Below are 55,614 nucleotides of genomic sequence, written 5' to 3'. Positions count from 1 at the left end.
ACTAATTGTCTTGCTTTTCTTTTTAAAAGAAAACTACAACTTAAACCTATTTACTAATGCTAATTTTTGTGTTTTTCAAATTAATTGTATTTACTTTAATTATACAATAATTTCTTGTCAATTTAAATACTACTTTTAATTTACTTTAGGGTGTACATATTAAACGTAAAGAACAATATTTCAGAAACTTAAACATATCTTCAATACAATATAATATGGGGCTTTTCATTTATTGGATTTTTTATTATATCAACCTTTATCCCATACACTTTTTCAATATTCTCTCTTTTTATTACCTCTTTTGGAAAGCCCTTTTTAACTATTTTTCCTTCATCCATAAGTATAAGCTTATCACAGTACTGTGAAGCTAGATTAAGGTCATGAAGACTCATAATAACTGTAACTTTCTTTTCTAACTTTAAACTCTTTAATATGTTTAAAATTTCAACCTGATGGTGTATGTCTAGCTGGGAAACTGGTTCATCTAAAAGCATAATTTCACTCTGTTGTGATAAAGCCCTTGCAATAATTACTCTCTGTCTCTCTCCTCCACTTATATTCCCTATGTTTTTATTTCTTAATTTCCATGTATTTGTCATCTTCATTGAATTTTCTGCTATTTCAATATCATTAAAACTCTCTGACTGAAGTCTTTTTAAATAAGGTGTTCTTCCCATCAAAACAATATCCATTACTGAAAACTCAAACTCTAAACTGGTATTTTGAGGTACATATGAAATGATTTTTGCCAGTTCTCTGTTTGAAAAAGCGATTATATCTTTTTCAAATAAATATATGCTTTTGTTTTTCGGCATTAGACTTCGTGTTATATTCTTTAAAAGCGTTGTTTTCCCTGAACCATTTGGACCTATTATTCCATAAATGTTGTTTTTAGAAAAATCAATATCTATATCATCTAATACTTTTTCATTTCCATAAGACCAATGCAAACCTTTTATATTAATCATGCTTTTTTCTTCCATCTATCCATACACCTTCTTCTTATTTTTGCTTAAAAGATAAATAAAATATGGTGCTCCAACAACTGAAGTTATTGCTCCTACAGGAATTTCTGTTGGTGGTACCACACTTCTTGCGAGTGTATCGCAAATTACCATAAAAGCTGCACCTCCAATTGCTGAAAATGGAATAATTATTCTATGGTCAGAGCCTGTCAACAATCTTATGGTATGAGGAATTATAAGCCCTACAAATCCTATTACTCCACTTACAGCAACACAGGATGCCACAAGAATTGAACACACCACAATCATTATCTTTTTTAGCCTTTCTACTTCTATACCTAGACTTTTAGCTGTCTCTTCACCTGTCGATATTACATTTAAATCTCTTGAGAAAGCTATTATGATAACAATACATATAATAATTATGGGCAGCAGTACCAACACCTGATTCCAGCTAGCAGAGGATATGCTGCCCATCACCCAAAAAACAATATGCTCAACTTTACTTCTATTAAATACCATAATCAGAGATACTACAGATGATAACATAAAACTAACTGAAATCCCTGCAAGTATCAGCGTTATTGGCGACACCTTATTGCCCTCTCTAGCAATATTATACACAAGCATAATAGTAATTACTGCTCCTAAAAATGCAAATATAGTTATAGCCCCAAGTCCCTTAAAGGTATAGTCAAGTCCTACTGCAATTGCTATTGCTGCACCAAAAGAAGCTCCCGAGGATATTCCTAAAACATATGGATCTGCCATTGGGTTTTTAAACATCCCTTGAAGTACCACTCCTGTAACTGCAAGACTTGCACCTATCAATGCTGAAAGAATAATCCTAGGTAGCCTTAAATTCAATACAATAAAGCTCTGTGTTTCATCTACTCCATCTAAAGCCAACATTCTTTCCAAAAAAGACATTTCTAAAAAGGGAATTTTTTCTAACGCAGTCTTTAATGCATTTAACAAAATCTTTAATGAATTCATAAAAGATATATTTGCAGCACCAAATGTAGCTGAACTAACTATAAGAAAAAGTAAAGCAATTATAAGCAACAATAAAACTATTATTATTATTTTTTTACTTCTTGTATATATCATTTTCAACCTCTATTTAAAATGCCTCTGGATGTATTATCTTCGCAAGCTCAACTAACCCCTCTGCCAGCCTTGCTCCCTGACGGTCAAGAAGATTATTGTCTATTTCAAAAATCATTTCATTTTTTACAGCATCTAAATCCTTATATCCATGACTGTTTTTTATCCCTTCTTTTGAGTCATAATATTTTGAACAAATAAGTATGTCAGGATTGCTTTCAATCAGTTTTTCAAGACTGTATCCCCAGCCTTTAGCATCCTTTGCAGCATTTATTCCTCCAGCCATTTCGATCATCTTTCCTATAAATGTGTCTCCACCTGCAGTATAATCACCCATTTCACCATAAGACACAACATAATATACAGTAGGTCGCTGTCTGCCCTCTACTCTTTTTAAAACATCCTCCACCTTTTCTTGCATTTCTTCTACCACCATTTGTGCCTCTTCCTTTGCATTTAAAACTCTACCAACATTCTCTATAGTAGAATAAACTCCTTCAAAACTCTCATCTCCATAAAAGGCAACTATCTTTATACCTGTATTTTCTATTTTATCTATCACTTCTTTGTTAAAATGAGTAGATACTATTACAATGTCAGGCTTTAATTCAACTATCTTTTCAATGCTAGGCTCCTGTATTGACCCTACTGTATCAATATTTTCTGTTTCTTCTGGAAAATCACAAAAATCTGACCTGCCAACTAGCTTGTCCTCTTTACCTAGTCCAAATATTGTTTCTGTCATATTTGGCCCTATGGATATTACTCTTTGAGGCTCACTGTCTATTAAAACAGTTCTATTATATGAATCTACAATCTCCATTGGAAAGTCTTCTGCACTCCTTGGAACTTCTGTTTGCTCATTTTCAATGACAGAAGTTGTACACCCTATAAATGATATTAACAAAATAGCCAGTAAAAAAATGTGTAACTTTTTTATCTTAAACATAAATAACACTCCATTTCTATTTTTCTAATTCTAAAATCACATATTCTAGCAAAAGTAATCCTCTTAACCATATTAGATTAAGAGGATTACAAATATTTTGACACATAAAAAGCAGTCATCATACGACACCCCCTATCGCCCGTAGAGTTTTTGGTGTTATTCAAAGGCAGGTCTTCTGACTCAAGTTCCTAAGATTCACGCCTTCCCAGCTTTAGGCCAGTGGCATTTGTGAACCCTCCCTTTTACAGCGGCGGGACCGTACAGGAATTTCACCTGTTTCCCTTTTAATTTATGTTAAAACCTTTGAATAAATATTCACTTGTTAGCTTAACTAACTATATACTACTCCAAATTTTAATCTTTTGCAATATTTTTTCACTCTAATTCCTCTGTTGTAAAAGGTGATGCTGGCAACCCTTCCCTGTTAAAAAGATTAGCCTCCTCAGGGCTGTTAGACCAAGCATATCTAACATGTACGGGATTATCAATTTCTTTACTGCTAACAACAACTGTATCTCCTTCTATTACAGCATCAGCTTTAAAAAATCTTCCATCCTTATCACTTATAGTGAATTCCTTCAACTTACAACCTTTAGAAATAAGTCCACTGCCTACATAATCGAAAAATATTTGTATTTTATCATTATTCTTCTTACTGTATTTGTAGATAGGACCGCTGCAAATCAAATTTTCCCTGTATGCTTTATTCATTGCCCAAAGTGCTAGTCTTTCACCTACAGCCTTTTTATTCTGTGGATGCAGTTCATTATATTCTCCTATGTCAATTGACACTGCCATTCCTGTATTAGGTATTTCCAAAGACCTTCTTTGCTGTTCTCTCAAATATGCCCACATACTACTGTCATTTGGGTCTTCATAATTTGCCAGTTGAACAAACAAAAATGGAAATTCTCCTGAACTCCAAGTATTTCTCCAATCTTCTATAACTGACCTGAAAATTTCTTTATAGTCGTAGGGATAACCTGTATTAGATTCTCCCTGATACCACAATGCCCCTTTAATATTGTATTTGCGTAGTGGATAAATTATACTGTTATATACTCCAGTAGGTTTATATTGAAAAAACGTGAATTCTTTAAGCTCCTCCATTCTTGCACCAACACAATATTTCCATGTACCGGTTAAATCTATTTCATGCTCTCCTAAAACTAATTTGTATGGCATATCCTTAATAAATGAACCAATGTTATTTGTAGTAATAAGCCTTACAGTAATTACATTCTTTCCCTCTTTTAAAATTTCAGCTGGAAAAGAATATCTCCTAGGAGGATAGCGATAGCCTGTACTCCCTACCCTTACACCGTTAACATATGTTTCATCTCCATCAACTAAAGTTCCAAGAATCAATTTTACATCCTCTTTAGCAAAATGTTTATTTAAATTTATTTCTTTTCGAAACCAAATTGAACCTCGTATTTCCTCAAGGTCAGTACCCCTAAAACTTCTTGGTAAATTAATGGTATCCCAGCTACTATCATCATAATTTTCACTAAACCAAGAATTAAATCCAGCATCTTTTTTATCCATTTTACTGTACCATTTATCACATCGGCACTCTTCCGTCTCTATTGTACTCTTTACATACTCATCATTTTTGCACCTATTTAGTGAAGCCTTAAATCTTTTAAATCTATGAGTTAGAGTTCTCTCACTAAGCCATGCTTCTGCAGGTGTCCCACCTACTGCAGTTCTAATTAAACCAATGGGAACTTTATATTTTTCATAAATAACTTTAGCAAAAAAATAGCCTACAGCACTAAATTCATAGATATCTTCAGAATTTACCGAAGTCCAATTACCTCCACTTATGTCTTCTTTAGGTTTATGAAAGTTATATGAGAGCGGAACAACAAAATGACGAATATTTGAATTTTTTGCATTTTTAACTTCACCTTCATATAAATCCAGAGTCCTTAAAATGGGAAGTTCCATGTTTGACTGTCCACCCAGAATCCACACATCGCCTATTAAAATATCACTTATCACTTTTCTGTGATTTTCACAGGTTATCATCATGGTATAAGGTCCACCTGCTGATAAATTATTAAGTACTACTTCCCAATATCCATTCTCGTCAGATTTAACCTTGTAATTTTTATTTATAAAATCTAAGACTAAATTTTTATTGGCTGCTGCACTACCCCAGATTTTAACCGGTGTATTTCGCTGCAACACCATTCCATCACTGATTAACGGCGATAACTTTATGCTGTTTCCTGTCACAAAACTCCTCCTTTAAGAATCTGGATAATCTTTTTTTATAACAACATCAATATTATAGGAATTGTAAATATAGACAGTAGTGTCGATACTGTCACTGCTTTAGAAGCAAAAAGAGGCTCAGTTTCAAATTTTTCCGAAAAAACTGCTGCATTTACTGCCACAGGCATTGCCAGCACAACAATACATATATCAGATGCTGCCTTTGGTATATCCACTATCATAACTAAAAAATATGCAATCATCGGCATAATAATTAATCTTATAATACTTAAAGTATAAACTTGAATACCTGATAAAGCATTTTTTAAATTTGCATCTGCAATGATAGAACCTATTATTATCATCGCTAGAGGAGTAGTCATACTTCCTACCATCTGTGCTGCATTTTCAATTGGAAAAGGCATTTTAATTTGAAGCAAAAATATTGGAATCCCTAAATATACTGCTATCATCGCTGGACTAATTAATGCTTTTTTTATTTTAAAATCTGCTCTACCACTAAAAATCACAACTCCGTATGTCCAAAGCACTATATTAAAAACAACCACATACATGGAAGCGTAAAAAACTCCCTCTTGGCCAAATATGCTATCAACAAGTGGAAATCCCATAAATCCACAATTTGAAAACACTATAGCAGATTTTATAACCGCCCTTTTGTCTTTTGGCTGCTTTGTATAAAATATTTTTTCTGCAATAATAATTGATATCACAAACATAACAATGGCCAGTCCTACAACATAAAGAGCATTTAATAATTTTTCTTTTTCATACTCCATAAAAAATGATGTAAAAATCAGCATCGGAGCTGTAACCATCAATAAAAATTCTGACAATTTCTTATTTACAGCTTTATTAATAATACCAACCTTTTTCGCTATAAATCCAATAAATAATATAATAAAAAGTGTTGCAACCTGATTAAAAACAACAATAACATCCACAATTATTACTCCTACATATTTTAATGTCCACTAGCCTATTTTACCTTAGTTAATCGAATGTGACAAGAGGTTACAAAAATAACTCCACCTTATAAAGGATGGAGCCTTTGAATTATAAATACACTAAAAAATATTAATGGAAGTGCCAGCACAAAATTATGTAAAGCTTAAAGTGTGGCACTTCCTAAATCTCTTTGAGATTTATTTTACTTCTAATCCAGCAGCTTTTGCTAACTCGATTACAGTTTCTTTGGAAACTTTTTTCCCCTTATAATCAATTAAGTCATCCATACTTCCAGTGAAAATGTCTGCTGGTTGATATTTTTTTAATACAACCTTATCGTCATCCACAAAAATTTCTAATGCATCTTTTTCATTAATGTCTAAATTTCTCCTTAATTCAATCGGTAAAACAACTCTTCCTAATTCGTCAACTTTTCTTACAATTCCAGTAGATTTCATTGCAATCCTCTCCTTATCTTTTTTTTCGACATTATGTTACAAAAACAAACTTACCATAAATATCAATTATAGTCAACATTATTTTTGATAATAATAATATAGATTAATAATATTATAGGAGTAATGTTATGAATAACTTTCAAAAAGAGGACAATAACAATGAGTTTAAATTTAAAAATGAAATTGAAAATAAACAATGCCAAATGCCGCTATGGTATTTAAAAAGTCGTCATGGAATATATTACACTCTTGGAGTTTTAGAAATATTAATTGCATTTCGCTTCATATTCAAACTGCTAGGGGCAAATCCCAAAAGTGGTTTTGTTGTATTTTTATATTCTATAACCAACATTTTTATCGCACCTTTTTCAGGTATATTTGAGTCCTTTACAACCAACGGTCTTTCCGTACAATCAATTTTTGAACCAGCATCTATAATCGCAATGCTGGTTTATGGAATAATTGCTTGGGGCATAGTAAAACTGCTTAGAATAAATGTACTAAAAGATAACTATGCCAAATAAAAAATAATTTTTTAATCTATTCACCTACAATTTGAACAAAAATTTTTCTTTGCCGGGGATTATTATCATGGTCAATAACCACTATTTGCTGCCATGTCCCCAGCAACATTTTTGAACTTACTAAAGGCACATTAATTCCCGGTCCCATAAGTGTAGCACGTATGTGAGAAAAACCATTATCATCTCCCCAAGTTTCTGAATGACGACTTTTCATATCCGATGGAATAAGTTTGTTTAAATGTTCCCTCACATCTTCTACAAGTGCAGGTTCGTACTCAATTGTTGTAACAGACGCAGTAGATCCTATTGCAAAAACATTCACAATTCCATTTTTTATTTTTGATTTTGAAATAATTTTTTCAACATCCCCAGTTATATCTTTTATGTCTGAATAACCTTTAGTATTTAATTGGATAGTTTCTCCAAATACCATATTAATCCCTCCTGCCTCATATTTTTTATACTCTTTTCATATAACACATTATCTCATAACTTGTATTTTGTTTAAAGATTAAAAACTCATCGTATTATGTTATTTATGTGAATGAAAATACGGAAAAAACATTGTAGAGCAATTTTAGAGGCTGTTAGCAAAACTTTCTATACATAGTAACAAATTTTTTTTAAATTACGAATTACTATTAAGAAGAGTATAGAATTAAAAGTATAGAATAGAAATTTTCAAAATAATATTATGGGGGTATTTGTATGAAAAAGGGTTTTTGTCTATTATTAATTGTTTTTCTTATTCAAACATTTAGTTTTGCTGTCAATGGAGATGAACAGGGTTTAATTGGAGATATTAATGGAGATGGTGAAGTTGACAGTACAGATGCAACAATTCTTAAAAGATATTTACTAGAGATAACCGACAGCTTACCTGCTGAAAATAAACTGTGGGTTGCAGACACAAATGGAGATGGAATAATAGACAGCAGTGACTATGTGGTTTTAGTCAGGTATATTCTCAATGTAATTGACCAATTTCCCAAAGAGGTAATTTCTCAAACACCTTCACCAGAACCTATTAATACTGGAGCGTATCCTGATTGGGATAAAGTTCATTCAAGCTATGCAACCTTTACTGGTTCAGGTTACACAGGAGGAGCCTCTTTACTAGATCCAATCCCCTCAGATATGGAAATAACAGCCTTAAATCCCTATGACTATAATAGTTTTGACGTTGATGCGTCATTAGCTGGAGCATACCTTGAAGTAACAGGTGAAAAGGGAAGCACCGTCGTATATGTAAACGATTTATACCCTGAAGGAGGACCTGGAGCATTAGATCTTAATCCAACATCTTTTGCTAAAATTGGAGATATGGAAGATGGCATAATTGATATTGAATGGAAAATTGTTGCTGCCCCTATTACTGAAAATGTTTTATACAGAATAAAAGAAGGCAGTTCTCCATGCTGGCTTGCAGTTCAGGTTAGAAATCACAAATACCCTGTTTTAAAAATGGAAATATATCAAGATAACCAATGGCATAATATGCAAAAGATGCCCTACAATCACTTTTTATATGAAAACATAGACTCCACTACTCCGAAAATAAGAATTACAGACATAAGAGGATATGTTATAACAGACGTAATTGATAGTATACCTGAATTTGATAACGCTACTGAAGAAGCTTATATTGTTCCTGGAAATGTTCAGTTTCCGGATTAATACAACTAGGGTTTATCAAGGGGATTCCCCTTGATAATTTCCAGCACAGGATTTTATAAATCCCCTAATATATACCTTGATTCTTTAATGCACATTGTTATAATAGTAATTGTACATTTTATTTAATAAAATTTAACTTGTAAAGGAGAATAACTTTATGGCAAATTCCAGTAAACCAAATCAACCTCTAGTTACTCATATTTATACAGCAGATCCTTCTGCTCACGTATTTGAAGATAAGATATACATTTATCCATCTCATGACCTTGATCAGGTAAGAGAATCAAACGATACTGGAGATCAGTATAATATGGAAGATTATCATGTTCTATCAATGGACAGTATGGATTCTCCTTGTGTAGATTGCGGAGAAGTACTTCATCTTAAAAACGTTCCTTGGGTAAAACAGCAAATGTGGGCACCTGATGCTGCCTTTAAAAATAATACTTATTATTTTTATTTTCCCGCAAAGGACAAGGATGGAATTTTTAGATTAGGAGTAGCAACAGGTTCATCTCCAGCAGGTCCATTCAAGGCACAAGAGAATTATATTCCAGGAAGTTTTAGCATAGATCCTGCCGTTTTGGTAGATGACGATGATAAAGCATATATATACTTCGGTGGACTTTGGGGTGGACAATTGGAAAAATGGCAAACTGGCAAATATGATTCTGATGCAGAAGGTCCAGCTGAAGATGAACCTGCCCTAGGTCCTATCGTGGCTGAACTAAGCGATGATATGCTTACCTTTAAAGATAAACCTCAGGAAATATCCATTGTTGATGAAGATGGCAAGCCGATACTTGCAGGCGATGAAGAAAGAAGATTTTTTGAAGGTCCATGGGTTCACAAATATAAGGGATATTATTATCTTTCATATTCTACAGGTACCACTCATTATATTGTATACGCTGTAAGCAAAAGTCCTACAGGCCCATTTGTATATAAGGGCAGAATACTTAACCCTGTTAAAGGATGGACTACCCACCATTCTATTGTTAAATTTAAAGATAAGTGGTATTTATTTTATCACGACTGCTCTTTGTCTGACGGTGCTGACAATAGACGTTGCGTAAAGTATACAGAAATAAAATACAATGACGATGGAACCATTCAAACAATAGATCCATACAAGTAAAAAAAGTGGCTAACGCCACTTTTTTTAGAGGTTAGAAATTGGAAGTTAGATTTAAATTTCTAGAAAAACAATTATTTTTCTGGCATTTTAGTAGCTCCATAGTATACTATTCCCCTTTCAGGATCGACCGTTACTACAGATCCATCTTTCAGTATTTTTGTAGCATTATCAGTTCCTATAATTACAGGTATTTCCAGAGCCATGCCCACTGTGACGGCATGAGAAGATAATCCTCCTTCTTCAACAACTAATGCAGAAGCATTTCTAATTATATCCATAATTTCATTGTTTGTATATGGAACAACCAAAATATCTCCATCTACAAAACACTCTTTTGCCTCTTCAATTGTTCTTGCAACACATATTTCGCTGGTAACTGACTTTGTTCCTATACCGGTACCCTGAACTAACACTTTTCCAACAATATGTACTCTTAATATATTAGTTGTACCACTTACCCCAATTGGCACTCCAGCAGTTATAACAACTAAATCACCATTTTCAACAAGTTTTGATTCTAAAGCTTTTTCTACTCCTTTATCAAACACCTCATCAGTACAAGTAGCTTCTGGCACTAAATATGGTACAACTCCCCATGACAGGGAAAGCTGTCTTCTTACTCTTGGAGATACCGTAGTTGCTATTATAGGACATTGTGGTCTAAACCTTGAAATCATCCTTGCTGTCCGCCCTGAATGTGTAACTGTTATAATAGCAGAGGCCTTTAAATCCTGAGCCGTTGTGCAAGTTGCGTGACTGATAGCATTTGTAACACTTGAACTCATATCATACTTCATTTTTGAAAACTTTACCCAATAATTAATAGACATTTCTGCCTTTTCTGCTATTTTAGACATCATTTCAAGTGTCTCAACAGGGTATTTGCCTGCAGCTGTTTCTCCTGATAACATAATTGCACTTGTACCATCGTAAATGGCATTTGCAATATCACTTGTCTCAGCCCTTGTAGGACGTGGATTTCGAATCATTGAGTCTAACATTTGAGTAGCAGTAATAACCGGTTTCCCGTTCCTATAACATTTTTCAATAAGCATTTTTTGAACTATAGGTACTTCTTCAACAGGAATCTCCACACCTAAATCTCCACGTGCAACCATAATCCCGTCTGAAACTTTTATTATTTCATCTGAATTTTCAATAGCTTCTCTATTTTCAATCTTTGAAATTACATTTATATCCTGACCATTATATTTTTCAAGAATCTTTCTTATTTCTATAACATCAGATGCCTTTCTAATAAAAGACGCTGCTATAAAGTCAAATTCATTATCAACTGCAAATTTTATATCCTCAATATCCTTTTTGGTAAGAGAAGGAAGATGAACCTCTATTCCTGGTACATTTACTCCTTTGTGATTTCCAACTTTGCCTCCATTGATTATTTTGCAGTAGATATCTTTATCCTCTACTTTTTCAACTGCCAATTCAACAAGCCCATCATCTATCAATATGCTACTTCCATGTCTTACATCTTTGTATAACTCCTTATAAGATACAGATGCACTTTTTTCATTTCCCATTACATTTTTGTTAACCAGTATAAACTGATTTCCATCCTTTAGGTATACTTCTTCTGATTCAAAATTACCAAGCCTGATTTCAGGACCTTTAGTGTCAAGAAGAAGAGAGATCGGAAGATCTAATTCTTTTCTTAATTTTTTAAAACATTCCACTCTTTCTCTGTGTTCTTCATGATTTCCATGTGAAAAATTCAGACGGGCAACATCCATTCCTTTTAACATTAATTTTTTTAATGTATCTTCACTTTCTACTGCCGGTCCTAATGTACAAATTATTTTTGTTTTTCTCATACTAACTTCAACCTCCATATATACGTACCTTTTAACCTTTAGGTAATAAAACTCTGACCATAAAAGTATGCAAAAAACACTCGCTTTTTTGCATGCTTTTCGCGAATACTAGTATAATAACACCTTTTTTGTTTTCAAGCAATAGAGTTAGCCTTTTAGAGCACATGTTATTTAAGTGAATGAAAAACATTGTTTTTCACCTTTAATATATACACCTAGTCTTTTGTTATATCTTGAAATTTTATATGTATTTTGATAAACTTCAATGGGCAAGATTATTTATAGATATAAATAATCTCAAACTTTTTTAGAAAAATTATATAATTGAAGAGGAGATACAAAATGAAAAGACTATACATAAACAAGCATTATTTGAATATTTTATTAATAGTGGCTTTTTCTTTTATTTTATCGATTGTGGGAGTACAAATTTCATCTGTTTTTTCTTTAGAAATTGTCTGGAGATTTGTAAAGTCACCCATTTTATTAATTATGAACACATTACCCATAACTCTATTTATGCTGTTTGTTTTTTTTATATCTTCAAGACTTTGGGCTTCTTTCTTTTTTGGAGGAACTCCCTTTTTAATATTTCACTTTATAAATCGATTTAAAATACGTCTTCGACACGAACCTTTTGTACCAGCTGATATATATCTTGGCAACGAATCAACAAAAGTTATTAATTTATCCCAACTACCATTTGATCGTAATCTGTATGTTTTACTAGCAGTATTTGTTCTTTTTTCATTGTTTTTGTTTTTATATGTGAAATCAAAAAAAATGAATTTATTGTTTAGAGGCTCTGGAATTTTATTGACAGTTCTTTTCTCTGTTCTTTTGTACTTTACAAGTTACAGCAGCACCTCATTTTACAATAAATTCGAGATATATGGCTCCCAATACTCACAGGTAGATGTGGTGAATTCTAGGGGATTTATTTACTCCTTTTTAATTAAAACTCATACTTTTAATTTACCAGTGCCTGAAGGTTACTCTGCTGTAGACTGTGAAAATATACTTTCACAATATGATATAACTGATGACGATGACATTGAGCTTCCTCATATTATTGGTATAATGAGTGAAGCCTTTTGGGATATAGATAAAGTATCTGCAATTGAATTTAACAGTGGTTACGATCCACTGGAAAACTTTAATAGAATTATTGACCAATCCTATAGTGGTACAATTGTTACCAATGTTTTTGGGGGTGGTACTGCAGATACTGAATTCTCACTACTTACAGGACATACACGAAGTACATTAAATGATTTTGCAAATCCATATATTAATTTTATTCGCAGAAATACCTATGCACTCCCATGGATACTAGAAGAAAAAGGCTATAAAACGACAGGGTTCCATCCTGGATTCCCTTGGTTTTATAACAGATTTAATGTGTACGACTATTTAGGTTTTCAAAACACATTTTTTATTGATGATATGGAAAACATTGATCGTGCCACTACTTATTACGTTTCTGATATGGATGCATTCGATTTTTTGATGGATGATTTTTATAGTCATCTAGACAATTATCCAGACAGTCCATATTTTAATTTTACCGTAACAATTGAAAATCATGGGCCATATCCAAATTATGATATGGGCAATCCTGAAATTATTAAAAGAGGTAGTGTAGACAACGAATACTATCACCTAATAAATAACTTTACCAATGGACTTATGAGTTGCGACAAAGCACTAGATTACCTGGTTCAACAATTAGAACAAATAGACGAACCTGTTGTTTTGCTGTATTTTTCAGATCACCTTCCTCTTCTAGGTGAAAATTTCTCTGGTTTTAAAGCTATGGACTATAGTATTGGAACTTCAGGTGATTTAGAGTCATATTTAAACACTTATGAAACACCTTATTTTATTTGGAGCAATACTTCAGCAAAAGATTTATTAACTGAACAAGGCAAAACCCCTGTTATTGGAGAAGCTCCTTATATAAGCACTCACTATCTTCCTGTAGAACTTTTTGATTATATAGGTTTAAATACCCCAAATTATTTTAACTATTTAAGAGAACTTAGAGATGATTTCCCAGTGATGACCAGCAGGTTTTACCAACTTGGTGATGGCACTTTCACTGAAGATTTGGATGAGAATGAATTGGATATAATAAGCGAATACAGGAACTTACAGTACTACATGCTTTTTGATAAGGATATTAAATCTTCTCGCTAAAAAAAATTTTTATTATTATATTTGTGTGTTTTAACTTGATTTAAACTATATTTTTCTATAAAATTATAGTATAGGACTATGTAATGATTCAAGCATAAAATATGCGTGAATTATATATATTTTTAAGGGGGAAGTATAAATATGAAAAAATTAGTTAGAGGACTTGCCTTGTCCGTAATATTGGCCGTTCTTTTTACCTTTTCATCGGTAAGCTTTATTAATGCAGACGCAAATAATGCTGACCACTGGAATGAAGATTGGTTACATGTTGAAGGCAACAAGATTTATGACATGCATGGAAATGAGGTTTGGCTAACTGGTGCTAACTGGTTTGGTTTTAACTGTAGTGAAAATGTTTTTCATGGAGCTTGGTATGACGTTTATGATATCCTAAGCGATATAGCAGACAGGGGTATAAACTTTTTAAGAATACCAGTTTCCACAGAACTTCTTTACAGTTGGATGATTGGAGAACCAAATCCAGTTTCAAGTGTAACTGCAAGTAATAACCCTCCATATCATGTGTGTAATCCTGATTTTTATTGTCCAGAAACAGATGATGTAAAAAACAGCATGGAAATTTTTGACATTATAATGGGTTACTGTAAAGAGCTAGGAATAAAAGTTATGCCTGCTGTTCACAGTCCACATGCAGATAATTCTGGTCACGTTTATAACCTATGGTATGGAACAGAAACTGATACCGCAGGTATGATTACAACAGAAATGTGGATTGACACATTGGTTTGGTTAGCTGAAAAATATAAAAATGATGATACAATGCTTGCATTAGATATCCAAAATGAGCCACATGGTAAACGTGGTTATGACGATCCTATACCTGATGATATGGCAATATGGGATGACTCTACGCTTGAAAACAACTGGAAACACGCTGCTGAACTTTGTTCAAAAGCTATCTTAGATGTAAATCCAAATATATTGGTAATGATTGCAGGTATTGAGCAATATCCTAAAACTGAGCTAGGCTATACATTTGAAGATCCTGATGTTTTTGGTGCTACAGGAGATGATTCTCCATATCATCCTGCATGGTGGGGTGGAAACCTTAGAGGTGTCAGGGATTATCCTATTGATTTGGGAGATTTAAATAGCCAAATGGTATACACACCACATGAGTATGGTCCTTCAGTTTGGGATCAGCCTTGGTTTTATGAGGGTTTCACTATGGAAACCATAAAAGAAGATTACATGTATGATACATGGGCATTTGTTTATCGTGAAGGAATAGCACCAGTTTTAATTGGTGAATGGGGAGGCCATATGGATGGTGGTGACAATGAAAGATGGATGACTATGTTTGCAGATTATATTAAAGAGCATCGACTTCACCATACTTTTTGGTGTATAAATCCTAACTCTGGTGATACCGGTGGTCTTTTAATGAATGACTGGTCAACATGGGAAGAAGATAAATATGAAGTGCTAAAAGATGTACTATGGCAGGATGATCAAGGTAGATTTGTTGGACTTGACCAAAGAGTACCTCTTGGTAGTAATGGAGTTTCTCGTGGAGAGCATTTTGGTTTAGACTCTGATCCTATCCCTTCAGATCCTGATCCTGATCCTACTCCAGAACCTGATCCTGACTCTACTCCAGAGCCTGACCCTGATCCTACGCCTGAGCCTGAAATACTTTATGGTGATATTAATGGTGATGGAATAGTTGATTCTACTGATTACATATTATTAAGCAGAATAATTCTTGAAGTACCTGTAGATAATGTTGACTATGAAGCTGCCGATGTAAACCGTGATGGCGTAGTGGACACAACAGATGCCATTATTTTAGGAAGATACCTTTTAGAGATGATTGATTCTCTTCCTTAGAGTAGTAAATATTTGTTAATTAAAATTTTCTATTTAATAGAATAAAGAAACCACATCTTACTTTAGATGTGGTTTCTTTATCTTGTTTTAAGACTCCACCTAAAACTCAGGTTTAGGAGTTCACTCTCATTTATTATATATACCTTTGTATTTAGAATAACTTGTGCAGCTTTTAATAAATTTAAAAGCAAAATCTAAATTACTCAAAAAGTGAATGTGTTGATATGCTGCAAGTAGATTTTTCACTCTATAGCCACATTCCCAAAATACAGGCTCCATATTATATCTGTTTTTTATAACTTTATAACATGCATCTGTACTGCTAGATAAATTTAAAGCAGAATAATGAAATTCGTGAGCTCTTATTTTATCACCTGAAGATGACAAAACATTGTCTTTTAGAACCTCTATATTCACATATCCAAATCTTTTTAGCTTGCCTATCATCTCACAGTTTTTAGGTATAACACCAGCCATTTCAAACTCTTTGTCATTGCTTGCGACAAGAGACTTTGCCATGTACATAAGTCCCCCACACTCTGCATAAGCAGGCAAGCCTTTTAGTATGTAATCTTTTATAGAATATCTCATACATTTGTTTTCTTCAAGTTCACCAGCAAAAATCTCAGGATAACCTCCTCCTATATAAAGTCCATCCACATCTTCTGGTAAATTGCCATCCTCAATAGGACTAAAATATATAATTTCAGCTCCCATCTTCTTTAAAATCTCTATATTTTCTCTATAATAAAAATTAAAAGCTCTATCATTTGCCACAGCTATTTTTATTTTTTGAAATTTTTTATCTAATAGAAAATCTGTTTCATAACTGCAAGAAATATTAGATTCACCTGCTATTTTTAACAATAATTCAATATCTATAGTTTTCTTTACCTGACTGGCAAGTTTTTCAACACGTGTTTTTATGTCCTTTATTTCCATCTGTGGTACAAGACCTAAATGCCTTTGTTCCAGTGAATAAGAAGCATCTTTAGGGATATAACCTAAAACATGAATGCCTGTGTACTTTTCAATATCACTTTTTAAAAGATTGTAATGTGTATCACTGTTTACATTGTTTATTATTACTCCCTTAATATCTACATCCCTGTCAAAGTCAATAAAACCTTTAATTATTGGTACGATACTCAAAGAAGCACCTCTTCCGTTTACAACAAGTATTACCGGTGCTTTGATTATTCTTGATACATGTGCAGTACTTCCCTCTTTTGTATTGCCTCCAAACCCATCATATAAGCCCATCACTCCTTCTATCACGGACATTTGAGCTTTCTTTGCATTTTTTTTATAAATATACAAAAGAGCCTCTTCCTCCAATAACCAGCTATCAAGATTTTCAGAGTGTTTTCCTGTAATAAATTTATGAAATTTAGGATCTATATAGTCAGGACCTACCTTAAATGGCTGTACGTCAATACCCATATTACAAAGTGCTGCCATAATTCCTATCGATATTGTAGTTTTACCACAACCACTATTTGTGCCTGCAATCATAATACTTTTTATACTCATATATTCACAGCTCTCTTATTTTTATATGGTAAAAGCCTTAGTATAAGGCTTTAATTTAAAGATTCCACTTTGTCTACTACAATGTCTGCTATCCTGTCATCATCTCCAATATGTCCTGCCATTTTTATATCAATATCTTTAAAATTATCTTTTATTCTTTCAAGCTCTTCAGGTATATCCTTTGTAACATGTACACCATCAAAAAGAAATAGCGGAATAACTCTTATTTCTTTTGCTCCATTATTTACAAGGTACTGTATCCCCTCTTCAAAATCTGGGTTTGAAAATTGAAGATACGTGGGATAAACAAGTTTCTCACCTGTTTTTTTCTTGACCTTTTCTACTAATGAATCAAGAATTCTATTTGTTTCCTGTCTTTTACTTCCATGTGCTAAAATTAGTATCCCTCTCATTTATTTTCTCCTTTCAATACTTTTAAAGCTTTGTCTATACATTTTACAGTATTTTCTATATCTTCAGTGCTATGAGCTTCTGAAATAAACATAGACTCAAACTGTGAAGGTGCAAGATAAATACCCTTATTAAGCATCTCTTTAAAGTAACTACAAAACATGTCCGAATCTGACCTTGCCACTGTACTATAATCTTTAACCCTCTCATTTGTGAAAAACACACTCATTATAGAACCAATTCGGTTTACAGCTAATGGTATATCATATTTCCCCTTTAAATCTGTTATTGAACTTTCAAGCTTTGATGCCATTTTATCAATTTTATCATATATATCAGGGTTATCTCTTAAAATTTTTAAAGTAGCTATTCCTGCCGCCATTGCAACAGGATTTCCCGAAAGAGTTCCAGCCTGATATACAGTTCCTTCAGGTGAAATCATTTTCATTATATCCAATCTTCCACCATATGCACCTACAGGAAAACCTCCACCTATTATTTTGCCAAACACTGTAATGTCAGGATTGATACCATAATAGCCCTGTGCACCACTAAATGAAATTCTAAAGCCTGTAATAACCTCGTCAAATATAAGAAGTGCCCCATATTTTATTGTTATCTCTCTTAAAAATTTCAAAAACCCTTCTTCTGGTGGAATGACTCCCATATTTGCAGCTACAGGTTCTACAATTATAGCTGCAATATCACTTCCCACAGACTTAAATATATCTTCTACTTCATAAAAGCTGTTATATGATGCTGTGATTGTGTTTTTTGCATAGTCTTTTGGAACACCATCACTATCGGGAACACCTGTGGTCATAGCTCCCGAACCCGCCTTTACCAGCATTCCATCAGAATGTCCATGATAGCATCCTTCAAATTTAAGTATTTTATCTCTTTTTGTATATCCTCTTGCAAGTCTTACAGCACTCATAACAGCTTCTGTACCGGAACTAACCATTCTTACCATATCTACAGAAGGAACTTCTTTGCAAATTATTTCTGCAAGTTCAATTTCTCGCTCTGTAGGTGCACCAAAGCTTGTACCATCTTCTAGGGCATCTTTTACTTCATTAATAACATTTTTATTTGCATAACCTAAAATCATTGGCCCCCATGAGCCCACATAGTCTATATATGTATTCCCATCACAATCAATAATCTTTGAGCCCTCTGCTCTTTTTATAAAAGGTGGAACTAATCCTACTGATTTATATGCTCTAACAGGACTATTAACCCCTCCAGGCATAACTTTTTGGGAAGCTTCGAAAAGTTCTGCTGATCTTTTATTTTTCATATTGTCACCTCAATTGATAATCTTTTCTACCTAATTATAATTGAATTAAGTTTCTTTATCAACCAAGCATTATATGTGCTTGTATTTTATAATTTCTATAGCCTTTGTTTGATTATTTTCTTATATATTGTAACAAAAATATTTTACATACGTTCTCTGTAATTTTATTCTTGCCATATTGACAATCCATGGTATAATAAAGTTATGTTAACACTTTAAAAAATAAAATTTACATCTTTTAAAATTTTTTTGTGAGGGAGGTTTGTTTTATGCAAATTCCAAAGTCAAATAATGTTAAAAATTCCTTTGATTTAATTACGGCAAAATGGTGGTTTATAGTTTTGGTACCTTTAATAATCCTTTTCTTTCCCCCTTATATGCAACGAAATTACTCACTTACAGATTTTTCAAAGTGGTATGAAACTATCGGAGTTATAGCTGAGAATAATTTTACATATTTTTTTGACAGATATTCTGTTCTTATGAATTCTATAGCTATATTATTTATAGTTCTTGTCTTTATTTTAAAAAACAAATTCAGTCGTATCTTTTCTATTTATTTAGCAATATTAGCAATTTTCCATGGAATAACTCAAAACACTTCTTTTACAGAACAAAATGGTCTCGGAATTATATTATCATCATACATAGTATTTCCTATCCTAGCAGGCATATGGATTTGGGAAGCTTTTGTCAATAAAAACAATTTTGAGACACCTCCAAAAATAAACTTTTGGACTATATCTGCTTTATCTATTTCACTGTTTGCATTTTGGAACCCAATAAACCAGACAACATTAATGCCTGATTTTAAACCTGTTTATTTTTTTGCAAATGGTGGCAACAGCATGTTTTGTACCATGACCCCATTGATTTTAGCAATTTTGTTTTTCTTTTATCCTAATGTTAATTTTGCAGTTTTAAGAGTTACAGGAGTAGTTGGATCCACAATAGGCTTTATACAGGTTGCCCAGCATCTTTTTATGTTTACCTCAACAAATTGGTGGATAGGTGTACTTCATATACCTGTTTTCGTACTATCCCTTGCTGCTCTCATTCTATCATATAAAACTAATAACAAATTAGGAGCATCCAGCTCCTGACCTATTTAATCTTTAAGCTTTGTTCCAAAATCAAAATGAGACAACCTTTATCCCATTTTGATTTTTTTAGATACATTAGAGGGCTTTGTTCATTTGATAATATATCTTCTGTTGTGAACAAGATATTTTGAAAAAGGGAGCGGTATCTTTTCCGCCCCCTTTTTATTTTAAATTTTTTCTGCTAAAAAATTCTGTCCCCCTTGTTTTAATATCAAACCCCTCATCGTTCCATCATCATCTATTATGAATTCTATTTCAGCTTGAATATCTTTGTAGAAAAATTCTGTTTGGGACATAGGAGATATTTCTAATCTAACCTGCCCTGTAAGTCGAGCATATAAACTTTCATCCTCTATTGATATGGTAAATGTACCTATGTCATCTGTCTTATATTCGCCTACATATTTTTCGTATATTTTTTTGTCTATATCTGCAATTTCTCGCTGTGGTACATCTCCTGTGCGGGTTCCCTCAAGAACTATACCCTCCTGTTCGAAAATAAGTTTCTCTGCTTCACCATCATCATTCTTTTTAAAAGTAATAAATGCATTTACTTCTTTGTAGAAAAATTCTATTTCCGAAATAGGATATATTTCTATTTTTTCTTGTCCTGGAAGCTGAGCATATAATTGACCATCACTTTTCTTAATAACAATATTGTAACCTTCTGCATTTTCATAGATACCTGTATATTGTTCTAAAATTTCAGCATCTAGTTCTATTTCAACTAATTCCTCTGGCAATTCATACTCATTTCCCATTATAATATCTATAAGAGTCGCTTCAATAGAATCTAAAACATAATAGCCTATATTTGTTGTTATTATAATAGTAATATCTTGCTCTAAATATTTTGATATCTGGGCTGAATAGGACAATGTATTTCCACCATGAGATACAATTTTCCCTAACTCTGAATCATCTGAAATAATCCAACCATAGCCATATCCAAACCCTCCAAAATTAAGCATTTCTTCTTCTGGTATATTTTCATGAACATCAAAGACCATATCTAAAGTTTCTTCTTTTACAAGCTTTTCTGTGTGAAGAGCCCTATCCCATTTATACATATCATTAACTGTTGAAAACAGGTTTCCTGCTCCATATGCAATCTTTAATAAAATTTCATCTTGCTCTACAGGTGTTAGCTCTGTAGAACCTGTATATCCAATTGCAAACTCTTCTTCTTTTTTATCATAATAAGTTCCTGTATCATTCATTTCTAAGAGATCGAATATATTTTCTTTTAAATATTCACCTAGACTTAATCCACTTATTTCTTCAACAATAAGTCCAAGTAATAAATAGCCTGTATTGTTGTATTCCCACTGTGTACCAGTCTCAAATATTAAAGGTTCATCCTTAAATAAATCCATAAGAAAGTCTTCTGTATTTTCTTCTGGTACATCTTCTATTTCCATAAGAAAATTAGTATAATTAAATAGCCCTGAAGTATGTGTTAAAAGATGCTTAACGGTAATATTATCACCTTCAACAACATCCGGTATGTACTGTGAAAGAGCATCATCTAACTCCAATAATTCCTGTTCGTATAGCTGCATTATTGCCATTGCTGTAAACTGCTTTGTTACTGAGCCTATTGCAAACATAGTATTAGGCGTATTCTTTACCCCTTCTTCATAATTTGCATATCCATAACCTTTGCTAAAAAGTGTTTCTCCTTCATGTGCAACTAAAACAGATCCTCTAAAACCTCTATTTTCCTTCATAGCAGTTAAATATCTGTCAAAATGCTCTTCCATAGTTAATTCATTTAACTCATCTGGAGTTGATATTATAACGGTTTTTGTCTCATCATCCCAGTCAACATCCATGTTTAATGTTTCACTTATAAACCTTAACGGAACATAGGTCCTATCTTCATAAATTTGTGGAAATGTATCAAAAGTTTTTTCAACACCATTAACCATCGCTGTGTCATCACCAATTTTTAATAAAATATCGGTATTATCTTTTTGTATTGATACTGTTCTGTCTTCGTCGTTCCATAAAACTTCAGCACCTAAATCCTCTGCAATGAATCTAACAGGGCATAATGTCCTAGAATGCTCGTCTATAAAAGGTTCTGCATCGGGAAACTTCACCACTTGCCCATCAATTTCAACCACTATATCGTGATTTTCTGCAACTACTTGAAATGTTGCAAATGACATAATTAGTGCAATTGTAACTAAAATAGATGTTAATTTTTTTGACATATTTTCTCTCCTATTCAATAAGTTTTTCTTTAATATTAAACTATTGAAGTGTAAAAGACAAGCTTTTTTTGGGAAAAGCATAAATATGGATTGCTTGATTAGATTACATTTAACCAATCTATAATATATTTTTAATATCCTAAAATTAGTATTGTTTTTTCTACAAAAAACCAATGAAAATAAACACTATTTTACACATATTAAGTTAAACCCCAAAAGGTAAATACTGTATTGACCTTTTGGGGTTTTTTCTTCATAATGTTATTAAAGGAATGAAAGGATTGATATTAAATGAAAAAATTAGTTATTTCAATTTCTATAATTATTACAGTAGTTGTTTTAGCATATATATTCATTTTTATGTCCTTAAATATACGGTTACCAAAAGAAGAGGAAGTATATGGTGGAAGAATTGAAAATATGCGTACAGAAAAAGCTGTTACTATTAATGATAATGAGGCAAAAAATATTTTATCAATAATAAAGGAGAATAATAGACTCGAGCTGGTTCCAACGTTTACATCTTTTAGTGTTAAAATAACATTAATAGGAGCTAATGAAAATGATTTGTTTGATATATATGTAACACCAGATATTTTCTTAAATCCTATTAAGAGTTCTGAAGGACGTATTTACTATGTAAGAGTAAATGGCACTCAATATGTCGTAGATAAAGAAATATATTTGTATCTATATGAACTGGTGAAAAAATATAATCTCCCTTTAAGAAGAGAAAAATCAGAATAGTTCAGGGAAATAATTTCAATTTGTAATATACAGCATTTAACCCCTCCACTGTTCAATACACAACTTGAGGGTTTATTACCTTTTTTCCTTAGAGCCACTTAGATAGTTCTTTTGCATAGTATGTAATTATTATTTCTGCTCCTGCCCTCTTTATTGAAGTAATTGATTCTAACACAACAGACTTTTCATCTATCCAGCCCTTTTGCGAGGCTGCTTTTATCATTGCATACTCACCACTTACACTGTAAGCAGCAACAGGCACGTTAAAGCTGTTTTTTACTTTGCTGATTATATCAAGATATGAAAGTGCAGGCTTTACCATCACTATATCTGCACCTTCTTCTATGTCAAGTTGGACTTCTCTTGTGGAATTATAATCTTGTTTATTTTTAAGAAACTCCGGCACTAATTTCAAAAACTATCTCCAAATTGGATAAATTATCGTCAAATTTCGCTGACCATTCAATTCTAGAACCATATCTGAGTTGATTTTTTTTGCAGTAAATAAAAACTTTTAATTACATATTTTATATAAAAAATTTTTTTGACTATATGTATTGACAATTATTATATATATATATAATAATTGTCAAAGGCAAAGGGATTCCTATAAAGTCTTAAAATATCAGCTGATATCTAAAACTAAAATATTGAACTAAAGAAGTTAAATATTTTAGTCTCAATGTAACACTGCTTAAGCTATATGTTAGTTCTTAAAAAATAAAAATAAAGGATTGGTGAAACAATGAAAAAACTTAGAAAGTATAGTTTAACTTGTATTTTAATAGTTGCTATTTTAGTTACATGGTCATCAATGGTATTCTCGCAGACAAAATATGCATCTTGTTATGGTTTTTACTATGATTGGGTTCACGATACCACAGGAAATGCCACTTACGCTGGCGCTTGTTATGAAATACAGGGTTATGCTTCATTTGTATATCATGATTATGATGCTAATTTCGCATTAAATCATTTGTCCACAGATGATATATTCTTTTATAGTGGTCATGGACATTATACCGAATTGATATTCTATGATGGAAAAAACAAAGATGATACAGATAATGATTGTTCTAATTCATACTTACAAATGGAAGATGTTGAAGAGAAAGATTTATCTGGGATGACTTTAGCTGTTTTGGCAGGTTGTAATACTGCTGATTTTGGCTCTAATATTACCACTACATTTCATGAACAAGGTGCTACCTGTGCAGTAGGATGGGAGAATACTCTTAGAGTTCCACAAAAAGCTACTTGGCTTGAACACTTTAATGGCTCACTTTCAAATAACTCAACTGTAAACCAAGCAATACAAACTGCAGATACCCGAACATTTATTGCTTATTTGGGCTTTACTGGAGGAACTGACAGCCACTATATTGCTGGTTCAGGTAATATTACAATTAATTAATTTGTAATAATAAAAAATCACAAATCTTAAATACGAGGTGTTGAAATTATGAAAAAATTAAACAAACTGCTATTAGTGGTTTTAATCTTAAGTATAATAATGAGTTCTGCTATTTATGTATTAGGAAATACTAATATCAATACTAATAATAGAGAGAAAATTGATCAGACAGTTGATAGCGAAATACATGTTAAGTGCAAAAATGATAAGTTAGACATAAAGTTAAAGTATGATTATTCTCTTAATTTACCTAACTCAAAATCAAAAATTCATACATATACTAATGAAACAAAGGATGAATACTTCGTTGATGAAAATCAAAAAATAGTTGGAGTACATTACAACCAAAAAGAGTTAAACAGAAAGCCAAACCTCAATGTTAATCAGCTAAAAAAAATAGCACAGAAAGAAGTAGAACGTTATATAGACATTAAGGATTATGATTTCGAAACATATAGATATAGTGAACACCTACAAAACTATACCTTTGTTTGGACTAAATACATAAACAAAATTAAAACTGTAGATTCTATTCAAGTTACTGTAAACAACAAAGGTGAATTAATCTCTACAGTTATGCCACATGTTGGGCTTTTTGATGCTAACGATAGAGAAAAAATAGAATTATCTAAAAATCATATAAATAAAAAAGAAGCAGATGAACTTCTAGATAAGGCTATTAATAATAACTTTAGTAAATTAAATGATTTGAACCTAAATAATTATTCTATTTTAGAAAAAGAACTCTGTTTCATAAAAAGCAGAGAACTTGTATGGAAATATTATATCAGTTTGGAATATTATAACACAGACAGCAGAAATGATTTATCATTAGGCGAATACATTTTAATTGATGCTATATCAGGAAAAATTATAGAAATGCAATAAATTAAAACTCAAAAACCAAAAAAGGAAAATACTGCATTGACCTTTTTTGGTTTTTTCTTCATAATGTTATTAAAGGAATGAAAGGATTGATAATGTATGAAAAAATTAGTTATTTCAATTTCTATAATTATTACAGTAGTTGTTTTAGCATATATATTCATTTTTATGTCCTTAAATATACGGTTACCAAAAGAAGACGAAGTATATGGTGCAAGAATTTACAATGGGTTGACAGAAAAAACTGTTTCTATTGATGCTGATGAGGCGAAAAATATTTTATCAATATTAAAAGAAAACAATAGACTTGAGCTGGTTCCAACCTCATCAGCTTTTAGTGTTAAAATAACATTAATAGGAACTAATGAAAATGATTTATTTGATATATATGTAAGGTCAAACATTTTCTTGGATCCTATTAAGAATTCTGAAGAACGTATTTACTATGTAAGAATAAATGGAAGTCAATATGTCGTAGATAGAGAAATATATTTGTATCTATATGAACTGGTGAGAAAATATAATTTTCCTTTTAAAAGAGAAAAATCAGAATAATTCAGGGAAATAATTTCAATTTGTAATATACAGCATTTAAAACCTCCACTGCTCAATACACAACTTGAGGGTTTATTACCTTTTTTCCTTAGAGCCACTTAGATAGTTCTTTTGCATAGTATGTAATTATTATTTCTGCTCCTGCCCTCTTTATTGAAGTAATTGATTCTAACACAACAGACTTTTCATCTATCCAGCCCTTTTGCGAGGCTGCTTTTATCATTGCATACTCACCACTTACACTGTAAGCAGCAACAGGCACGTTAAAGCTGTTTTTTACTTTGCTGATTATATCAAGATATGAAAGTGCAGGCTTTACCATCACTATATCTGCACCTTCTTCTATGTCAAGTTGGACTTCTCTTAAAGCTTCCCTTACATTTCTATAATCCATCTGATATGTTTTTCTGTCTCCAAACTGAGGACTGGACTTTGCTGCATCTCTAAATGGTCCGTAAAATGCCGACGAGTACTTTGCACTGTAAGCCATTATAGTCATATCAGTGTAATTGTTTTTATCCAGCACCTCTCTTATATGTCCTACACGCCCATCCATCATATCAGATGGTGCAACAATATCAGCCCCAGCTCTAGCATAACTTAGAGCTGTTTTTGAAATAAGCTCTACAGAAGGGTCATTTATGATTTCCCCATTTTCAACAATACCACAGTGTCCGTGACTGGTATACTCACAAAGGCAAACATCTGCAATAACTAATATGTGTGGAAATTCTTTTTTTACAGCTCTTAATGCCTTTTGAATAATACCTTCTTCATCATAAGCTCCTGTACCCATTTCATCCTTTTTATCAGGTATTCCAAATAGGATTACTCCTTTTATGCCACTTTTACATACATCCTCTATCTCTTTTAAAAGGTTGTCAATGGAAAACTGATATATTCCAGGCATAGATGGCACTTCGTTTCTGATGTTCTCCCCTTCTACTACAAATAGGGGATAAATCAAATCATTAGGCATTACTACAGTTTCTCCTACCATATCTCTCATTTGTTCATTTATTCTAAGCCTTCTTGGCCTTTTTATAATATCCAAAATAACATCTCCTATAGTTAAATTATAATCTAACGTTCAACTCGGGGACGGTTCTTGAATTGAATGAGTTATTCAATTCAAGAACCGTCCCCGAGTTGAACGAGTTGAATGAGTTGAGTGACTAGACCTGCTATTGTGTGTTCATCTGCTTGCCTTGCTACATTGATGCCATTTTCAATTGCTGTCTTTGTTGTAACAGGTCCTATTGATATAACTTTTGTATTTGATAGTTTGTCTAAATTTTCTCTGCCTACAGCTTTTATAAAATTTATAACTGTAGATGAACTGGTAAAAGTTATAAAATCTATTTTACCTTTTTTAAATAAGTCTAAAAGTTCTTTTCTGTCTTCTATAGCAGGGGAAGTTTTGTATACAGTAACATTAGTTACGTTATTTCCATTTTCTAATAATCCATCTAAAAGTTCTTTGCTTCCTATGTCTGACCTTGCTAGAAGTATTCTTTCACTAGGAGTTATAACTTTTTTCATGCCTTTTAAAAGTTCATCTGTAGTGTACTTATCTGGCATATAATCAATGTTTATTCCTATTTTCTCAACTTCATCTGCTGTCACTTTGCCAATAACAGCAACTTTTAAATTATATAAACTTCTTACATCTATTTTTTTATGTCTTAGCCTTTCAAAAAAAGCTTTTACCCCATTTGGGCTAGTAAATACCAGCCAATTGTAGTTTCTAACATTCTCTAAAATTCTATCAAACTGGTCAAAAGAATCTGGAGGCTCTATTTTTATAGTTGGAAACTCTAGAGCTTCCCCACCTAAGTCTTCAATCATATCAACAAGTCTGCTTGCCTGCTCTCTAGCTCTTGTGACAACCACCCTTTTCCCCCTAAGCGTCCCCTTCAAAAACCAATCTAGTTTTTCTCTAAAGTTTACAACCTCACCAACTACTATGGCTGCAGGAGAACTTACCTTCTCTTCTAATACTTTATGTGAAATATCTTCAAGAGTGCCTGTTATTGCTCTTTGATCAAAAGTTGTTCCCCTTTCCACAACTGCCACAGGAGTTAATCTTTTCATTCCATTTTTGATAAGATTTTTAGAAATATTAGGAAGGTTTTTGACCCCCATAAGAAATACTAAAGTTCCTCCAATCTTTGCAAGCTCTTTATAATTTATGCTGCTTTTTTCTTTTTCCTCTCTTTCATGTCCTGTAATTATGTGCAAAGATGAACAGCACTCTCTGTGGGTTACTGGTATTCCAGCATAGGCAGGAACAGAAATTGCAGAAGTTATACCAGGTATTATTTCAAATTCTATCTTATTTTCATATAGAAAAACGCCTTCTTCCCCACCTCTTCCAAATAAAAAGGGATCTCCTCCTTTTACCCTTGCAACTATTTTACCCTTTTTTGCTTGTTCTACAAGAAGTCTGTTTATTTCATACTGTGAAAGAGAATGATTATTAGGGGATTTTCCTACAAATATTTTTTCTGAATTATCTTTTGCAAAATTTAAAATTTTTCTTCCAATAAGTCTGTCATATACTATTACATCTGCTTTTTTTATACACTCAACTGCCTTTAAAGTAATAAGTTTATAATCTCCAGGTCCTACACCTACTATGTAAACTTTTCCATTCACTATTACTCTCCTCCAGACTCTAATAATATATCTGCAAGTTCTATACCCATTTTTTTCGAATCATATTTACTACCTTCTAAAAAAGCTCTTTTAACTTTACCTCTATGTACTAACATTCCATATAACTTCATGTTATCTCCCTCTATAACAGCATGTGCTGCCATAGGAGTGGAACAATCTCCATTAACTCTTTTTAAAAATGCCCTTTCTGCCCTTGCCTCTAAAGCTGCTTTTTCACAGTGTACACTCTTTAAAAGATATTCAATATCATAATCCTTGCGAGTTTGTATTGCAAGAATCCCCTGACCTACAGAAGGAATCATTTTATCTATTTCAAAATACTGTACTATTTTTTCTTCTAACCCTAGTCTATGAAGTCCTGCTGCTGCCAGCACTATTGCATCATACTCTTCTTTATCAAGCTTATTTAATCTAGTGTTTACATTTCCTCGAAGGGTTTTAAAATGTACATCCTCCCTTATGGCCTTTATCTGAACTTCTCTTCTTACACTGCTTGTACCTAAAACAAAACCTTCTTTTTGCTTATCAAGTGTAAGCTTTGACACTGTTATCAATGCATCCCTCGGATCTTCCCTTTTTGATAGGACAGATATTGCAAGTTCATCAGAAAGCTGTGCTGGCATATCCTTAAGGCTGTGAACTGCAAAATCTATTTCTTTATTTATAAGTGCTTTTTCAATCTCTTTTATAAAAAGCCCCTTACCTCCTATTTTGTCAAGCTTAACGTCAAGTATCCTGTCCCCTTTTGTCTTTATACCAATTATCTCAAACTCTAAATGAGTGTACTTTTTTTTAATTTCATCTATAACCCATTTTGTCTGAGCCATAGCAAGTGCACTTTCTCTGCTTCCAACTCTAATTTTCTTCATTTTTATATACCTCAAATAAATTCTCTATTTTTACTACCTCAACACTTCCTTCATTATTATCCAATATATCTAAAAGATCATTTAAAAAACACTTTCTTTTATCTTCATTTTTAATTTCACCAATTGCCTTTTTTCTATATTGTTTTAAAAGATTAAAGTAATTATAGTCCTTACATTTTAACATCTCATCAATTTCAACCCTAGTCTTTTTTGTCAGTGAAGGACAGCTTCCTGAAGTTGATATTCCCACTACCAGCTCATCACGTCTTACTATAGAGGGAAAGAAAAAATTACAACTACTAGGACAGTCAACAACATTAATAAATATATTTTTTTTCATTGCTTCTTTATGAATCTTTTCATTAACACTCCTGTTTGAGGTTGATGCAATGGCTAAAAAAGCTCTTTCTAAATCATTTTCCCTATACTCTCTTTTTATGTAATTAAGCTTCCCTTCCTTACTAAGCTCGATTATATCTTTTTTTGCCCAAGGACTTATAACCTTTATATTAGGCTCAAACTCAATTAATGTCTTAACTTTTCTTGTAGCAGTTTCCCCACCTCCAACAACCACACATTCTTTTCCTTTAATATCAATAAACAAGGGAAAATATGCCATAAACACACCTCTTTATTAATAATGTTTAATCTTATTCTAACACTTCACCTAAAGCCTCGAAGTTTAGCTTTAGCTAAACGAGTTCACTTAAATTTTTTATAAAATCTACTACTTCAAAAACCTCACTTACTTTATTTATGTATTCTATTTCTGGTCTTTTAATCATAATCACTGGTATTTCTAGTTTTTGTGCCGCCTTTACTTTTTCTAACGTGCCTCCAACTTCACCACTATCCTTTGTTACAACAACTTTTGCATTGCAGTGCTTTATCATTTCCATATTCATTTCCAATGAAAAAGGTCCTTTGACGGCAAAGATGTTTTGTGCAGTAAGCTCTAATACTTCACACTTTGAAATCACACTGCTATCAGGTAAAACTCTTGCAAAAAGCCTGTCTTTAAAGTTTTCTGTATTATTTACAAATACCTCTATATTATTACTGCCAACAGTTAATAGGATGTTCCCTTGTATTTTATCCCCTTTAATTGATGCTTCTTTATAATCATCCACATAAATAATTTTATCATACTTAAATTTTAAACTCTCTCTTTCATATCTCACATATGGCACACCTAGCTTTTGACACACCTTTATTGCATTTGTTGAAACTTTTTTTGCATAGGGGTGTGAAGCATCTACAACACTAGTTGCATCGGTATTTTCTATAAGGCATTCCATTTCTTCTAATCCCATTTTACCTTTTACTATCTCAAGTTTTTTATATTCTTTTAAAATGTCAGCACCGTAGTCTGTTGTGACAGTAGCTGTAACAGATGTATTTAACTTTAACAACTCATTTATAATTGTTCGGCTATCTAAAGTACCTGATATTACAATTATATTTTTCATTTCTTCACTCCCTAACTTAAAAAATATAACCTCTAGGTGTAATAATCCGTCCATTTTCAACATAGGTTTTTGAATTTCCTACTATCACCACTGTAAACATATTTATCTCAAAGGAAAGCATACTTTCTAAATCAGTTACAACAATACTCTCTCCCGCTCTTCCTGCATTTGTCACAATACCAACAGGGGTGGCACCACTTTTATACCTTAAAATAATATCCCTTGCTTCATTTATGTAATTACTTCTATTTTTACTCTTTGGATTGTAAAAGCATATAACAAAATCACCTTTTACAGCACATTCTATTCTCTTTTTTATAAGTTCTAATGGAGTTAAAAGATCACTTAAGCTTATTACAGAGAAATCATGCATAAGTGGTGCACCTAAAAGAGAGGCTGCTGCTGATACAGCAGTAATTCCCGGTATCACTTCAACAGAAATTTGAGCCTTAGACCTTTTTAGCACCTCTAACATCAATCCTGCCATGCCATATATACCGCTGTCTCCACTACTCACAAGGGATACAGTGTACCCTTCTAAAGCTTTCTCTAAAACAGCTCTACACCTTTCAACTTCTTTTTTCATATTTGATTCAATAAATTCTTTATCTGGAAAATGCTCTTTAATATATTCTATGTATCTAAAATAACCTGCAATATAGTCTGAATCCCCTAAAGCTTTTTTAGCCCTAGGAGTCATGTCTTCCATTGAACCAGGTCCCATTCCCACTACATAAATTTTTGACATTTTTATTTCTCCCACTCATTATTAATAACGCTGTTTAAACATTTAAAATATGTACTCACCTCATCTACACTTCCACATTCCTTGACACTGTAAACAAATTTATTCATAATTTCATTGGCTATCCCTTTAACCAAAACCTGCATAACCTCTCGATCCTCTTTATTACAAGATTCTAACTTTGAAAAACCTTCTTCTAATCTTTCATCAACAAGATTTTGTACATATTTTCTCACATCTTTCATTACAGGAAAAACATTTCTTACCTCATACCATCTTTCATATTCAACCAAAAACTTTTCAATTATTTTTTCTGCCTTTGATACTTCAAGAAGCCTTTTATCTATATTTTTATCTACGGTAATTTTTAAATTATCCATATTAAAATATTCAATGCCTGAAAGCTTTTCTACAGCCAAATCTATATCTCTTGGTACAGCCAAATCCACTATAATTCTTTTTTTATAATCTATTATATTTTTTTCTAGCATGTCCTTAGTTATTGTATAGTGAGGACTTGATGTAGCACTTATAATAATGTCGCACTCATTTATCACTGAATATCTGTCTTTATAATCAATTGCCAAAACATCGTCATATTGTTTTGACAAACTGTCTGCTTTTCCATGAGTTCTATTTGTCACATAAACCTTACCTACATCTTCACTCATTAAATATTTAAGTGAAACAGCTCCTATTTCTCCTGTACCTACAACCAATGCACACTTGTTTTTAATATTTCCTTTAAAATAATCTTTTACAAGCTTTACTGCTAAAGAGCCTGCTGATACTGAATTTTTAGAAAGTGCTGTAAATGTCTTAACTTTTTTTGCACAGGTTATTGACTCTCTAAAAAGAGTATTTAATACATCATTGCCTGTGCCGCATTCTAAAGCTATAAAATGAGCATCTTTTACCTGTGCTAAAATCTGATCTTCACCTAAAATTTGGGAATCCATTCCACACGCTACTTTAAAAACATGCTCTACAGCTTTTTTACTTGTATAAAAGTAAAAGTGTTTCTTAAAACTATAAAGGTCAAACCCCTTTATTTCACAGAGTATTTTTTCAATTTCTCCTCTGTAAAATGTTGAGTTTTCAGAATGTATGTACACCTCTGTCCTGTTGCAGGTAGAAAGAAGCACGCAAGCCTTTACTTCAGGTATTTTTATTATTTCTCTTAGAACTTCCTGCCCACTCTCCCTAGTAAACTTAAGTTTTTCACGTATATCTATCGATGTAGTTTTGTGATTTATTCCAGATACAAATATATTCATATGTTAAATTCCATCTCCACTTCACCAAGAGCCAGTGTTATGCCCTTATAAACTGTCTTTTTGCAAATAAGTTTTGTTTTTTCTTTAGCTAAAACAGCACATGGTTCAGCTACACTTAAAACCCCTGTCTTTTCTTTTACAAAGGTTGACGGTGTAAACTCCCTTTCAACCGCCTTAATGCTGTCAATTGGAACGATGCAAAGGGGAATTTTTTTATCTTTAGAAAGTTCCAAAAGTCCCTGCTCATCTTTTTTAAGTTCAATAGTGGCAAAGTTTTTTATAGATTTTATACTTCTATTATTTTTTTTCAAAAAATCTTTTAAAGCATTTTCAATATCATTTTTAGAAGTCCCCTTTTTGCAACCTATTCCCACTACTAAATTTACAGGTCTTATATATAAGGCATTTTTTCCTTTAATATCACTTCTATTTGATATTATTACAAAGTGGCTTTCATCATTTAATTTTTCTGTCTTTACAATATTATCAGGAATAACTCCTTTTATCTTATAGTCAGAGTACAAAAAAACTTTATGGTCATTTACAAGCCTTGAACTTATATATTTTAAATATTCCATATTCTCTATTATACAATCATTTTTCTTTGCAAAAACATCAAATGAAACTGTATTATTTACATCAGTAGCCGTTGTTATAACAGGAACTGCCCCTGTTATAGAAGATATCTTACAAGCCATTTCATTAGCCCCTCCAATATGTCCTGCAAGAAGGCTTATAACAAATTCTCCTTTTTCATCCATTACAAGTACTCCAGGGTCAGTCTTTTTGTCCTCTATATAAGGTGCAATAGATCTTACCACTATACCACATGCCATTATAAATATAAAAATGTCATAGCTTTTAAACACTCTTCCCACAAAGCTTGTAAAATTCTCATCTATAGGTAACAGCTTATCATAATTAAAGTCTCGTATAAACTCATTTTTTATATAGATATCCCCATTTGTTCTTTTGCCCAATTTAACTGCTAGCTCTGCCCCCTTCTTTGTCAAAGCCACAACACAAACCCGGACAGGGGGACGGTTCTCTTGTCTTACTTTTTTATAAACCATTTCATCACTGCCTTAAGTAAGTTATAGATATATTCTATTTTACACTTAAGATGAAATCAAGTATTTGTTTATTTAAATACTCTATCTTCTATTAAGATGAATTACACTTCTTATTTAAAGTCTGGTTTTTTATCTTTAGCATAAACTTTCGAAAAAGTTTTAAAAGTAATAAGTTTTTACTTATTTTCCATTTGAAAAACCACTGATAACTTCGTCAAATCTTACTCTTTGACTTGTTTCCATTGCCAGCTGATATGCTCTCTCTTTTATAAATTTTATTTCTATAGGTGCCTTTTTGGAAAAATTAATACCTGATAATATATACCCACAAAATGCCCACACTTCATTTTTAATTAGTGAATTATTGCCCTTTGCAATGGTTATCAAAGAGCTTAAAATTGCATCTAATACAGATAAATCTTCTAGCCCATAATGTTTTATCTGATAAAAATGATAAAATAATAGCTTTTCAAAAGTTAAACCCTGTACAATCACTCTCTCTTTTTTGTTCTCATCATGATATATCTTTGCCTCTAAAGCTTTTGCTGATTTTTGAAGAAGAAACCCCAGTTTTTCAATGCAAAAGACCGCAGTACCAGGATCGTTAATCCCAGGCGATAGTGCTCTCACTGCAATTTCTACAAGTTTTTTTGTTCCAGCTCCAAGGTCTTCATAAAGATTTGTTTCATCCCCTATCATAACCATTTCTTTAATAGCTTTCGTGCATTCTTCTATTGATTTCACTGACTGATATCTATAAACCTTTATTATTACTGTTTCTTCTAAAACATGATCCCCAACCTTTTTTTCACACCATATTAAAACATCATTTTTCTTAGCATATTCATATAGTTTTTCTTCATCATACAACTGGATAAATCCTGATCTTTCTGTTTTTATATCAATTGATGGTTGGTTTGAAAGTTTTTCTAAACTATCAAGGGTCTTTTTAGAAATCCTCCCATCCTTTTTTATAATATTATCCTTTTTTTCTATCAAAAGATTGGTTTCCTTACTTAAATTCTGTATGTATATATTTATTCTAATTGATTTAGAAATATAGTGAATTAAGTATGCAAACAAAACAATTGCTACTATAAAAAACACAACACCAAAAGCAGGAGATATCATAGGTGTTTGGAAATTTGAAGGCTTGGTGAAAAATAGAGAAATTAAAGAAAATGTTATTACACCTATATAATACCCCATTATTTTTTGAGTAGTTTTCTTTTCTAAAAAATCTTGCAAAGTTCTAGGCGACAACTGACTGCTGTAATTAGTAAGAACAATCATCATAATAGAAAACGTAAGTGTAAGCATAGCAAGTAAACTTGTAACTGTTGTGGAGAATATTGTTATAGCTGATTCTCTTTGGGTTAGCAATGTTTCTAAAACCTCAAAATAACCATTGTACAAAATATAATTATCAAAGTATGCAAAGAAAATAGCTAATGCTGCAAAAAGCAAAGTATATAAGCTAATAAAGAAATACATGTTTCCTTTAATTTTAAGAATAATTTTTTGCACTTAAGACTCCTTCCATTATATAGTCCTATACTAGGTTTCTAGCAAAAATTCTATAATATTAACCTGCTTTATACCATCTTCTCCTATTGGAAAATCGTCCATTGAAAGAATTAGTTTGGGATAATTATCATTAATCTTTTTTAGTGGCTCAATTTCTCTTTTGAAAGTAGATGGATCTATTACGCTAGCAGCAACCTGATAGTATATTTTTTCATCTCCCTTTTGAGCTATAAAATCAATTTCTTTTTCTCCTACTTTACCTACGTGTACAATATAACCTCTACGTATAAGCTCTAAATAAACAATATTTTCAAGTATGTGTCCAATATCCGTGTTTCTATCACCAAGTAAAAGATGACGCAACCCAATATCAACAAGATAGTATTTCTCAAGAGTTTTAAGGTATTGCTTACCCTTAACATCGTACCTGTCTGCCTTATACAAAATAAAAGCATCCATCAAACCTTTTATGTAGTTCTCAACTGTAACAGAGGTTGTCTTTCTTCCATTTTATACAGCATTATAGCATATATGTATTTTAACAACAATAGTTTTTATATTTGACTATAAAAACTATTTAAAATAATGCTTTTTTTATATCTCAAAGTAAATTTTAATTGTAGCTTTTACTTATTTTTTCCGCAATACAAAAACTTTATGCCTGTAATTTTTTTGTATTATATTTCTTACTCTTGCTTTATTATTTCCTAAATTCATGGCTAAAGTTTTTGTCATAGAGCTTTGACAGCTCATATTCATCACCTAAAAAATCTCCCACTACCACTAAAGCTGTCTTTTTTATACCCTCTTTTTCTACTAAACCTGCTATATTTTCTAAAGTCCCTCTTACTATTTTCTCCTTTGGCCAAGAAGCTTTATACACAACTGCCACAGGTGTTTTATCTTCATATCCGCATTTTAACCTCTCTACAAGCTCAGACATCATATGTACGCTTAAAAATATAACCATAGTGGCATTATGTTTTGCTAATAATTCAATCCTTTCCTTTTTCGGGACACCAGTTCGCCCTTCCATCCTTGTAAGAATTAATGTCTGTGTCACCCCGGGAAGTGTGTACTCCTTTTTTAGAGCTGCCGCTGCCGCAGAAAAAGCACTTACCCCTGGTATTACTTCATAATCTATTCTAAGCCTTCTAAGCTGATCCATCTGCTCACGAATAGCTCCATATATTGAAGGATCTCCAGTATGAAGTCTTACAACTAGTTTGTTTTTTTTATCCTTCATTACTTTTATTACTTCATCAAGTGTCATCTTAGCACTGTTATATTTTTCACAGCTTTCCTTTGACCACTTTAAAATCTCTTCATTTACTAAAGATCCTGCAAATATTATAACATCTGCCTCTTCAATAAGTTTTTTCCCTTTTACTGTTATAAGTTCAGGATCTCCTGAACCTGCTCCTACAAAAACTACCATAATCTACTTTTCTCCATTTCTCTTTATTATAAGTGTTGTAAAATAACTAAGATTCTGTTTCTCTAATTTTTTAACATTTCTTTCGACCATTTGATCTTCCATTCCACATTTTGAGACAAGAACAGCATTATTAAGAAGCCCCTTTTCTAAAAGCTTTTCATTTATATAAGAAAGATTTTTTGCAACCTTCATCATTACTATATTATCAAAAGAATCAAGTATTGTGTCAAAATTATCACACTGATAAGAAGAAGGTATTATTGCAATAGTTTCACGATTTTCAGCAAGACTTATACCTGCTTGGGCTGCCGATGCGCAAAAGGAAGTAACTCCAGGTATTATTTCTACATCATATCCTCTTTCAACTAACTGCCTGTGTATATACATATAGGTGCTGTATACAGATGGATCCCCAAGAGTTATAAATGTTACATCTTCTCCCTCATCAAGCTTTAAAGCTATATCATCTGCTGCTTTTCCCCAACTTTTTAAAAGTTCTTTGCTGTCATGGGTCATTGGAAAAACAAACTCCATCAAATTGTATTTATCTATCAAAAAATTTTTTGCTATAGAAAAAGCAACACTTTCTTTTTCCTGATAAGATTTTGGAACTGCTATATTTTTAGATTTTTCAAGTATTTTTTTAGCCTTTAGTGTAATAAGTTCTGGATCCCCTGGACCTACGCCCACCCCGTAAAGCCTTCCTGTCATTATTCTCCTCCTAAATCTCCACATATTATATTTACTGGATTTAATGCTTTCATTATATGTTTTTCCCCTGCCTTTATACCTTTAGAAACACTAATTCCTGTTATTTCAATGTTAGAAAACCCATTGTCTTCAAGGCTTTTTAAAGCTTCATATGTAGACTCTGGTGTTATTGCATTAATTACAATCCTTACCTTATCACACTTTTTAGCTATCCAGCATATTATTTCATCCATATTCCCACCTGTTCCTCCAATAAACACATTTTGAGCTGGAGGTAATTCATCAATTTTAAAAGGTGCTTCTTCCTCTATAACATTTACATTTAAAAGTCCAAACTTCTCTATATTTTTGTTTATAATATCTACAGCATCACTATTTTTTTCAATTGCATATACCAAACCCTCTTTTGCTAATAGTGCACATTCAACTGATACTGAGCCTGTTCCGGCTCCAATGTCATAGACAATACTTCCCCCTGTAAGTTTTAGCTTTGATATTGATACTGTTCTCACTTCCTCTTTTGTCATAGGTACATTGCCACGTATAAACATACTATCTGGAATACCTAAAAAGTTGTATTGATAATTATCCTTGTTTTCAATAATCATCACAGATAAAGAATCAAAAATAGCATCTTTAAGTTCTTCTAAAGTGCCTTGTGTCACTTTTTCATTTTCATATGAAAGATTTTCACCTATAGTAATATAAAGATTTTTTAGTCCCCTTTTACAAAACATCTTACAAAGGCTTTGAGGTGAATTTTTAGAATCTGTAAATAGTGCAACCTTTTTATTTTCTTTTACTATTTTCAATAAATTATTATTATCCCGTCCATGAACACTTGTTATATATGCATCATTTAAACTTGTCATTGACTTTGCAGCTAAATATTGAATGGAACTTATAGAGGGAATTACTGAAATTTCACATTCTTTGAGATTGTTTTTTAAAAATTCTGCTATGCCATAGATGTTTGGATCTCCACTGGATAATACAACTATTTTTTTGAAACCTTTTTTTTCATTTATTATTTTTATAATATCTTGAAGGTTCTTTTCTATTTTGTACTTTTCTTTTTTTAGATGCTCAAAGATTTCAAGATTTCGCTTTCCTCCAATTAAGATATCACTTTTATCAATTATCTTTATTCCAGCACTACTTATCATTTCACTGTTTCCAGGTCCAACTCCCACTACATAAACTCTATTTGTCATATTTATCCCCCAAAAGACAAGGGGACGGTTCTCCTGTCTTTATTTTTGAGACAAGAGAACCGTCCCCTTGTCTTTGTCTTCTTTGAATAATACAGCACTAATTTCTATTTTGTTAAAAACATGTTGAGAACACCTTCTCACCGTGTTTTCTGCTATTTTTTCATATACTTTTGTTATACCATATCTATCTATAATATCTGCCGCAGCATCTGTAGTTTTACATTCATATATTCTATGTGTCAAATCTTTTGGTGCACCTTCTAATGCTGCATAGGCAACTAAAATTTCCATTCTTGCATCCGCCACACTGCTATGAGTATTAAATATACCTGCTGAAACTTTAATAAGCTTTCCCATATGTCCTACAACAACCACTTTTTTTATATTGTTTTCTAAAGCTTTATCCAGCATAAAACCAACAAAATTACTCATGGTAATAATATACTCATCACCTATTCCAAATTCATCTTTAACAAAATCTCTACCGTGATTTCCAAATGTAAAGTAAAGCTCCTTTATTCCTTTGGCAGCTGCAACATCAATCTCTAATGAAAGTGCTTCCTTCCAAGCCTCCTGAGACATTGGCTCAACAATGCCTTTTGTTCCTAAAATTGAAATCCCACCCCTAATTCCAAGCTTTGGATTGTATGTCTTCTTTGCTATTTCTTCCCCTCCTGGAATTCTTACAACAATATCTGCTCCCATTCCATCAGGAAGCACCTCTCTTACCTCTTTTTTTATCATTTCCATTGGAACAGGATTTATAGCAGGTTTTCCCACAGGAATTTTAAGTCCGGGCAATGTAACTATACCCACACCTTCGCCAGCATTAATACTTATATTGTTATTACTATTTATACGAACCTTTGCAAAAATCTTAAGTCCTGTAGTAACGTCCGGATCATCACCACCATCTTTTGTTACAGCACATTCTGCACTTTGTTCAAAAAGAGAAATATCTGAAATTGGAAGTGTAAGATTTAGTCCAGAAGGTGTATCGATAGTTACCTTAAAAATTTTATTCCTGTTATAAAGCATCATCACAGAAGCCTTTGCTGCCGCTGCAACACAAGCTCCTGTTGTAAAACCTTTTTTGTGTTTTTTTCTATTAACAGTATGGTAAACACCCACAAAACATCACCTGACCATGTATAAAATAGCATTTATTATTGATGCTGCTACATTACTTCCACCTTTTCTTCCCTCTGAAATTATAAAGGGCACTCCTGCCTTTTTAATGAGCTCCTTTGATTCTACCACATTAACAAATCCAACAGGTACTCCTATCACCAAAGAAGGTCTTACACTTCCTTCTTTTATAAGTTCATATAACTTTATTAAAGCTGTTGGAGCATTTCCAACAACAAATATCCGATTATTTTCATCCTTTGCAGCAGTCTCCATGGAAATTGAAGCCCTTGTGACATTTCGCTCTTTAGCAGTAGCAGCAATTTCCTCATTATCCATATAGCACACTACTTTGCCATCAAAATTTTTTAAAACTCTTTTATTTATACCTGCCTGTGCCATTTTAGTATCGGTGACAATACTACATCCTGATTTAATGGATTCTATACCTTTTTCTAAAGCATTTTCACTAATTTTCAAGGTATCTAGATACTCAAAATCTGCCGTAGTATGTATAACTCTTTTAATTACAGGTTCTTGTAATGAATTAAGTTCTCTATTTCCTATTAATTCGGATATTATCTCAAAACTCCTTTTTTCTATATCCCCAGGTGCTACAATTTTTATATCATCAATCATCTATAATTCTCCTAAAATTTATTACTTAGCCATTCCTTAGGTTTTCCCCTACATTTTTAATCTTTTATTTTACTAAATTTTATCATGTTGCTTTTTATTTGTCTACATTTTATAAAGCTTGTAATTCAGTAAAGTCCTCTATTTTAACTAAGCATAAAAGCTTTAGGAAATTACACACCCGTGAAAGCCTAAACTCAATAATTGAATTAAACTCATTTTTTTGTAGATAATATAAGTATATTAAGAAATTATTAACAAATAATAATGATAAATAAAAATATTTTTTGTTAAAATTTAAATTAACACTTACTTTTATCATTATACAATGGTATAATAATTAGCGATGCATAATAATATCGAAGAAGGCGGTAGTTATGAAAAGGAGAAAAAAAGAAAGACGATATTGGTCCATTATGTTGGTACCACATTCAACAAATGATATTAAAGTATTTAAAATATCAGCAATAAAATATAAACTTATGGCTCTTGGAACAATTATTGCTACAATCATTATATGCACTAGCCTCACTGTTTCATCACTTATTAGTGAAAACGAAAATTTACATAGTGAAATAGCTCAGGCAAACAAACTAGGCGAACAACAGGCACTTTTGATAGAAGAAAATGAAAATGAAATATCTGAACTTGAACGACAAAGAGTCACTCAAAGTAAAATGACTGAGGAGTTTAAATCTTTATATAAGGATTTAACACATACTTACATAGAAGAAAACATGGATAATGTTGTTGCCAGCAGGTCTTCTGGACGCAGTGATCGTGAATTTGTAGAAGATGCAAGCAAGCTTAAGTCAATATTAGAGGATTTAGAAAAAATAAATCATTCTGAACCTGAAATTGCAACTGATTTAGAAAATACACAGGAAAAACTATCAGAGTATATGAACGTCGTCCCTACTTTATGGCCTACAACTGGCAGTGTATCTTCAGGTTTTGGATATAGAACGGATCCTATAAGTTTTACTAGAAGATTTCATCACGGGATTGATATATCAGCTCCCCACGGTCGTGAAATTAAGTCTTCTGCCGATGGAAGAGTGATTTTATCAGACTGGCATGGCAATTATGGAAAAACTGTAATAGTTGATCATGGTCGCGGCATAACAACACTCTATGCCCATTGTTCAGAACTTCTCGTTAACGTAGGGGAAACAGTCAGCAAAGGCGATGTTATAGCTCACGTTGGAAGTACTGGAAGAAGCACTGGAAATCATTTGCATTTTGAGATACGAGTTAACGATACTGCAATAGATCCTATGGAATATTTAGATCCAATGTAAAATCTATTTGTTCAAAAGCTGGATTAAGATAAATCCTTAAAAATAAAGGGACAATGTATTTAAAAATTTATTAATTGCATAAATTAGGAGGTCTAAGTGTGTTTGATAAAAAAGATATTAAGTCACCTGATAAATTTGATACCCTTATAGGTAAAAACACAACTTTTCAAGGTAACATTAAGACAGAGGGTACAATCAGGATTGATGGAAAAGTACAAGGAGAATTAAAAGTTAATGGAGATGTATATATAGGAAAAGACTCAGAGATTATCGGAAATGTTTTTGCAAATGATGTTTTTCTTTCTGGCAAAGTAGAAGGAAACATAGAAGCAAATGGTCTGTTAAATGCTCTGCCTACTGCAAAACTCTATGGTGATATTTTAGTTCAAAACCTTATAACTTCTGAAGGAAGTGTGTTTGAAGGCAAATGTAAAATGATAGAAAAACAAGATAATGACTCTAAAAAAAACAGTCAGAAAAAAACTAAAAACACTGTATCTTCTGAAAAAAAATAATTTTTATCGCAGATAATTAATCTAATATTTTCTCAATGCCTTCAAAATTCATGTAATATTGGGGAACATCTCCTACAATAACAGTTTCGGCTATAGGAATGCTTGTCGTTACTTTAGTTGTTTGCTCTGTAAATGGTACAGCTATACCAACTTTAGTCTCAACAAGGAAATATATACGATGTTTTGTCTGATTAATACCTGCACTAACAAATTCTGATCTAAAGTCTGTTTCTACGCTTCCTGCAGGTATTATTTTAATATTTACACGTGGTCCTCTTGCAGAAAAAATTGAATTACCTGTAACAACTCCAACAGGAATTCCAATTTTTTCATCACCTATTGAATCTAACTGCTCTTGAATATCAAGCGTAACTTCAGAAAATATTCTATTTAGTTTTCCGACATCTGTCTGTATTGAGTTGATTTTTTTAAACTCATCTTTATTAATTTTTACAATTTCTTCATAATCTATTTCTTCAGGAAAGTTATCATAAACGGCTCTGGCTACAGAATTATTTATTATTGACTTTACCTTATGATCAGAAAATTCCATAAAGCTTGAGCTAATAATATTTTCTACATATAGAAAAATCAAAATAACTATAGCCAGCGTGATTAAAGGAAAGGCATAACTATGTAATCTCCGCCTATTTCTTCTAGCATACCACAATCTATTATAAAGATTGGTTTTTTTTCTTCTTTTCATAAAAAAACCCTCCTCACCAATTATATATATGATAATAAAGGGTCGTTTTGTGAAAATATTTATTTAAAGTTTTTTGATAATTTGAAATGCCATATATCTTTTTAAAATAGTTTCAATCTGGATATAAATATCTTCTAAAAATAAATGATATAATTCTTCATTTTCTATAAGATATTTACACTCTAGTGATTTGTCAATAATATCACACATTTTTTTTTGCACTTCTTTATGCTCTAACACCTTAGAGTTTCTCTCTTTTGCTAAAATAAGCTTTAAAAGAGGTGGAATTATAAAATTTAAATTTTCCTTTGAATTTTCTAAACCCAAAAGCATATCTAAATCAATTTCAAGCTCTTTTATTATTTTTAACAATATTTCTAATTTAGGATTTTTCTTGTATCCATTTTCAATTTGTGAAAGATAACCCGGCGTTATTCCAACAATTTGAGCAAAATTTACAAGAGAATATTTTTTCTCTTCTCTCTTAGCCTTTATAAGCTCACCAACTTTAATTTCCATATTGACACCTCTTTAGGCTTTTTATTTTGAGTAAAAAGATACTTATTAAACACCACTAGTATAAGTTTATACAATATTATATTTTTTTTCAATATTAAATAAAAATTTTAGTGATATAATTTATGTGAAGAATAAATATGACAGTTTTTTTTATTCTCAATATCAGTATTTATATGTTATAATGTAAGAAGCCAAAATAAATATCAGCTGAAACTGACGTGATTGTTGCTAAAAACTTATAAAATTTTTAAATATGGAGGAGAATAATTTTATGAAGTCTAAAAATACTTCCAATAGGAAACGTAAAAGCAACAAAAAGAAGATTGTAAAATTTGCCTTTAGGTTTTCTTTTTTAGTTTTTAAAATGTTACTATTAATTTGCGTTACCATATCATTCTCATTGGCTGGAGTTGCAGGAGGTGTGGGTTTTGCATATATTCAAAGTGCGGAAAAATTAACTCCTGATCAATTGACATTAGATGGATTTACATCTCATGTCTATGACACCAATGGAGAAATTATCGTTCCACTTCAGGGATCTAAAAACAGAGAAATGGTTGACCTTAGAGATATTCCTGATGATTTGAAAAATGCCTTTATTGCTATAGAGGATAGACGCTTCTTTGAGCATCCAGGCATAGATTATAGAAGAATAGCCAGTGCGGTAACTTCAGGAGGCTCTCATGGTGCCAGTACAATTACTCAGCAGGTTATTAAAAATATTACTGGAAATGACGAAAGATCTGTGGAACGTAAAGTACAGGAATGGTGGATAGCCATGCATTTAGAACAAAATTTAAGTAAAGATCAAATACTGGAACTTTACTTGAATTTAGTTTATCTAGCACAAAACTGTTATGGAGTTCAATCTGCGTCTAGAACATACTTTGACAAAGATGTAAGCGAGCTTACTCTTGCAGAATCAGCAACTTTAGCCGGCATAACTAGAAGCCCGGCATACTACGACCCATTTACTACAAGTGGAAGGGAAAATAATAAAGAACGTCAGGAATTAATATTAAGTGTAATGCACGAACTTGAATACATAACTGAAGATGAATATAAACAGGCAAAAAATGAGGAACTTCAGTATGCAGATTCTAACAGGCGTTCAGCTGATGTTATCACAAACCAATCATATTTTGTTGATCAGGTTATTACAGATGTTATGAATGACCTTATGGAAGAAGGACATTCTAGAGAATCAGCCTACAGAACTATTTATAATGGTGGAGTAGAAATACATACCACTGTAGATCCCACAATTCAACAGGCAATGGATGAGGTATTTCTTTCAGAAGAACACTTTACAAACGTAAATACTACAACTTCCATGCCTCCTCAAGCTGCTATGACTATCATCGACCCTACAAATGGTCATATTAAAGCTCTATACGGAGGTGCTGGTGAAAAAATAGGGTCACCACTAAACAGAGCTTCAAGTTCTCAAGTTAAAAGACAGCCTGGTTCTACTTTTAAATCCCCTGTAGTATACGGTCCTGCAATTAATGAGAGAAAAATAACTGCTGCAACAGCTATAGATAATATACCAGTGTATCTTAACCCATCAGACGAGACCGAAAGGTATCCACGTAATTACAGTTGGAATTATACTGGACTAAGTACCGCTAGATATGCTCTGGCACGATCATTTAACGTGTCGGCTGCAAGGGTATGGGATGAATATTTAGAGCCTGAAATAGCACTTGACTATTTAAAGAAAGCAGGAATTGATAGAACTGATGAAACATATTTATCAATAGCTTTGGGAGGGCCTCGTGATGGAATAAATCCTCTTCAGTTGGCTGCTTCATATGTCCCATTTGCAAATAAAGGACTTTATTTTGAACCTGTTACTTATACAAAAGTTTTAGATATAAACGGAGATGTTTTGCTTGAAAACAAACCTGAAAGCACTATAGTATACGATGAAACAACCGCTTTTATTATGACTGATATGATGAAAGATGTAATGACATACGGTACTGGTGGGGCAGCTAGATTTTCAAACGAAATGCCTTTAGCTGGTAAGACAGGTACTACAAGTAAAAACTATGATAAATGGTTTGTTGGATATTCTCCTTATTATGTTGGTGCAACTTGGTATGGATATGACCAGAACACCAGTATAGAAAGCTCTGAACAAGGTAGAGCTAACGCCATATGGCATGATGTCATGAAGAACGTTCATGAGAATTTAGAAGTAAAGCAATTTGAAGAACCTCCTGGAATTGTCCGTGAAACTATTTGTACTAAATCTGGTAAGCTTGTGTCAGAATTGTGCTCTCAAGATCCTAGTGGTTCTACAGTCAAAACGGAAATTTTCATAGCAGGAACTGAGCCTAGGGATGAATGTAATGTACACGTTAAAGTAAATGTATGCGAAGAACACATTGACGAAGATGGAAGACCTTATTTAGCTTCCCACTATTGTCCTCCATCTTCTACAACTGAAAGGGTATTTGTAAGACGTCCTGTACCTGTAAATCCAAGTGACTTTGCAGAGGTAGAAGATAGTATCTACGAAGTTCCTACTGACTACTGCCCAGAACACGATGATCCATTTGCCCTTTTTAGAAGAAATAATGATAATGATGAAGATGAAGATGATAATGATGATGACAATGGTGATAACCGTAGTCGTCAAAATGGATTCTCAAACAATCAGGAAGATCGAAATGATAGAGATAATGCAGACAACGACGAAAATGATAACCATTCAGACAATTAGATTTATAAAAAGAAGGGGGCTTGTGCCCCCTTCTTTCTATTTTGAAAACTTTATAAATTTTTTAAATCCACCTAAAGATATATTTATCTTTAAGAGCAAGTCTATATATGCTAGCTTCCCTAACAATAAGTTACTTATATAACGCTTCAAACTCATCTTTTATAACATTGTAACTATGTATAGCAGCATATTTATCATAAATTGCTTCAATATAACCCTCTTTTGCATTAAGAAGCTCTTCCCTGCTTATTATGCCTTTTTCAAACTTAAGCTTTTCTGCCTCAAACTTCTCCTTTTGCACATCTGCCCAGTGCATAGCTAAATCAACATTTTCTTCTTCAGTTATTAAATCATTGTATTTGTTTTTAACCTGTACTAGAATGTTTGTTTTAGTATCTTCTAAATTGATTTTTGCAATTTCTAAGTCTAAAACATCTTCTTTGTATGTTGGATGCTCCTCTTCAAAAATATCTTCTGAAATCTCCATAATCATTTGCTGTATCTTTACATCTTTACTTGCCCTATAAAACTCCAGACTTTTTTCCATAGCCTGTTCTATTACCGTATTAACATCAACAGCCTCATCCGTGTTTTGTAAAATAACCATGTCAATATCAGCGTCCAACCCAATCATTGGATTGAAAACAAGCTGATCTTCTATATCTATTGGAGAATCGTCCATCTCAACATTTAAAAGTCTCTTTAATTCAAGATTTAATGCTTCCATATTTTTTTCAGCTTTATTTAAATCAATTTTTTTTGAGCTTACTGCAAACTGGGCATCATGAAAATCATTATCAGTTTTTTTCCCTTCTTTATGTCTAGTCTCTGCCATTTGATATTTTTCTTCTAACATATCAAGTTTTTCTGACTCAAGCTCTATTTCCTTTTCCTGAATTAGTACATCAAGTCCAGCCTTATAAACTTTACGCCTTAAGTCCTCTTCATTTTTTTCCTTTTCTCTTTTTGCATATTCAAGATCTACCTCTGCCCTAAATGGATCTACTTTACTTTGTATTTGATTATCGTATCTTTGACTTCTAGACCTTGAAGGAGTTAAAAACTTGGCATCATCCACTGCATCCTCTAATGCACTTTCTTTAGACTCTATCTGTAAGTCATCAATTGTTGATTGCCTGCTATTTTCTAAAGCCATATTTTGAAACATCTCTATATTAGAAAACATATTACTTTCAACTGCCAAAACAGTTGTAATGGTTAACACTAATGGTATTGTTAAAAACAATCCTGTAACTTTTTTATTCATATCTATCACTCACCTTTCTTAATATGATGGACCTAGGCCTGCTGCCTCTTCTAACTTCATTATTTTTGTATTATAATTATACATAGCCAAATCAAGACCATTTCTTAATTCTTCTAGCCCTAATTGAACTTCATCTATAACAAGTTTTGCTATAAAACCTTGCTCATACTGACTTTCCATTCTTTGATAATTCCTTGTCTGCATATTAAGAGTGTCGTTAAGACTTTGAAGGTTATATCCCTCTTTTTTAACATCTATGTATGCACTTTTTATTTCATTTTCAATATCTATCTTTGCCTGTTCAAGTTGGATTTTTAAACTCTCAAGCTCTCTTAGAGCCTGACTGTAGTCTTTTTGTACTCTAACATAAGTTTCATTGACTCTGTTTTTTTCATAAATTGAAATTTGAAGTTCTGTCATTTCAATTTGACCTTCTAATGCTAGTATTTCCAATCTATTTTCTAGAGCATTTTCAATGTAATTCTCAAGAGGCTGTATCCTAACATCTCTTTTTAATTCCTCAAATAAAAGTTCATCGTACTCAGTATCTACTGAAACCCCTAAGACAGAGTTGAAATTCCTCTTCATATTTTCTAAGTCTCTCAGAGCTCTATCACAATCTTTTTTTGCTTTCAAGTATTGGTGCTGGGATTCTTTAAAATCTATTTTTGAAATAAGTCCATTTTCAAGACGTATATTATTTGCATTATACTTTTTCTCCTCCAGCTCCAATTTTTTCACACTGATGTCATAATTCCTTGAGGTACTTAAAAGCCCTAAATATAAATCTCTTAACGTCAAATCAAGTACTTTTTCTGTTAGTTCTTTTTCCTTTAGTGACATCTGCCATCCAAATCTTTCTGTAAAAGGCATAAGCTTCTTTTGCATAGTCAACATCATTTGTACATCATCAGGATAAGATATAAAATGTTCCATGCCAAACATTTCAATATTTATTCCTTCGGTGTTTATTCCTCTTGAAACTTGTACTGTTTCATTATAGCTATTAAAAACCTTCCTTTCCTCTAACTGTTTTTCTTTTAATGTTCTGTTGTTTTCAATTAATATCTCTTTTGCAATATCATATGACATGACTTTTTTTTCTTCAACTGATGTATTAACTTCTTCAAGCCTTGCGTACGAAGGCACTATTACCGCCAGCAACAAAGCAGTCAAAACAACAGGTATAAATCTTCTCAAATAAGCTCCCTCCTTTAATCTTAGTTCTTTTTCAAATTTTATGTTGTTAACGTAGGCATACTATCCTTTTGACAAAGTAAATATTTTTTATTTTTGCCTTACAAAAAGTGTCCCCACATTTTTGCCCTTTAATATGTCCGATATTATACGTGGATTTTTGCCATTTGCTATAACTAAATTTATTCCTTCTGAAACAGCTATTTTAGCTGCAGACATTTTTGTAAACATCCCACCTGTTCCTCTCTTAGTACCTACTCCTCCTGCACAACTTTCAACTTCAGGGGTTATATTTTCTACTGTAGATATCAGTTTAGAACAGGAATTTTCCCTTGGGTCACAATTATATAAACCATCAATATCAGATAATATTATTAATAAATCTGCATTTACAAGTTCTGACACAATAGCTGACAGAGTATCATTATCTCCAAAAACTCTGTTAATCCCATTTTCCAACTCATCTACAGCTACAGAATCATTTTCATTAACTATTGGAACTATACCTTTTTCCAATAAAGTTTCAAATGTATTAACAACATTTTGTTTACTTTCGATATTTGATGTAACATCTTTAGTAAGCAATATTTGACCAACAATATGTCCATAATCTGAGAAAAACTTGCCATAGATATTCATAAGTTCACACTGTCCAACTGCTGCCACTGCCTGCTTTTCTCTTGTTCTTTTAGGTTTTGACTCAAGCTTTAACTTGCTTACACCTATCCCAACTGCACCTGATGTAACCAGTATAATTTCTTTATCCTGATTTATTAAGTCCGCCAACACTCTTACAAGTTTATCAATCTTTGAAAAATTCATTTTACCGTTTTCATAAGTCAATGTAGATGTGCCAACTTTTACCACCACTCTTTTTGCATTAACCAATTCACGGCGAAAACCGCAGCTTTCCATAATATGCTCCCCTCACTATTACATGTACTATTACCCTTCTATTATACGCCCAAATGTGCCAAATTTCAAAAGATAATTAATGAAAATTTTATTTATAATAATTATACTATCTTAAAATAAAAAAGTCTGATGCTTTTTCTCTTAAGTTCATCAAATTATTTCATCAACTCTGTTTTCATTGTATCTATGTACTTCTTTCATAAGCTGATAGAGGTTTTTTCCATCTTTTTCGAGTTCTTCTATTGATACATCAGCTGCTATTCTGCCTTTTTTCAAAATAACAGCACGGCTTAATACATTTTGAATTTCATCAATAAGGTGTGTCGCAACAATTATACTTTCATCTTCTTTTAAATTTGCAATCATAAGCTTCAAAAAATCTTTTCTTGTAAACACATCTTTACCCATAAATGGCTCATCCATAAGAATATATTTTGCTCCTTTAGAAAAGCCTATTGCCACTTCAAGCTGTGCCCTCTCTCCTCTTGACATATTTTTTACTTTTTTGTCTCTAGGAAGGTTGAAAAATTTAAGAAGCTTATTAAAACGTTTGCTGTCAAAACTATCTAACATGTTTTTATAAAAATCCTCATGTTTTTTTGGAGTAAGATTTCTAAAACAGCTGCCTTCCTCTGTTATAAAAGAAAGCTTTTTGTATGCTTCGACCTCTATAGGGTTTCCATCTAGCGTTACATCTCCTCCCATATTATAATCGACAAGATTCATAATACATTTTAAAAGAGTGGTCTTACCTGCTCCATTATCACCAACTATACCTACAATTTCCCCAGCTCCAACTGAAAAAGATACTTTTTCAATTCCAATATCATTTTCATAATATTTCGTGACTCTACAAAGATTCAGCATGGTTCTCCTCCTCTTCTACCCTATAATTTATATACCTTCTATATGGTTGTATATCTCCAATATTCCCCAAAAGTTTTTCATTAAATTGCATGTTTCGTATATTGTCATCAGATATGTCACTTATAACACGGCCGTAATAAACCTCATCTCCATCTTTATCATATACCAAAAGTTCTAAAATACTTCTAAACTCATTTTGAGCTCCTAAATATCTTTCTTCTTCAGTAGATTTTAAACGCTCCCCTAAAATATAAAATTTATCCTCTATAAAGCTAATCTTTTTCCCTTCTCCACGATATAAATTATTTTCTATTTCAAAATTTCTTTTATCATTTGATACATGACCAAACATTTTAATCTCATCTCCAACATTAAAAGCATATAAATCCCTATTATTAAAATCTAAAACAAGAGTTTCTCCATTAATATATTTCCCTATGACATCAAAATCGTCATACTCACTCTTAGTTGTAAATTTATACTCATCTAAAAATTCATTAGTCTCTACATCAAAACTTTTTAAAGTCATGTGCTCACCATCACTGATTAAAATACATAGCTTGTCATTAACACTAAAAAGTCCTATTAACTGCTTTTTAAAATTTAAAGGGATATCTTTTATCTTTTTAAAACTTTCTTCTTCATCTGAATTAAAATTTATGGCTTCATAAATATATTTTCCCTCGGTATCGTTGTATCTGACTCTAGGTATTATAAAAAAAATCCTTCCATTTAATCCCGCAATATATTTCCAACTCTTACCTAGTATATTGCGTGTAATTGTAAAATGTATAGGGACACTAATTGCTCCCACTCTACGTCTATTATTTATTTTTCCCTTAACAATTCTTAGATTCCCTTCTGAATCCCATGCATAAGTATCTATTTCATAATAATAATTATCGTACCTATAATAATAATTACTCATATATGGTCTGCTTCGCCTATATTCTCTAAAATTTCCAAAGTACTCAAAGCTACTTTTTGTTTTATCTTCTGTTATACTAAAATTAACTAATGAATTCTCATCAATCATTTCACCACTAATTTTTACGCCTTCTAACACCGATTCATCCCCATGAATCGTTTTAAATTCAAAGTTCCAATTGGTCTTAGTAGAATTAATTTTTATAAATCCTGTTGCAAAAACAATAATTATTGCAGCTACAGATACAAAAGTTATATAATATTTTTTAAACATTTCAATCCTCCTAACCTAATTGCTGAGTTTTCAAAATTTCAATTCTATTAAACTAATTCACTTGAAAGGTATAAAAATCAACATAATTTCTCATTGGAGCAACCTCTCCATATTTTTCTTTTAAAAACCTTTCATTGTATTTTATATATCTAATGTTGTCATCTGTTATATCACTTTTAATCTCGCCACGATATATCATTTCTCCACTATTATCATATACCGATAATAACAAAATTCTTTCAGGCAGGCTTACTAAATTAATTCTAGTATATTTTTCACGGTCAAGCTTATATATCTCATCTAAAACATAAAATCTGCCATCTATAAAGTTTATATTTCTTCTGTTAAATTCTATATCAACCTGAAAATTCAAATCTTCCCTCTTCTTTTCTTTAGAGTAACTCTTAATATCTCCTATCTTTTTAATTTCATCTTCTACTTTAAATGCATACATTTTTTCAACCGTTGACAAAATAAAAATATTTTCATACGTATATATTTCATAATTAGAATATGACTCATTTATAATAAATTCATCTATAAATTCCTTGCTCTCTATGTCAAAAATTTCAAAAGTAGTATTATTCCAACCTGTACTAACTAGGCATAATTTATCACCTAAGCTATAAAGCCCCTCAACATTATCCTTTTCTTCTGAAGGAAAGCTTATAAGCTCTTTATAATTTTTTTCATCCTTTTTTCTTTCATTGTTATCCCATTTTACAATTTCATAAATGCCATTATAACCACCACTAGAGCTGTCAGTAGGAATTGTTAAAAATATTCTTTCTAATGTAGTGGTTATATATTTATCAAAATTATCAAATTCACCAAAATGTTTTATATCTACTGGAATTTCAATATGCTCAGATTGAAACAGATCATCGTACCTTCCAATAATAACAGTTTTAATAATAGTCATGTTCGCCATATAATAATGTTGTTTATCTATGACATTCCCATTATGTACATTTTTTACATATTCACATTCACTTCTATTTTTATAATACGTAAATTGACTTTTTGCTTCTTCATATGACAAACTAAAATCAACAACCCCACCTAAATCAAGCATTTTTCCACAAATCTCTATACCTTCTAACACCGATTCATCTCCATGAATGGTTTTAAATTCAAAGTTCCAATTGGTCTTAGTAGAATTAATTTTTATAAATCCTGTTGCAAAAACAATAATTATTGCAGCTACAGATACAAAAGTTATATAATATTTTTTAAACATTTCAATCCTCCTAACCTAATTGCTGAGTTTTCACAAGTTTTATTGCAAGTTTCACAAGAACAAAATCCAGTAAAATTATAGCTGCAAAAACAAATAAAATATTATAACGATAAGAATATAATGGAAACACACTAAACATCAACATGCCCAGCACCCACGGCAAAGGTACAAACATATACTTATATTTTTTGCTTCTTTCAGCTATTGCAACAAATACAGCAAAGATAACAAAAGTTAATAGAATTAATGCTGTTATTACAAAATATAATGTATCAAGTGGAAATAACACTCTTAAAAAATCAGATCTTGTAAAAGCTAAAAGCAATGCATTGTGCACTTTTGGTACGCCATATGTAGAAGCATTATATATTCCATAACATATAAATATACTCCCAAACTGTGCAGCCCAAAGCATAAAAACACTAATTACAGAAGATGCAGTTTTAGAATAAAATATATACTCTCTTTTTTGAGGAAGAGTAAGCAATGCATATATACTTTTTCCATCAACAAAATCTCTATAAAACGAAAATGCAGAAAACACAAGAATAACTCCAAGAGCTAAAACAAACATAATTGGAATACCTGACATACTCAATAACTCTTCAAAACGAAGGTATGAATTCTTGTCAACAGATGACACTAACATTATTGCTATGCTCTGAACTAGAAACATAACCGCTGTGATTATAAGAATCTTTTTAATCTGCATACCGATTTCAAAATTAATTAAATACAGTAGTTTTTTCAAATTACCCACCTCACAATTAATATTTATGGCAATAATCATTGCCTGACAATCCCCCTATGTATCATTCTTTTAATACACTTCATTATCTAAAAAAATTCTATGCATTTATAAGAACTAACTCAATTTTTCAAACTTCATCCCACAGGTCACTTATCATGTCAATAACTTCTTTAAAGGAAAGATTCATTTCCTTTAAAGATAAAATCATCTCTTTTATGTCACTTTCAATTAGACTTTTTCGCATTTTTGCCAGTGACTTTTTACTTAAAGAAATCTTACTGTTGGCATTGCTAGGAGTGATAATAACTCTCTCTTCTTCAAGCTGTTTATAGGTTTTTTGTATTGTATTAGGATTTACATTTAAAATAGAGGCTAACTTACGCCTTGAAGGAAGTTCATCTCCATCTTTAAAGAAGCCAGACAGTATCTGCAGCTTAATGTACTTTACCACCTGCAAATATACAGGTGATTTGTTATCGATTTTAAGTCTTTCAAAGGACATTCCCATATTCCCCTCCAGTATAATCCCTTAACTGTATTATATCTATGATACAGTTTTCTGTCAAGCAAAAAAGACAAGGGGACGGTTCTCCTGTCTCACTTAAGTGAGACAGGAGAACCGTCCCCTTGTCTTTTTGTCTCTTTATGTCTTATCTATGTACTCTATAGCCTCTGATACATTTTCAGTTACAAAATATAACTCTTTACACTCAGACTTTGCAAAACTCTCATCAATAATTTTGTCAAACTGCTTTAAAATATAGTCATAATAATTATTTACGTTTAATATTACAATCGGCTTATTATGATATCCAAGCTGCTTTAGCGTTATTATCTCTAAAAGCTCCTCTAATGTACCAAAACCACCTGGCAAAGCTATAAATGCATCTGACCTTTCATCCATTATTGCTTTTCTTTCCCTCATGTCAAAAGTTTCAATAAGTTCATCACATCTTTCGTATACTATACCACTAATATTTAATGCTTTTGGTATTATCCCTACTACCTTGCCGTTGTTTTCATGGACAGCTCTTGCTGTTTCACCCATAAGTCCAATCATTCCAGCACCAAATAAAAAGGTATCACCCCTTTTGGCTATTTGACACCCTAACTTATATGCAACATCAAAGTAAGCCTTATCTATTAAACAACTTGAAGAACTATAAACACATATAACTTTATTCATACATATCACCTAATATTTCCTTTTATATTTTTTATTTTTAATTTTACTATATCCACTAATATAAATTTTATCATATTCTAAAGAAGATAGACTAAGAAAATTTCTCTCAACAGGTGTCCTTCTCCTTCGCATCCAAACTACCTGCTCAACTTGAGCCTTTTTGCCAGGGTCAAAAAAAGAATGAAGAACAAGTAATGCATTTCCCACTGTAGTACTATATCGACCACTTTTTTCCCCTAAATCATTCTTTTCTGATACAAAAACAGTCACAAGGGATAGAAATCCTATGAAAATTGCAAAAAATACTATAAATACTACCGCTTTAAAAATATTTATCAAAAAAGAACTATCCATATTATCACATCCAATCCTCGTACAGATGATTAATTACAT

52 protein-coding genes, 1 pseudogene and 1 riboswitch are annotated in these 55,614 nt (G+C 32.0%); of the genes and pseudogenes, 13 read left to right on the top strand and 40 right to left on the bottom strand.

Annotated elements, in window-relative coordinates; all coding sequences use genetic code 11:
* Positions 1-200: 200 nt before the first annotated feature.
* From RBH29_RS11125 to RBH29_RS11100, 6 genes are all read right to left on the bottom strand, one after another.
* Positions 201-983, bottom strand: coding sequence for an ABC transporter ATP-binding protein (locus RBH29_RS11125; RefSeq protein WP_306696898.1), 783 nt, complete (start codon positions 981-983; stop codon positions 201-203).
* Positions 984-2,075 carry a FecCD family ABC transporter permease gene (locus RBH29_RS11120; protein ID WP_306696897.1) on the bottom strand — a complete coding sequence of 364 codons (1,092 nt, stop codon included), beginning with the start codon at positions 2,073-2,075 and terminating at the stop codon, positions 984-986.
* 13 nt (positions 2,076-2,088) lie between these two features.
* A complete protein-coding gene (locus tag RBH29_RS11115; protein WP_306696896.1) occupies positions 2,089-3,021 on the bottom strand; it encodes an ABC transporter substrate-binding protein in 933 nt (310 codons plus the stop codon).
* 148 nt (positions 3,022-3,169) lie between these two features.
* A riboswitch (cobalamin riboswitch) is annotated at positions 3,170-3,341 on the bottom strand.
* A 55-nt stretch (positions 3,342-3,396) separates the two neighbouring features.
* On the bottom strand, positions 3,397-5,265 hold the full coding sequence (locus RBH29_RS11110) for a sialate O-acetylesterase (protein WP_306696895.1): 1,869 nt from the start codon (positions 5,263-5,265) through the stop codon (positions 3,397-3,399).
* A gap of 35 nt (positions 5,266-5,300) precedes the next feature.
* A complete protein-coding gene (locus RBH29_RS11105; protein ID WP_306696894.1) occupies positions 5,301-6,209 on the bottom strand; it encodes an AEC family transporter in 909 nt (302 codons plus the stop codon).
* Between the two features lie 201 nt (positions 6,210-6,410).
* Entirely contained in the window at positions 6,411-6,671 is a 261-nt protein-coding gene (locus RBH29_RS11100) for an AbrB/MazE/SpoVT family DNA-binding domain-containing protein (RefSeq protein WP_306696893.1), read from the bottom strand.
* A gap of 203 nt (positions 6,672-6,874) precedes the next feature.
* On the opposite strand from RBH29_RS11100, the gene RBH29_RS11095 reads away from it, so the two are divergent.
* The gene (locus tag RBH29_RS11095) at positions 6,875-7,195 is read left to right on the top strand and encodes a YggT family protein (protein ID WP_373463327.1); all 321 of its coding nucleotides are present in this window, start codon (positions 6,875-6,877) and stop codon (positions 7,193-7,195) included.
* Between the two features lie 16 nt (positions 7,196-7,211).
* On the opposite strand, the gene RBH29_RS11090 is transcribed toward RBH29_RS11095, so the two are convergent.
* Positions 7,212-7,628 carry a secondary thiamine-phosphate synthase enzyme YjbQ gene (locus tag RBH29_RS11090; RefSeq protein WP_306696891.1) on the bottom strand — a complete coding sequence of 139 codons (417 nt, stop codon included), beginning with the start codon at positions 7,626-7,628 and terminating at the stop codon, positions 7,212-7,214.
* A 275-nt stretch (positions 7,629-7,903) separates the two neighbouring features.
* Between RBH29_RS11090 and RBH29_RS11085 the strand changes: the two genes are divergently transcribed.
* On the top strand, positions 7,904-8,872 hold the full coding sequence (locus RBH29_RS11085; protein ID WP_306696890.1) for an expansin EXLX1 family cellulose-binding protein: 969 nt from the start codon (positions 7,904-7,906) through the stop codon (positions 8,870-8,872).
* A 157-nt stretch (positions 8,873-9,029) separates the two neighbouring features.
* Positions 9,030-10,010 (top strand): glycoside hydrolase family 43 protein, encoded by a 981-nt coding sequence (locus RBH29_RS11080; protein ID WP_306696889.1) that lies wholly within the window; start codon positions 9,030-9,032, stop codon positions 10,008-10,010.
* Positions 10,011-10,081: 71 nt separating this feature from the next.
* Here the strand turns inward: RBH29_RS11080 and pyk are convergent, their stop codons facing one another.
* On the bottom strand, positions 10,082-11,842 hold the full coding sequence (gene pyk, locus RBH29_RS11075) for a pyruvate kinase (protein WP_306696888.1): 1,761 nt from the start codon (positions 11,840-11,842) through the stop codon (positions 10,082-10,084).
* A 342-nt stretch (positions 11,843-12,184) separates the two neighbouring features.
* Between pyk and RBH29_RS11070 the strand changes: the two genes are divergently transcribed.
* Both RBH29_RS11070 and RBH29_RS11065 read left to right on the top strand, forming a co-directional pair.
* Complete coding sequence (locus RBH29_RS11070; RefSeq protein WP_306696887.1) at positions 12,185-14,041, top strand: LTA synthase family protein; 1,857 nt, start codon at positions 12,185-12,187, stop codon at positions 14,039-14,041.
* A 141-nt stretch (positions 14,042-14,182) separates the two neighbouring features.
* The gene (locus tag RBH29_RS11065; RefSeq protein WP_306696886.1) at positions 14,183-15,892 is read left to right on the top strand and encodes a cellulase family glycosylhydrolase; all 1,710 of its coding nucleotides are present in this window, start codon (positions 14,183-14,185) and stop codon (positions 15,890-15,892) included.
* A 126-nt stretch (positions 15,893-16,018) separates the two neighbouring features.
* On the opposite strand, the gene RBH29_RS11060 is transcribed toward RBH29_RS11065, so the two are convergent.
* Genes RBH29_RS11060 through hemL form a run of 3 tightly spaced genes read right to left on the bottom strand, consistent with a single transcriptional unit; the run spans position 16,019 to position 19,136 of the window.
* Positions 16,019-17,425 carry a cobyrinate a,c-diamide synthase gene (locus tag RBH29_RS11060; protein ID WP_306696885.1) on the bottom strand — a complete coding sequence of 469 codons (1,407 nt, stop codon included), beginning with the start codon at positions 17,423-17,425 and terminating at the stop codon, positions 16,019-16,021.
* 50 nt (positions 17,426-17,475) lie between these two features.
* Positions 17,476-17,838, bottom strand: coding sequence for a sirohydrochlorin chelatase (locus RBH29_RS11055; RefSeq protein WP_306696884.1), 363 nt, complete (start codon positions 17,836-17,838; stop codon positions 17,476-17,478).
* The gene (gene hemL / locus RBH29_RS11050) at positions 17,835-19,136 is read right to left on the bottom strand and encodes a glutamate-1-semialdehyde 2,1-aminomutase (protein ID WP_306696883.1); all 1,302 of its coding nucleotides are present in this window, start codon (positions 19,134-19,136) and stop codon (positions 17,835-17,837) included. Before hemL ends, RBH29_RS11055 begins: the two co-directional genes overlap by 4 nt.
* A gap of 269 nt (positions 19,137-19,405) precedes the next feature.
* Between hemL and RBH29_RS11045 the strand changes: the two genes are divergently transcribed.
* Positions 19,406-20,239: a hypothetical protein gene (locus tag RBH29_RS11045; protein WP_306696882.1), complete on the top strand. Its 834-nt coding sequence runs from the start codon at positions 19,406-19,408 to the stop codon at positions 20,237-20,239.
* Between the two features lie 167 nt (positions 20,240-20,406).
* Here RBH29_RS11045 and RBH29_RS11040 read toward each other — a convergent pair whose 3' ends face one another.
* A complete protein-coding gene (locus RBH29_RS11040; protein WP_306696881.1) occupies positions 20,407-22,458 on the bottom strand; it encodes a serine hydrolase in 2,052 nt (683 codons plus the stop codon).
* Positions 22,459-22,749: 291 nt separating this feature from the next.
* Here RBH29_RS11040 and RBH29_RS11035 point away from each other — a divergent pair, with 291 nt between their 5' ends.
* The gene (locus RBH29_RS11035) at positions 22,750-23,205 is read left to right on the top strand and encodes a hypothetical protein (protein WP_306696880.1); all 456 of its coding nucleotides are present in this window, start codon (positions 22,750-22,752) and stop codon (positions 23,203-23,205) included.
* An 88-nt stretch (positions 23,206-23,293) separates the two neighbouring features.
* On the opposite strand, the gene RBH29_RS11030 is transcribed toward RBH29_RS11035, so the two are convergent.
* The gene (locus tag RBH29_RS11030; protein WP_373463325.1) at positions 23,294-23,620 is read right to left on the bottom strand and encodes a hypothetical protein; all 327 of its coding nucleotides are present in this window, start codon (positions 23,618-23,620) and stop codon (positions 23,294-23,296) included.
* A gap of 330 nt (positions 23,621-23,950) precedes the next feature.
* Between RBH29_RS11030 and RBH29_RS11025 the strand changes: the two genes are divergently transcribed.
* The 3 genes from RBH29_RS11025 (at position 23,951) to RBH29_RS11015 (ending at position 26,059) form a co-directional block, all read left to right on the top strand.
* Positions 23,951-24,619: a hypothetical protein gene (locus RBH29_RS11025; protein ID WP_306696879.1), complete on the top strand. Its 669-nt coding sequence runs from the start codon at positions 23,951-23,953 to the stop codon at positions 24,617-24,619.
* A 48-nt stretch (positions 24,620-24,667) separates the two neighbouring features.
* Positions 24,668-25,507, top strand: coding sequence for a hypothetical protein (locus tag RBH29_RS11020; protein WP_306696878.1), 840 nt, complete (start codon positions 24,668-24,670; stop codon positions 25,505-25,507).
* 96 nt (positions 25,508-25,603) lie between these two features.
* On the top strand, positions 25,604-26,059 hold the full coding sequence (locus RBH29_RS11015; RefSeq protein ID WP_306696877.1) for a hypothetical protein: 456 nt from the start codon (positions 25,604-25,606) through the stop codon (positions 26,057-26,059).
* A gap of 88 nt (positions 26,060-26,147) precedes the next feature.
* On the opposite strand, the gene hemB is transcribed toward RBH29_RS11015, so the two are convergent.
* The 15 genes and pseudogenes from hemB to RBH29_RS10940 form a co-directional block, all read right to left on the bottom strand.
* A complete protein-coding gene (hemB, locus tag RBH29_RS11010) occupies positions 26,148-27,107 on the bottom strand; it encodes a porphobilinogen synthase (protein WP_373463326.1) in 960 nt (319 codons plus the stop codon).
* A gap of 83 nt (positions 27,108-27,190) precedes the next feature.
* Complete coding sequence (cobA, locus tag RBH29_RS11005; RefSeq protein ID WP_306696876.1) at positions 27,191-28,717, bottom strand: uroporphyrinogen-III C-methyltransferase; 1,527 nt, start codon at positions 28,715-28,717, stop codon at positions 27,191-27,193.
* A 2-nt stretch (positions 28,718-28,719) separates the two neighbouring features.
* Positions 28,720-29,607, bottom strand: coding sequence for a hydroxymethylbilane synthase (hemC, locus tag RBH29_RS11000; protein ID WP_306696875.1), 888 nt, complete (start codon positions 29,605-29,607; stop codon positions 28,720-28,722).
* On the bottom strand, positions 29,594-30,226 hold the full coding sequence (locus tag RBH29_RS10995; RefSeq protein WP_306696874.1) for a precorrin-2 dehydrogenase/sirohydrochlorin ferrochelatase family protein: 633 nt from the start codon (positions 30,224-30,226) through the stop codon (positions 29,594-29,596). The genes hemC and RBH29_RS10995 overlap by 14 nt, the downstream gene beginning before the upstream one ends.
* Positions 30,227-30,299: 73 nt before the next feature.
* Complete coding sequence (locus RBH29_RS10990) at positions 30,300-31,076, bottom strand: cobalt-precorrin-6A reductase (RefSeq protein ID WP_306696873.1); 777 nt, start codon at positions 31,074-31,076, stop codon at positions 30,300-30,302.
* 16 nt (positions 31,077-31,092) lie between these two features.
* On the bottom strand, positions 31,093-31,824 hold the full coding sequence (gene cobJ, locus RBH29_RS10985) for a precorrin-3B C(17)-methyltransferase (protein ID WP_306696872.1): 732 nt from the start codon (positions 31,822-31,824) through the stop codon (positions 31,093-31,095).
* Between the two features lie 2 nt (positions 31,825-31,826).
* Positions 31,827-33,098, bottom strand: coding sequence for a glutamyl-tRNA reductase (gene hemA, locus RBH29_RS10980; RefSeq protein ID WP_306696871.1), 1,272 nt, complete (start codon positions 33,096-33,098; stop codon positions 31,827-31,829).
* On the bottom strand, positions 33,095-34,171 hold the full coding sequence (gene cbiG, locus RBH29_RS10975; protein ID WP_306696870.1) for a cobalt-precorrin 5A hydrolase: 1,077 nt from the start codon (positions 34,169-34,171) through the stop codon (positions 33,095-33,097). Before cbiG ends, hemA begins: the two co-directional genes overlap by 4 nt.
* Before the next feature lie 180 nt (positions 34,172-34,351).
* Positions 34,352-35,698 (bottom strand): DUF2254 domain-containing protein, encoded by a 1,347-nt coding sequence (locus RBH29_RS10970; protein WP_306696869.1) that lies wholly within the window; start codon positions 35,696-35,698, stop codon positions 34,352-34,354.
* A 30-nt stretch (positions 35,699-35,728) separates the two neighbouring features.
* Positions 35,729-36,184, bottom strand: a pseudogene (locus tag RBH29_RS10965) (ATP-binding protein); the annotation flags it as partial.
* Positions 36,185-36,398: 214 nt separating this feature from the next.
* Entirely contained in the window at positions 36,399-37,136 is a 738-nt protein-coding gene (gene cobM, locus RBH29_RS10960; RefSeq protein WP_306696867.1) for a precorrin-4 C(11)-methyltransferase, read from the bottom strand.
* Between the two features lie 3 nt (positions 37,137-37,139).
* Complete coding sequence (gene cobI / locus RBH29_RS10955; RefSeq protein ID WP_306696866.1) at positions 37,140-37,847, bottom strand: precorrin-2 C(20)-methyltransferase; 708 nt, start codon at positions 37,845-37,847, stop codon at positions 37,140-37,142.
* Positions 37,847-39,061, bottom strand: coding sequence for a precorrin-6y C5,15-methyltransferase (decarboxylating) subunit CbiE (cbiE, locus tag RBH29_RS10950; protein WP_306696865.1), 1,215 nt, complete (start codon positions 39,059-39,061; stop codon positions 37,847-37,849). Before cbiE ends, cobI begins: the two co-directional genes overlap by 1 nt.
* A gap of 39 nt (positions 39,062-39,100) precedes the next feature.
* Positions 39,101-40,192, bottom strand: coding sequence for a cobalt-precorrin-5B (C(1))-methyltransferase CbiD (gene cbiD, locus RBH29_RS10945; RefSeq protein WP_306696864.1), 1,092 nt, complete (start codon positions 40,190-40,192; stop codon positions 39,101-39,103).
* 6 nt (positions 40,193-40,198) lie between these two features.
* Complete coding sequence (locus tag RBH29_RS10940; protein ID WP_306696863.1) at positions 40,199-40,828, bottom strand: precorrin-8X methylmutase; 630 nt, start codon at positions 40,826-40,828, stop codon at positions 40,199-40,201.
* Positions 40,829-41,202: 374 nt separating this feature from the next.
* Between RBH29_RS10940 and RBH29_RS10935 the strand changes: the two genes are divergently transcribed.
* Positions 41,203-42,126, top strand: a complete 924-nt coding sequence (locus RBH29_RS10935) for a M23 family metallopeptidase (RefSeq protein WP_306696862.1) — start codon at positions 41,203-41,205, stop codon at positions 42,124-42,126.
* A gap of 98 nt (positions 42,127-42,224) precedes the next feature.
* The gene (locus tag RBH29_RS10930; protein WP_306696861.1) at positions 42,225-42,641 is read left to right on the top strand and encodes a bactofilin family protein; all 417 of its coding nucleotides are present in this window, start codon (positions 42,225-42,227) and stop codon (positions 42,639-42,641) included.
* Between the two features lie 16 nt (positions 42,642-42,657).
* Here RBH29_RS10930 and yunB read toward each other — a convergent pair whose 3' ends face one another.
* Both yunB and RBH29_RS10920 read right to left on the bottom strand, forming a co-directional pair.
* The gene (gene yunB / locus RBH29_RS10925; protein WP_306696860.1) at positions 42,658-43,347 is read right to left on the bottom strand and encodes a sporulation protein YunB; all 690 of its coding nucleotides are present in this window, start codon (positions 43,345-43,347) and stop codon (positions 42,658-42,660) included.
* A gap of 63 nt (positions 43,348-43,410) precedes the next feature.
* On the bottom strand, positions 43,411-43,866 hold the full coding sequence (locus tag RBH29_RS10920; RefSeq protein WP_306696859.1) for a helix-turn-helix domain-containing protein: 456 nt from the start codon (positions 43,864-43,866) through the stop codon (positions 43,411-43,413).
* 271 nt (positions 43,867-44,137) lie between these two features.
* Here RBH29_RS10920 and RBH29_RS10915 point away from each other — a divergent pair, with 271 nt between their 5' ends.
* On the top strand, positions 44,138-46,597 hold the full coding sequence (locus tag RBH29_RS10915) for a transglycosylase domain-containing protein (protein ID WP_306696858.1): 2,460 nt from the start codon (positions 44,138-44,140) through the stop codon (positions 46,595-46,597).
* Between the two features lie 130 nt (positions 46,598-46,727).
* Here the strand turns inward: RBH29_RS10915 and RBH29_RS10910 are convergent, their stop codons facing one another.
* The 10 genes from RBH29_RS10910 to RBH29_RS10865 form a co-directional block, all read right to left on the bottom strand.
* Positions 46,728-47,864, bottom strand: a complete 1,137-nt coding sequence (locus tag RBH29_RS10910) for a TolC family protein (RefSeq protein ID WP_306696857.1) — start codon at positions 47,862-47,864, stop codon at positions 46,728-46,730.
* A gap of 18 nt (positions 47,865-47,882) precedes the next feature.
* A complete protein-coding gene (locus RBH29_RS10905) occupies positions 47,883-49,064 on the bottom strand; it encodes a TolC family protein (protein WP_306696856.1) in 1,182 nt (393 codons plus the stop codon).
* An 87-nt stretch (positions 49,065-49,151) separates the two neighbouring features.
* Positions 49,152-49,976 (bottom strand): glutamate 5-kinase, encoded by an 825-nt coding sequence (gene proB, locus RBH29_RS10900; RefSeq protein ID WP_306696855.1) that lies wholly within the window; start codon positions 49,974-49,976, stop codon positions 49,152-49,154.
* 150 nt (positions 49,977-50,126) lie between these two features.
* Positions 50,127-50,843, bottom strand: coding sequence for an ATP-binding cassette domain-containing protein (locus RBH29_RS10895; RefSeq protein ID WP_306696854.1), 717 nt, complete (start codon positions 50,841-50,843; stop codon positions 50,127-50,129).
* Complete coding sequence (locus RBH29_RS10890; protein WP_306696853.1) at positions 50,827-52,044, bottom strand: hypothetical protein; 1,218 nt, start codon at positions 52,042-52,044, stop codon at positions 50,827-50,829. Before RBH29_RS10890 ends, RBH29_RS10895 begins: the two co-directional genes overlap by 17 nt.
* A gap of 52 nt (positions 52,045-52,096) precedes the next feature.
* Positions 52,097-53,284, bottom strand: a complete 1,188-nt coding sequence (locus RBH29_RS10885; protein WP_306696852.1) for a hypothetical protein — start codon at positions 53,282-53,284, stop codon at positions 52,097-52,099.
* A gap of 10 nt (positions 53,285-53,294) precedes the next feature.
* A complete protein-coding gene (locus RBH29_RS10880) occupies positions 53,295-54,035 on the bottom strand; it encodes a hypothetical protein (RefSeq protein ID WP_306696851.1) in 741 nt (246 codons plus the stop codon).
* A gap of 127 nt (positions 54,036-54,162) precedes the next feature.
* The gene (locus RBH29_RS10875; RefSeq protein ID WP_306696850.1) at positions 54,163-54,543 is read right to left on the bottom strand and encodes a GntR family transcriptional regulator; all 381 of its coding nucleotides are present in this window, start codon (positions 54,541-54,543) and stop codon (positions 54,163-54,165) included.
* Between the two features lie 135 nt (positions 54,544-54,678).
* Entirely contained in the window at positions 54,679-55,221 is a 543-nt protein-coding gene (locus RBH29_RS10870; RefSeq protein WP_306696849.1) for an LOG family protein, read from the bottom strand.
* A 9-nt stretch (positions 55,222-55,230) separates the two neighbouring features.
* The gene (locus RBH29_RS10865; protein WP_306696848.1) at positions 55,231-55,575 is read right to left on the bottom strand and encodes a hypothetical protein; all 345 of its coding nucleotides are present in this window, start codon (positions 55,573-55,575) and stop codon (positions 55,231-55,233) included.
* Between the last annotated feature and the right edge of the window lie 39 nt (positions 55,576-55,614).

This window comes from Herbivorax alkaliphila (assembly GCF_030848475.1).
In the GTDB taxonomy this organism is placed as follows: Bacteria; Bacillota; Clostridia; order Acetivibrionales; family Acetivibrionaceae; genus Herbivorax.
Note: the sequence above shows the minus strand (reverse complement) of the source record. Positions and strands in the feature narration are given on the sequence as shown.

Excerpts from the sequence above, each read along its gene's own strand:
- RBH29_RS10915 (WP_306696858.1), top strand. The coding sequence starts at position 44,138 with ATGAAGTCTAAAAATACTTCCAATAGGAAACGTAAAAGCAACAAAAAG.
- RBH29_RS10990 (WP_306696873.1), bottom strand. The coding sequence starts at position 31,076 with ATGAAAAATATAATTGTAATATCAGGTACTTTAGATAGCCGAACAATT.
- RBH29_RS11035 (WP_306696880.1), top strand. The coding sequence starts at position 22,750 with ATGAAAAAATTAGTTATTTCAATTTCTATAATTATTACAGTAGTTGTT.
- RBH29_RS10890 (WP_306696853.1), bottom strand. The coding sequence starts at position 52,044 with ATGTTTAAAAAATATTATATAACTTTTGTATCTGTAGCTGCAATAATT.
- RBH29_RS10995 (WP_306696874.1), bottom strand. The coding sequence starts at position 30,226 with ATGGCATATTTTCCCTTGTTTATTGATATTAAAGGAAAAGAATGTGTG.
- pyk (WP_306696888.1), bottom strand. The coding sequence starts at position 11,842 with ATGAGAAAAACAAAAATAATTTGTACATTAGGACCGGCAGTAGAAAGT.
- cobI (WP_306696866.1), bottom strand. The coding sequence starts at position 37,847 with ATGACAGGAAGGCTTTACGGGGTGGGCGTAGGTCCAGGGGATCCAGAA.
- RBH29_RS10895 (WP_306696854.1), bottom strand. The coding sequence starts at position 50,843 with ATGCTGAATCTTTGTAGAGTCACGAAATATTATGAAAATGATATTGGA.
- RBH29_RS11125 (WP_306696898.1), bottom strand. The coding sequence starts at position 983 with ATGGAAGAAAAAAGCATGATTAATATAAAAGGTTTGCATTGGTCTTAT.
- cobJ (WP_306696872.1), bottom strand. The coding sequence starts at position 31,824 with ATGTCAAAAATTTATGTAGTGGGAATGGGACCTGGTTCAATGGAAGAC.
- proB (WP_306696855.1), bottom strand. The coding sequence starts at position 49,976 with ATGGAAAGCTGCGGTTTTCGCCGTGAATTGGTTAATGCAAAAAGAGTG.
- RBH29_RS10875 (WP_306696850.1), bottom strand. The coding sequence starts at position 54,543 with ATGGGAATGTCCTTTGAAAGACTTAAAATCGATAACAAATCACCTGTA.
- RBH29_RS11040 (WP_306696881.1), bottom strand. The coding sequence starts at position 22,458 with ATGTCAAAAAAATTAACATCTATTTTAGTTACAATTGCACTAATTATG.
- RBH29_RS10885 (WP_306696852.1), bottom strand. The coding sequence starts at position 53,284 with ATGTTTAAAAAATATTATATAACTTTTGTATCTGTAGCTGCAATAATT.
- RBH29_RS11020 (WP_306696878.1), top strand. The coding sequence starts at position 24,668 with ATGAAAAAATTAAACAAACTGCTATTAGTGGTTTTAATCTTAAGTATA.
- RBH29_RS10910 (WP_306696857.1), bottom strand. The coding sequence starts at position 47,864 with ATGAATAAAAAAGTTACAGGATTGTTTTTAACAATACCATTAGTGTTA.
- RBH29_RS11070 (WP_306696887.1), top strand. The coding sequence starts at position 12,185 with ATGAAAAGACTATACATAAACAAGCATTATTTGAATATTTTATTAATA.
- cobM (WP_306696867.1), bottom strand. The coding sequence starts at position 37,136 with ATGGTAGTTTTTGTAGGAGCAGGTTCAGGAGATCCTGAACTTATAACA.
- RBH29_RS11090 (WP_306696891.1), bottom strand. The coding sequence starts at position 7,628 with ATGGTATTTGGAGAAACTATCCAATTAAATACTAAAGGTTATTCAGAC.
- hemA (WP_306696871.1), bottom strand. The coding sequence starts at position 33,098 with ATGAATATATTTGTATCTGGAATAAATCACAAAACTACATCGATAGAT.
- RBH29_RS11060 (WP_306696885.1), bottom strand. The coding sequence starts at position 17,425 with ATGAGTATAAAAAGTATTATGATTGCAGGCACAAATAGTGGTTGTGGT.
- RBH29_RS10865 (WP_306696848.1), bottom strand. The coding sequence starts at position 55,575 with ATGGATAGTTCTTTTTTGATAAATATTTTTAAAGCGGTAGTATTTATA.
- RBH29_RS11025 (WP_306696879.1), top strand. The coding sequence starts at position 23,951 with ATGAAAAAACTTAGAAAGTATAGTTTAACTTGTATTTTAATAGTTGCT.
- hemL (WP_306696883.1), bottom strand. The coding sequence starts at position 19,136 with ATGAAAAATAAAAGATCAGCAGAACTTTTCGAAGCTTCCCAAAAAGTT.
- RBH29_RS10940 (WP_306696863.1), bottom strand. The coding sequence starts at position 40,828 with ATGATTGATGATATAAAAATTGTAGCACCTGGGGATATAGAAAAAAGG.
- RBH29_RS11045 (WP_306696882.1), top strand. The coding sequence starts at position 19,406 with ATGCAAATTCCAAAGTCAAATAATGTTAAAAATTCCTTTGATTTAATT.
- RBH29_RS10870 (WP_306696849.1), bottom strand. The coding sequence starts at position 55,221 with ATGAATAAAGTTATATGTGTTTATAGTTCTTCAAGTTGTTTAATAGAT.
- yunB (WP_306696860.1), bottom strand. The coding sequence starts at position 43,347 with ATGAAAAGAAGAAAAAAAACCAATCTTTATAATAGATTGTGGTATGCT.
- RBH29_RS11015 (WP_306696877.1), top strand. The coding sequence starts at position 25,604 with ATGAAAAAATTAGTTATTTCAATTTCTATAATTATTACAGTAGTTGTT.
- RBH29_RS11120 (WP_306696897.1), bottom strand. The coding sequence starts at position 2,075 with ATGATATATACAAGAAGTAAAAAAATAATAATAATAGTTTTATTGTTG.
- RBH29_RS11085 (WP_306696890.1), top strand. The coding sequence starts at position 7,904 with ATGAAAAAGGGTTTTTGTCTATTATTAATTGTTTTTCTTATTCAAACA.
- RBH29_RS11115 (WP_306696896.1), bottom strand. The coding sequence starts at position 3,021 with ATGTTTAAGATAAAAAAGTTACACATTTTTTTACTGGCTATTTTGTTA.
- RBH29_RS11100 (WP_306696893.1), bottom strand. The coding sequence starts at position 6,671 with ATGAAATCTACTGGAATTGTAAGAAAAGTTGACGAATTAGGAAGAGTT.
- RBH29_RS10920 (WP_306696859.1), bottom strand. The coding sequence starts at position 43,866 with ATGGAAATTAAAGTTGGTGAGCTTATAAAGGCTAAGAGAGAAGAGAAA.
- RBH29_RS11080 (WP_306696889.1), top strand. The coding sequence starts at position 9,030 with ATGGCAAATTCCAGTAAACCAAATCAACCTCTAGTTACTCATATTTAT.
- cbiE (WP_306696865.1), bottom strand. The coding sequence starts at position 39,061 with ATGACAAATAGAGTTTATGTAGTGGGAGTTGGACCTGGAAACAGTGAA.
- RBH29_RS11055 (WP_306696884.1), bottom strand. The coding sequence starts at position 17,838 with ATGAGAGGGATACTAATTTTAGCACATGGAAGTAAAAGACAGGAAACA.
- hemC (WP_306696875.1), bottom strand. The coding sequence starts at position 29,607 with ATGAAGAAAATTAGAGTTGGAAGCAGAGAAAGTGCACTTGCTATGGCT.
- RBH29_RS11095 (WP_373463327.1), top strand. The coding sequence starts at position 6,875 with ATGCCGCTATGGTATTTAAAAAGTCGTCATGGAATATATTACACTCTT.
- RBH29_RS11065 (WP_306696886.1), top strand. The coding sequence starts at position 14,183 with ATGAAAAAATTAGTTAGAGGACTTGCCTTGTCCGTAATATTGGCCGTT.
- RBH29_RS10935 (WP_306696862.1), top strand. The coding sequence starts at position 41,203 with ATGAAAAGGAGAAAAAAAGAAAGACGATATTGGTCCATTATGTTGGTA.
- cbiG (WP_306696870.1), bottom strand. The coding sequence starts at position 34,171 with ATGGTTTATAAAAAAGTAAGACAAGAGAACCGTCCCCCTGTCCGGGTT.